This window comes from Aminobacter sp. Piv2-1, from assembly GCF_037625995.1.
In the GTDB taxonomy this organism is placed as follows: Bacteria; Pseudomonadota; Alphaproteobacteria; order Rhizobiales; family Rhizobiaceae; genus Aminobacter.
The window spans coordinates 57,672-111,439 of the sequence record NZ_JARKMU010000007.1; the positions used below are offsets into that span (position 1 = coordinate 57,672).

Sequence of the window (53,768 nt, forward strand, 5' to 3'; positions counted from 1 at the left end):
CACCCACCGCGGACCATAGTACTCCAGCGCCTCGACACCGCCCGCCGGGCCCCAGGAGCACGGATACTGGGTGCCGTCATCGCGCTGCTCGCAAGGCTGGATGATGGCGTAGTTCTCCATCTCGTTGCCGAGCTCCCAGACGCGTATGTCGGTCTTGAAGCGGGTGCCGAGCGTCAGCGCCAGCCTGCGCGCCCCGGCATAGAGTTCGTCCGGGGCGGATTTGTCGAGATCGAGCCCGGCCGGGGTGAGGACGGGCAGGATGTCGATCGAGCGCTGCCTGGCGGCGGCGACCAATTCGGCGAGGCGGTCCGCAGTGTCGGCGCCGGTGACGTTGACGCGGTACGAACGGACGCCGAGGTCGCGAAGATAGTCGAGCTGGCGCTCGATTCCAATCCCCGGATAGGCCGTGAACGGATGGCCGTTCACGCCCCACACAAGGTCCGCGCGCGCCGGCAATGCCCAGATCGACAGGGAGCAGAGAACGGCCGCGGCGAGACCACGCACCGGAATTCGCCAATGGTCCTTCATGTCACAGCCTCATAGTTCAGCCTGATGTCCGAGTAGAGTTCGACGAACCTTCGCCGCTGCCCGAGCACGACGAGCAGGATGAAGAGATGGAGCGGCCCCATGAGGCCGCAGGCGAGCATGAGGCGGACGACCGGCCCGGAGTCGGTCGCGAACGTCGACAATGCCGCAAAGGCCATCGTCGCGCTCGTCAGCCCGGCGACCAGGGATGGTCCGACAGCCCGGAAGATGTGCCCCAGCCTTATCGGCGTGCCGTGGAAGCACCACGACAGATGCGGGATCAGCCACAGCGCCAGCACCGTCGAATAGGCGGCGGAGACGCCGTTCGGCCCGTAAGGCAGGCCGATGAGATAGGCGCCGATGCACAGCATCGCGATGACGACCGCGATGGCCAGCGACCGCCGCTGCAGCCCGAGCGCGAACAGCAGCCAGCCGGGCGGGTTCATCATCCCGAGAAAGAGCACGCTCGGCGCCAGCAGGCGGAAAGCGTCGCTTGCGCCGGCCCACTCCGGTCCAAGTATCGTCCCGACGATCTCGGGCGCGAAGAACAGGAACAGGAACGAGGTGGGCACGGTGGCGCAGTTCATGAGGTAGAAGAAGTCGAAGAAGTACCTTCTGAGCCCGTCCGGCTGATCCTGCAGCTTGGACAGCGCGGCGAATGCGACGGGTCCGATCGACTGGCTGAGCTGGGTGGCCGGCAGCGTCGACAGTTGGCTCGCCCGGCCGTAGAGCCCCAGCGCATCCGCCCCCCAGTAGCGGCCCAGCAACATCTTCTCGAGGTTGTAGGCCAGGTAGACGACGATCGTGTTGACGACGACCGTCCCTCCCATGTGGATCAGAGGCCGGACGCCGCTCGCATCGCGAGACGGCCGCGGCACCCATCCCGAAACGACCCATGCCCCGATGCTGTTGACCGCCGGCCATGCCACTGCCGAGGCCACGAGCGCCCAGTAGCCGTAGCCCATGAACGCTAGGGCTATGCCCAGGGCGGAGCTGGCGAGGCCCGAGACAACATCCAGCGTGGCCACCGCGCCAAAGCGCATCTGGCGCTGCAGCAGCGCGACCGGAACCGAACCGATCGACGTCAGCACGAACGAGGGTATCAGCGCCAGGACAAGCGAGGAGATGCGCGGGTCGTGGTAGAACTGAGCCGCAAAAAGCGAAAGCACGTAGCTGCCGAGGGAGACGAGCAATGACAACAGTACCGTGAACACGAAGAGGAAGTAGAGCTGGCTCTCGGTCAGCTCCTTGTTCTGTATCGCGCCGCTGGCGATGCCCCCGCCTGCAATGGCCTGGAACAGGCCGACGAGCACGACGGCCATCGTGAACAGGCCGAAATCGGCCGGGTGGATCAGCCGCGACAGGATCGCGATGAACAGCAGCCTGATCGCCACATTGGCCAGCTGGCTGGCCAGCTTGGCGATGCCGCCCCGGATGCTCGAGTGCCGCAACTTCGCGACGCTGTGAAATTCGCCGGCCACCGACGGAGCGTCGTCGCGGCTGGGAGCCGATTCCCTGACGTTCAAGTTCATGTTGCTACACGACCCCCGTTTGGCCGGCCTGCCATCGGCCTTGGCAGCACCGGCTTCATCCCCCGTTCTCGTTGAGACACCAGTTCACGATCTTGCCCAGACCCGTTCCGAGCGGGGGTTGGGCTTGCCAGTCGATGAGGCAGTCCGTCCGCCGGACATCGGCGGCGGCCTCGTCATGTCCCACGGGGCGGGAAGCGCCGGCGATCGGCGCGCTGCGAAAGTGGGAACCCGCCCGTTGGGCCATGCCTTCTGTGTTCCTTTCGGCCAGACACCGGACCTTGCCGACGTCGCACGGCGGGCGCGCCCGCGCCTCGCCGGTCGCTCGATGTTCCCATTTCCGCAGGCTCCCGCTCCAGTACTGACTACGGTCGATGCAGTGTCGCGGGCCGTAATTCCTATGGCGTAGTCTCGACCAAAATGACGTCGTCGCGCTCATGTCCCGTTCAAGCCGGGGCACATAACATCCGGCGCTGTGCAATCACCGCGGGGGTCGCCGGGATGCGGGCGGCAGCCTTCGCGCTCCTGGTAACGCGGAGATCATGAATGACCGCTGCCCCGCATGTGCTGCCCAGAGAAGCAGAAGGCCCCGCCACAACCCCGAACAGTGCTGTCCGCAGTGGATTCACCGGCAGCTCGATCTTCGGAGCCGGCGACCTGGTCGAGATCAGGAGCAAGGAAGAGATCCTGGCGACGCTCGATGCGAATGGCGAGCTGGAAAGCATGCCGTTCATGCCGGAGATGCTGCAATATTGCGGGCAACGCTTCCGCGTCTACAAGAGGGCCCACAAGTCCTGCGATACCGTGTCGGGCGCCTACAAGGGACTGAAGCTCGAAAACGCGGTTCACCTCAGCCTGCGCTGCGATGGCAGCGCCCATGGCGGCTGCCAGGCCGGATGCCTGCTGTTCTGGAAGGACGACTGGCTGAAGCCCGTCGAGGTCGCTTCGTCGCCGGCCGTGGCCAGGCCGTCGCCCCGTCGCGCGGGCTGCACCGAACAGCAGCTTCTGGACGCCGTCAGCGACGGCAGGCCACCGGAACAGCGCCGGTACAGCTGCCAGGCGACGCGGCTGCTCGCCTACACGGCCACGCTGAAATGGTGGCGCTTCGGCCAGTATCTGGAAGACTTCACGTCCGGCAACGCTTCGCCTTCCGAAATGTGGCACTCGTTCGCCTACGCGACATATGTGACGCTGACGATGGCACATCGCCGCACGCTGGGAAAACCGGGACGGTGGCTCTACGACCGGTTCCAGAAGCTGCGCGGCGGCCTCCCCTTCCCCGCCAAGAAGGGCAAGTTCGCGGTCAACCAGGTCACCCCGTGCGAGCCTCTCAACCTTCAGCCCGGCGAACTCGTCAGAGTGAAGTCATATGCGGAAATCCTGGCGACGCTGAACATCACCGGCGGCAACGGCAGGCTCCAGTTCGACGCAGAAATGGTGCCGTCCTGCGGCAAGACCTACCGCGTGCTGACCAGGATCGACAAGTTCGTCGACGAAAAGAACGGGCTGCTGCACGGCTTGAAGAGGCCCGCCATCATACTCGAGGACGCCGTGTGCCGCGGCTGCTACAGCCATGACCGGATGATGTGCCCGCGCAGCATCTATTCCTGGTGGCGCGAGGTCTGGCTGGAGCGCGTCCCTGAAAACAGCGACGCCAGGCAATAGTCCACCCAGCGATGCTGACCATAGCGATCTGCACGCACAATCGCAGCGGCGACCTCGCCGAGTGCCTGCAGTCGCTGCTGGGCGGCCGCGAGCGGGCAATGCCCCCCGTGCTCGTGGTCGACAGCGCGTCCTCGGAAAGCGAAAGGCTGAAGATCGCGGCAGCGGCCGCGCAGTGGCCGCAGGCAAGCCTGATCCGCGTCGACAGGCCGGGGCTCGCGACTGCCAGGAACGCCGCGCTGGCCGCCACCCGTACCGACTGGATCGCCTATCTCGACGACGATGTCGTGGCGGCGGACGATTGGGTCGACGAGGCCCTGCATGTGGTCCGTTCGGCACCGCCCGGCTGTGCCATCATCGGCGGACGCGTGGACCCCATTTATGCCGACGGGCAATCCTGCCATATCGGCCCCCGCTGGCGCCAGCTCTTGTCCCTCACGCAGGTCGAAAGTGGTACAGCCTCGAACGGCAAAATGGGCATCGTGGGGGCAAACGTCATCTTCCGGCGCGAGGCGCTGCTTGCCGTCGGAGCGTTCTCGCCGCAGCTCGGCCGGGTGGGCAAAGTCTTGCTGAGCGGCGAGGAGAAGCTCGCCGTCGAATGCCTGCTCAAGCAGGGCGCGGCCGTCCTCCACAACGGACGCATGCGTGTCGGCCACAAGATCCCGCCGGAGCGCCTGGAGCGCCGCTGGGCCGTGCGCCGCGCCTATTGGGACGGGATCACCGACCAGAAGATCAGGCGCATGCAGGGCGAGCCGATAGGGCTCGCCGAACTGCTCAAGCTGCTCGCCTCGCTGCCGGTGCTTGGCCTGGCATATTTCGTCCCGTCGCCGCGGCAGGAATTCTTCCTCCGCTTCTGGTACGACACCGGCTACCTGCGCGAACTGTTTGCCAGCGTGGCACTGCCGAACGACGAACCGGCGCTTTCCCCCGAGCTCACGGACAAATCGGCTTCTCGGGCCCTCTAGGCAGGGATTTGCGCGGAGCGCCGACCCGATGCCTCTGGCCCGAGACGGCAAAATAGAGCCATTCGCTCAATGCCGCGGCGAAGTCGAGCGGCCCCACCGCATCGTCGATTTCGGCGAGGCGTTTCATCTGCAGCGCCAGCAGGCGCGGGTTCCCGTTCCTGAACAGCGGCAGCAGCGACCGCCGCAGCAGATACCTCCGGAAGAGCCCGCGGCAGTCACGATATTCGCCCCGGCTCATGACAAGGGGCCCGTATCTGTCGAGCAGCAGCAGCCATTCGAACAGATGATCGCCGTTGACGGTGGCGACGGTCGCCGAATGGCTGTCCTCATGATGCCTGAACGTGGCGAGCACCTCGTGCACGAAGCCGAAGGAACCGCGCATCGACACCCTGATCGCGCAATCTGCGTCGCACGAGCTCATGGTCGCATCGTAAGGCGGGTGCCGGGCATCGAAGACAGCCTTCCGAAACAACAGGTGCGTGCCCGACAGCACCATCGTCTCGCGCCGCAGATAGGCCCTGACCACTGCGGGCCCGGGAAACACGTCGATGTCGGGATCGAGCTCCGACCCGAGATTGCCGATGTCGGCGCACAGGCAGCCGACGACGCCGATATCGTCGCTGCGCTCCGCCACCTCGACCATGAGCGAGATCGCCGTCGGCGCGATCAGATCGTCGGCGCAGAGCAGGCGGACATATTTCGCCGTGGCCGGAGCCATGGCGGCGACGGCATTGAGGTTGTCGCACAGCGGGATGGTGGCGGGATTGCGCCGCGTCACGATGGGCACGCGGCCGCCTCCGTAGCGCGCGATGATCTCTGCGGTACGGTCCGTACTGGCATTGTCCAGGACGACATGCACCAGATTGGGGTAGTCGCTCGCCTGGACGCACCGCATGGTTTCGTCGAGGAAACGCTCGCCGTTGAACACGGGAGTGAGGATAGCCACCTGGGGATGGCTCTCGGTCGCACGCATCAGCCAGCTCCTGTGATCAACAGGCACGTACTCGCCCAACACCGCCGAAGGCCATGATTCCGGGAAAGCTGCGCCCTGTCAGGCCCGCCAATCTGGCGACCTCGACAGACAAAAGGCGTAGCGGTGTGAGACGGCTCGATGTTCGCGCGGCAAGACCGCCCTTCGCCCATGCCCGCGGGCTTACCTCCAACGTGTAGTGGGTCGCGCCGGTGTCGAAATGCTAGCTTCTTGTTCCGAGCCATCCCGCGAGCGGTTGACCAGATGACGTCGGACCTGATTGGACATGGTTTGGAGTCCAGCCGGCCGGCTCGGGCGGACCGAACCGTCTCCACGCCCCGTGTCCTGATCGACAACTCGCTTTCGGTCGTCAACCGCACCGGCGCGTACCACATCGCCAAGGATCTCTGCCGCGAGTTCGTGCCGGAGGTGGCCGACGTCCGCTACTGGCGGCTCGGCCGCCATGCGCCGGAGGGGCTGTTCCGCAAGCTTTCGGCACGGCTGATGATGGCCGAGATCGGCTTCGCCGGAAACAGCGAGCGCTTGCTGATCCGCGACGATGTCGGCCGCGGCGGCTTCAGGCTGTTCCTCGACCCGCTCTACGTCCTGAGGTCGGCTCTGGCTCCCAACGACGTCGTCCTGTGCCACGACACCGGGCCGCTCACCCACCCGGCGCTCTACCATCCGGGCACCGTGCAGAGCTACCGCCATGCCTATCGCAAGATCGCCCGTACCCGCCCCGGCGTCGTCTTCGTCAGCAACTGGTCGCGCGACAGCTTCGTCTCCCTCTACGGGTCGGACTTCCGCTTCCTCACGACCATTCCGCTCTACGTCCGCAGCGAGCTGTTCGAAGGCCCTGCCGAGCCGGTCGACGGGCTTGAGCCGCCGTTCATCCTGACCGTCGGCGCCTTCGAGACCCGCAAGAACCAGACGATCGCGCTGCAGGCATTCCGCGACGGGGGGTTCCATCGCCGGGGCGTCCGCTATGTCCTTTGCGGATCCAGAGGGGCAGGTCACGAGGAGATCGTCGCGCTGGCGCGCACCGTACCCGGCGTCCGGATCCTCGATTACGTGCCGGACGCTGAGCTGCGCTGGCTCTATGGCAATGCGGAAGCCTTCCTGCTGCCGAGCCTGCTGGAAGGCTTCGGAATGCCCGCGCTGGAAGCGGCCTATATGGGGCTGCTGCCGATCGTCTCGGCCGGCAGTGCCCTTGTCGAGGCCGTCGACGGCGTCTGCTTCGAGGTTCCGCCCGGCGATCCGGCTGCCATAGCCAACGCCATCGATGCGGCACTGGCGCGAGACCCGGCGGAGAAGGCCGCGACGGCCAATCGTCTCAGGACGATGGCTGCGGCCTTCACCAAGTCCCGGTTCCTGTCGCGCTGGCGGGATTTGCTGATGTCAAACGGCATGGGCGACGCGGCGGGAAAGACCGGCAACCGCAAGCCGGCGTCCGCCTGATCGATCACGCCTCGGATGAAACCGTCATGTCCACCTCGGCCATGAGCCTGAGGTAGGTCTCGGCGATGCCGCGCCAAGTGTAGTTGCCGGCGCGGATGCGGCCGGCCTCGACTAGGCTGCGCCTGAGATCCGGCTTGAACTGCAGGCTGCGGATGGCCTCCGCCCACGCATCCGGATCGTCCGGATCGGCATAGAGCGCCGCTTCGCCGCACACTTCCGGCAGGCAGGGCGAGGTCGAGGCGACGACCGGACAGCCAGCCACCATGGCCTCCACCGCCGGCAGGCCGAAGCCCTCGATGCGCGACGGAAACAGGAAGCACAGCGCGCCCGCGAGCGCCCATTTGAAGTCGTCGTCGCCGATCCGTCCCAGCCGCCTGAGGTTGCCCGGCAGCGGCGACACGTGGCGCAGGAGTTCGGCCTCGCCGATGTCCCCGGCCATCCAGACATCGAGCCCCATGGCGTCGAGCAGCGGCGCGAGCCTGAGCAGCAGTTCGACGTTCTTGTATTTCTGGTCGCGCCCCAGGCACATCACATAGGGCCTGTCCGTCTCGGCCCACAGTCGCGCGCGACCGGCGTCCCAGCGTTCGGCATGGTCGGCGCCGTTGTAGGTGACGGTGACCTTCTCCGCCGCGGCGACATGCCAGGCGGCCAGGTGCTGGCGCGACAGCTGCGAAACCGTGGTGATGCGCGCCGCGCGCCGCCCGAGCACCGGCAGCAGGATGCGGTGCGCCCAGCGGAACAGCCGGCCGTAGCTTTCCGGCATCAGCAGGGTGTGCAGGTCGTGGATGCAGACGATGTGCCGCCTCGGGACGACGGGCGCGAGATTGCAGAAGCTAAGCAGGCCGCCGGGCACGTGCCGCGGCAGCTGCAGCTGGACCCAGAACTGCGGCAGGCGCGGCCGGTCGTATTCCGGAACCACCCGGACGCCTATGGCGCTGAGCGGCAGTTGCACCGGGCGCGGCGCGACGAGGTCGAGATGCAGCCCGCGCGCCAGGGGATGGCCCTCGGCCACCAGCGCATCGAGGGCGAGCGTGACTTCGCGGGCATAGCGCGCCACGCCGTTGGGGTTGAGGTTGACGAAGTCGCCGTTGATGGTCCAGCGGCGGCTGCGGCCGCGGGAAAGGGCGACAGTTTCGCCCTGTGCCTTCGCGGATGGCACCGGCGTGAGGCCCATCCGTTGCTCGTTGAGCAGCCATCGTCCCGAACCCGGCAGCTTGGCTGCGCCCATCGGTCGGTGTCCTCCGATCCTCAGCGCGCCGCTTCGCTGCCTGTTTGGTCCCGAACCCTAACATGGCCGGAGGATGCGGACTTTCACACCTTGGAGGTACAGGCCTACTCCCACGCGCCTCCTTGGGAGGTGCGGCGGCTCCGATCTGCTGAGCCCGTGCCAGGTGGCAGTTCCAATGGCCGAAATGACGTCCCTCGCCCCTCAAGGCAGAGTAGGAGCCGCAGTCCCATCCCGCGGGAAGCTCATGGCGCGCCATTGGGCCATCAACGGCCGTTTCCTCGCCCAGCCGTTGACGGGCGTGCAGCGCTACGCACGCGAAATCGTCGGCGCCATCGACCGGCTGCTCGTCTCCCACCCGGCTGTAGCCGACCATCTCGACATCGAACTGCTCGTTCCGCCCGACGCCATCGTCGACATCGAGCTCGCTGCCATGCGCGCCCGCGTCGTCGGCTATCTGCGCGGCCACGCCTGGGAACAGCTGATGCTGCCGATGCACGTCAAGGGCGGGCTGCTCAGCCTCTGCAACACCGGCCCCGTCGTGGCCGCCCAGCACATCGTCTGCATCCACGACACCAACACGCGCAACTTTCCGCAGAGCTACGCGCCAAGCTTCCGCGCGCTCTACCGGGTCTTGCTGCCCGTCCTGGGCCGCAAGGCCGAGTGCGTTTCCACCGTATCGCACCATTCGGCGCGCGAACTCGTCCGGCACGGCATTTGCGCGCCGGGCAAGATCTTCGTGGCGCCGAACGGCCACGAGCACGCCGCGGGTTGGCGGGCCCGGCATTCGCTGAAGACGCAGATGGCCGCCGGCGAAGGCACGATCGTGCTCGTCGGCAGCAGCGCGCCGCACAAGAACGCCGGCCTCATCGTCGGCATGGCCGACAGGCTGCATACAGTCGGCCTGCGCGTGGCCATTGCCGGCATGTCGGATGCGCGCGTCTTCAACCTGCCCGACGCCGAGCAGGCACCCAACCTCTCCTGGCTGGGACGGCTGACCGACGCCGAGCTGGCCGCCCTGTTGCGCGATTCGATGTGCCTGGCCTTCCCCTCCTTCGCCGAGGGCTTCGGCCTGCCGCCGCTCGAGGCGATGGCCCTGGGCTGCCCGGTGATCGTGTCGGACCGGGCAAGCCTGCCCGAAATCTGCGGCGACGCCGCCCTCTATGCCTCGCCCGACGACGCCGACGCCTGGTTCGACCGCTTCATGGAACTGTACCGGTCGTCCGAGCGCCGACGGGACATGATCGCCCGCGGCAGGCAGCGGACCTCGCTCTTCCGCTGGGACACCTCGGCCGAGCTCTATCTGCTGGCGATGCTGGAGGCCGGCGGACTGCAGCAGGAAGCCGCGATGGACGTCATCATGCAGTGACGGCCTGCAGGGAGCGGACCGCGCCCACGGCATCCAGGAACTCGCTGTCGAAACGCTTTTCGGAAAAGCGCTCGCTGTTCTCGCGGCACGCTTCCGGCGCCACGAGGTCGCGGTTCGCCTCGAAATGCTCGACGGCCTGCTTCAGCGCCACAACCGTCTGCCGTTCGAAAAGGATCCCCGTCGGCCGCTCCGCCGCGCCCAGCCTGCGGACGATGTCGACGGCACCTCCCCGGCCGAAGGCGACCAGCGGGGTGCCGCAGGCCTGCGCCTCGGCGAGCGCGATGCCGAAATCCTCGCATCCGGCGAAGACCATGGCCCGCGCCTCGGCCACGGTCCTCACATAGTCGCGCCGCGGCAGATATCCGGCGAAGCTGACATTGGGGCCGGCCATTGCCCTGAGCGCCGCGGACTGCTGGCCTTCGCCGACGATGACCAGCCGCCGCGACGGCATCTCGTTGAACGCCTGGATGACGAGGTCGGTGCGCTTGTAAGGCGCCAGGAAGGAGGCCGAGACGTAGTAGTCGTGCTTGTCGGCCACGAAATCGAGTTCATCGAGCGCCACCGGCGGGAACACCACGCGCGCGTCCCGGCCATAGATGTGCCTGATGCGCGAGCGCACATAGTTGGAATTGGCGAGCATCAGGTCCGGGCCGTGGGCGGTGCGGGTGTCCCATTCCCTGAGCCGGTGCAGCATGTAGCGGAACAGCATGCCCTTCGGCCCGAAGCCGAGCTTGCCCTGTGCGAGATAGGAGAACTGCTCGTCCCAGGCATAGCGCACGGGGCTGTGCACGTAGCACAGATGCGGCTGGTCCGGCCGGGTGATGACGCCGCGCGCGAACGCGGCCGAGGACGAGATCACCATGTCGTAGCCGGTGACGTCGAACTGCTCGATGAGGAACGGGCAGAGGAAGAACAGCGAGCGGTAGAACTTCCTGATCAGCGGCAGCCGGTTGGCGACCGAGGCGTGGAATTCGACGTCGCGAAAATACTGCTCCTTCACTTCGGCGGGCAGGAAGTCGAACAGGGTGAAGACGTCGGCATTGGGGAAATGCCGGCAGATCTGCGCCAGGACCCGCTCGCCTCCCCTGAAATCGGGACACCAATCGTGCACGATGGCCACGCGGTGTTCCACGGCCGGGCGCACCTCAGCCATGTCGAGGCGCGCGGCCGGCGCGAATTGCTCGGCCGTGACCAGGTCGGTCGGACTTGCGTGGCGCATGAGGTCGAACTCTCGATACCGCGGACTGCCCGACAGTCTCGGATTGCGCCGGCGGCCCGGCAAGTTGGCCAATCGGGTTGCCGGGCCGTCTATGCCCAAGGGGTACGGAACCTACCTCGCCCGGTCCCGCGGCATACCTCCAACGGCGCATGCGCCGGCCCCGGCGCCCCTTTTTTGCAGGCTGCCCGCCGGCATCCGGCCCTCTAGGCTCGACATGGATGAATCTGTCCGGAGGTCGGGCCTTGTCGACCCACAGCACGGGATTGGGCATGAGGATCGTGGTGGCGATACCGACGCTCGGACGCAGCGAGCAGCTGGCCCTGCTGCTCGCGCATCTGGAGCGCCAGACCCGGCCACCCGACGAGGTCGTGGTCTCGGCGCCCGACGCGACGCATGTCGAGATCCCTCCGATCGGGCGCTTTCGGGTCGTCCCCGTCTTCGGCAGGAAGGGCCTGACCGCCCAGCGCAACACCGCGCTCGAACATGCCGGCGGGCGCTTCGACCTGATCACCTTCCTCGACGACGATTTCGTGCCCGCCGACGACTATCTGGAGCGCGTCGAAGCGGGGTTCGCGGAGCATCCCGACTTTGCCGTCATCATGGGCCACGCCGTCATCGACGGCGCCCGCAACGCCGGCGTCGACTGGCAGGAGGCTACGGCCGCGCTGGCTGAGGCCAAAGCCGCCCCGGCCGCGCCGGAGATCGCCGACCACGTCGGCGCCTATGGCTGCAACATGTCGATCCGTACGGCATGCATCGGCGACCTGCGCTTCGACGAGCGGCTGGTGCTCTACGGCTGGCAGGAGGACATCGACTTCACCAGCCAGCTGCGCGCGCGCGGCCGCGTGGTCGGCATCTCCTCGATCGTCGGCGTGCATCTCGGCCTCAAGGCCGGGCGGGTCAGCGGCGTCCGCTTCGGCTACTCGCAAGTGGTCAACCCGGTCTACCTGATCCGCAAGGGCACGGTGCCGGCGAGCTTCGCGCTGCCGCTGATGGCCCGCAACATCGCCGCCAACATCGTTCGCAGCCTGCGGCCGGAGCCCTATGTCGACCGGCGCGGCAGGCTCCGCGGGAATCTCCTGGCAATGGCCCATGTCGTCACCGGACGCATCGAGCCCGAATACATCCTGAGAATCTAGGCGTGGGGGATCGGACATGCAGCGTTCACGAATATGCAATGCAACGAGGTCGGGTTCCGGAACGTGCGGCAGGATCGCGCTCGCCGCCACCCTCGCCCTCTTCGCTGCGCCCTTCGGCCCCGTCCAGGCCCGTTCGGCCGAATACCTGCTCGGTCCGCAGGACAAGGTTCGCCTCAAGATCTACGAATGGCGGGCATCGAAGGACGTGATCTTCGAATGGTCGGCGCTCAACGACCAGTTCACGGTCGGCGCCGACGGCAAGCTGGCGCTGCCTTTCGCCGGCGAGATCGACGCCTCGGGCAAGGCGCCGGGCGCGCTCGGCGTTGTGATCGGCAACATGCTCGAGCAGCGCATGGGCCTCGGCCGATCCCCGGACGTGTCGGTCGAGGTGGTGCAGTTCAGGCCCTTCTACATCACCGGCCAGGTGACCACGCCCGGCGAATTCCCCTACCGACCGGGGCTGACGGTGCTGCAGGCGGTCAGCATCGCCGGCGGCCTGCGCACCCGCGAGAACGACAACACCACCCGGCTCGAGCGCGAGGTCATCACCGGCCGCGGCGACATCAGCCTGCTGGCGCTCGCCAACGTCAACCTGCTGGCCCGCAAGGCCCGGCTCCAGGCCGAGTTGACAGACAGCGAGGACATCGCGTTTCCCGACCAGCTCACGCGCCGCAAGGACGACAGCTCCGTCACGCTCGCGATGGAGCAGGAAGTGCTGGTCTTCCGTGCCCGCAAGGACGGCCTGGCGACGCAGATCAAGGCGCTCAACGACCTGAAGGACTTCCTGGACAAGGAGCTGTCGTCGCTGGAGGGCCAGCTCGCGCTCTATGACGAGCAGATCGCGCTGGTCCAGAAGGAGCTCGCGGGCGTGTCCTCGCTTGTCGACAAGGGCCTGTCGGCCGCGCCCCGCGAAATCGCCCTGGAACGCAGCCTGGCCCAGGTGCGCAGCGACCGGCTGTCGGCGGAAACGGCGGTGTTCCGCGCCAGGCAGGAGATCAGCCGCGCGGACATCACCATCCTGGCGCTCAACAACCAGCACATGACCGAGGTGTCGCAGTCGCTGCGCGAGACGCAGTCGCAGATCAACGACATCGCGCGCAAGGCCGACACGGCCGTCCAGCTGCTGCACGACTCCGAGGTCACCGCGCCGCGGCTTCTCGCCATGCGTACGCGCAACGAGGAGATCGAGCCGATCTACACGATCGTGCGGCCCGGGGCAGACGGCAAGTCGGTCGAGGTGGCGGCCACGGAGGCCATGCCGGTCGAGCCCGGCGACACGGTCAAGGTGAAGATTCCGCTGCCGGCGCTCGACGACAGCGGCCTGCCCCTGCCCGCGGAGGGCGAAACATCAGCGATGCCACTCCCCGACGCCGAGGCGATTGCCAAGGCGCCCCCCAGTGCGGGTCGGGCCGCCAACGCCGGCGAGACGCAATAGTCCCTGCCCGGGCGGCGGCCATCCCCAAGGAGGCCCGCGACGTTGGAAAACCGGAAAAATCACTGTTAGCCGCGGCGGCTAGGTGTTTCACTGTGGGACAGCGCCATGCAATGATTCGCCAGGGAGAAAGCGAACGTGCTCTGGAGCATTGTATCTGTCAGCGTATTCGGCGTCCTGCTGGGGTTGAGCTTTCGCGTGCCGGCCCTGCTTGCGGCGACGGCCGCAACCGCGCTGGCGACGGGCCTCCTGCTCGACGGCCCCCTGATCCCCAAGGTGTTGTTTCCGGTCCTGGCCCTGCAATGCGCCTATCTCGTCGGGCTCAGCCTGGGAAACCTGTGGCGGCGCCTCGGCGTCGACGGTCACTGACCGGTGCCACAGCAATTCCGGATGTGTGAAGCGGACTTCGTCCGGAATAGCGTCGGCAACAAGCGGCAACTAGGACGCCTCGTCGAACCTGATGACGGCGAAGACGGTGCGCACGAGAATGGCGAGATCGGCCCAGAGCGACCAGTTGTGGACATAGTGGCTGTCGAGCGCGACGCGCTTGGCATAGTCCGTGCAGCTCCGACCCGTCACCTGCCACAGCCCCGTGAGCCCCGGCTTGGCCGAGAGGTAGTCGCCGGCGGCCTCGCCATAGCGGCTGAGCTCGTCCGCCATCACCGGCCGCGGCCCCACGCAGCTCATCTCGCCGCGCAGGATGTTGAACAGCTGCGGCAGCTCGTCGATGCTCGACTTCCTGAGCAGCTGCCCGAGGAAGGTGATCCTCGGGTCGCATTTCAGCTTCCTGTTCTCTTCCCACTGCCTGGCGGCCTCCGGATCGCCGACGAGATAGGCGCGCAGCACATCGTCGGCATCCGTCACCATCGTCCGGAACTTGTAGCAGTGGAAAGGCTGCCCGCGGAAACCGATCCGCACGTGCGAAAAGAGTGCGGGCCCGCCCGTGGTCAGCCTGATCGCAAGCGCCACGAGGAGCATGATCGGCGCCGCCAGGACCAGCGCACAGCTGGCGACCACCAGGTCGAGGATCCGCTTGGAACTGCCGCCCAGCGGTCCTGGCGGAAGGGCGAGCGTCGCCGCCAGCGGGTGGTGCTGGCCGTTCGGCGCGGGCTCGGACGGCTTGTCGAAGGAAGGGGATGCCGAGGGGGAGGCCCAGGCATTGCCGCGCCGCACCGCGATGTCATGCCGGGGATGGGCACGTACCCAGTCCTTCAGGCCGTGCATTAAGTTGCGGCGCGGAGTTCGCTTACCTAGAGCATTGATCGCCATGGCTGCCCCGGATGGTCGCGTTCATCGCCTTAGCTTCCCAGCCACGGGCATCTGCGTGCAAGAACGGCAAAGGTCGTACGGCGTAAAGCGCCAACACTCCCCCCTAAGCCTAAGGCATTAGCTGCAGGCCGGCCCGGCATGGCCGATGGATGCGGCCCCTACCCCGCATCCGCCGCTCAGCTGACCGGATCGTCCCGATCGACTTTCCGATTTTGGCGATCAAGCCTGCGGCCGCGAACCCATGACGGGCGTCAGCGCGCGTTGTCGAAGCCGCGGCCGTAGGTCGCGGTCGACCCGGAGCGCGCATTGGTCAGCAGCACCCCGATGATCGAGGCCTTGCTCGCATGCAGCGACCTTACCAGCTCGCCGAACAGGTCGACGGGCGTCCTGCCCCACTCGGCGACCACGATCACGCCGTCGAACAGAGCCGCCGTCGCCAGCCTGTCGGTGCCGCTGGTCAGCGGCGGAAGGTCGACGACGACGAAGTCGTAGGCCTGCAGTTCCGGCATCAGGATCCGCATGTTTCGCGGCCCAAGCAGGCCGCGGGCATCGACGACATGGCTCGGCAGCATGTCGAACGTCGCGTTCTTGGTCAGCATGATGTGCTGCTCTATCGGCCCGCTGCCAACCGCGCCGGGGGCTGCCGTCGCGGGCTGCGGCAGCAGGTATCGGCTCAGCACCGAATGGAAGATGTCGGCGTCGACCACCAGCGTACGCGTGCCGCACATCGAGTAGAGCATCGCGAGGTTGCTGGCGAAGGTGCTCTTGCCGTCGGACGGCAGGGCCGAAACGATGCCGATGCAGTGCAGGGAGCGGGCGGAATCGGCGAGGCCTATGGCGGTTTTGACGTGCCGCAGGCTGTTGGCGTAGGCCGAGGACGGCGTCAGCGCCACCGCGTCGAGCGTTCCGGAGGCTCCCCTTCCGGAGAGGACCGGCAGCTCGCCGAGGCATTCGAGCCCGAATTCCTCCCGCAATTGCTTGGGCGACCGCACGGTCCGGTCGAGCATGTGCCGGAGGAAGGCCGCCGCCACGCCGAAGATCAGCCCGGCAAGCGCGCCGAAGGCCAGCGTCAGCTTGCGCCGCGGCGCGCTCGGCACCAGGGGCCGCGTCGCCTCGGTGATCACCCGTGCGTCGGCGACCGGATAGGACTGCTGGCTGACCGAATTGGTGTAGGCTTGGAGGAAGCTCTCATACATCTTGCGGTAGGTGTCGGCCGTCACCTCCAGTTCCTCGAGGGTGGGCGCACTGGCGCCGGCACTGCCGTCGCTCCCGTCCGGGCGCGGCACGACGTCGTAGTCGTGCTTGGCGCGGAACTCCTGCGCGATCTGCGTCGCCTCGTTCATCTGGGCGCGAAGCTGGTTCAGGCGCTCCTCCAGCCAGCTGCCGCCTTCGCGCGCGGCGGCGGCCTTGGTCTCGAGCTGTTCGCGGACGAAGACGTCGGCGGTCGCATTGGCGACCTTCGCCGCGGTTTCCGGATCCGGCGACTGGAAAGCGATGGCGATCGCGTAGGAAACACCCACCCGACGAACATCGAGATTGTCGCTGAACGCCCACATCGTCAGCCGTTCGCGCTCGAAATCGGTGAGCTGGGTCGAAGTCCCTGCCTGGTCGCTGCTGCCCCCGAACAGCCATTCGCCGTCGAGCCCGATCCGATTGGCCGCCATCCGTCCCAGCTTGGCGAAGCGTCCAAGAATCGTCGGCGGAGGCGCCCTGAAGGCGGCATCGTCCTGCAGGCCAAGTTCCTTGATGACGATACTGGCGATCTTCTCCGAGCGCATCACCGCGATGTGGCTCTCGACCTGCGCAGTGTCCAGGGTCAGGTTCACCTCGGTCTGCTGCTGCTGCAGCACTTGCGGGATCTTCGGCTCGATCAGTATCTGCGTCATGGCGGTGTAGACGGGATCCGTCGTCGCCAGGTAGAACCAGGCGCAGAAGACGGCCGCTGCGACCGAGCCCGCGATGATGCGCGCATATTGCTTCAGGAACGCCCAGATGTCGGCGAAACTGATGAATTCGCGCTCGCCGGCATCATGAGGATCGGTGGCCTGCGGCCATCCGGACGTCAGGCGATTGTCCATTTCCGACCCCTGTGGCGGACGCGCTCCCGGCCCGGAGCGCCCGGATGGACCGGTGCCCGGTTCAAATCCAACCCGGCCATGGCGGGTGTCTTGAGATGCGGCATGAGCGTCGCGCCCGGAATTGACCCCATCGAAGCTTAGCCCTGCCGGTGGCGGCGTAAACGCCGCCAATCGGAGTATACGTGTACGCCTTCGGCACCTCGTCTATGCGGCCGGCACGAGCCGGCCGAGTGCCGTCGCAGCCGTCGACCGCACCGTAGCGCGCCGGTTGCGCCTGGCATGCGTGCGCGCCGCCATCACAACGGCCAGGCCGATGAAGAAGATCATCCCCGGATCGGCGCTTCCGTTGACCAGCGATCCCACCACGATGCTGGCCAGCGTGCTGGCGCGTACGCTTGCCACCACCGCCTCGGTCTCGCCGTCGATCCATCCCCGCAGCGTCCCCATGCCGCGCACCATGACGGCCACCAGCGTCGCCATGGTGAGCGCGCCGATGAGGCCGAGTTGCGAAAGCACCGCAATGGCCCAGCTCGACGCCCGCGAACTGCCGAAGCCGACGCCCAGGCCGCTTGTGTCGCTGAAGGCCTGCAGGCTCTTGACGTTCCAGTAGGCGCGCTCCTGGCCCGACGCGGATTGGGCCTTGTTGGTGACCGTCGCCTCGATCAGGCGAAGGAAGGGATCGAAGAAGCCGCGGCTGTGGAGTTCGATCGCGAGCGCCGCCGTGGCCATGGCCGCGAGGCCCGCGAGGATGAGCAGTTCGTCGGTCGTAAGGCGGCCCGACAGCAGCGAGCGCGACAGCGCGTAGGCGACCGGGACAAGCAGGATGGCGAGGCCGGCATAGGCCGTCGACGACGTCGACAGCATGAGCAGCACGAGCAGCAGCACCGACAGCCACCGGGCGAGCCGCGAGCCCGTCTTGCGCCAGTATGTGTAGGTGAAGGCGAGGCACGCCAGCGATGCGGTGCCGAACGCCGAGGCTTCCGAATAGGCGCCGGCGATGCGGAAGAAGCCGGCCTCGCTGGCATTGGTGAGCATGGCGTAGTTGGCCGTCCGGATCGGCTGCAGCACGTCGCCCGCACCGGTGACCTTCGCGAAGATGTCCACGAGCCCCATGCCGGCATGCAGGCCGCACCAGAGCATGAAGCCGCGCTGCACCTGAACCATCCGCTTCTCGTTGAGCAAGAGCACGCACAGCGCGATGGTGGTGAACCCGCCGAGGAGGAAATACCCGGTCTGGGAGATGTTGGCCGAAACCGGCTCGAGCACGGTTTCGATCACCCCCTGGCGCAGCTTCGACTGGACGAAGACGCTCGTCAGGCCGGCGAACAGGCGCGGGAACAGCCAGGCCCCCACGGCGGCGTAGACGAGGAGGCTGCCCAGGACCCAGAGCGGCCGCATGCTGCCGAACACCGTGCCGAGATCGCGCCATATCCGCCGGCGCCCCGCCACCGCCGTCAGCAGCATGGCGGCGAACAGCGTGTAGATCAGCGGTGACGAGCCGCCGAGCGCCGGCACCGACGCAACCGCTGTCGCACCGAAGGCCAGCGAGGCGATGAGGCTGACGATCAGCGTCCCGCGCGCGAGGTAGCCGGCCAGCAGCACGCCCGCGCAAACGATGAGACCGCCCAGCGACGGTTGCATGGATCAGGGTCCTCGCTTGCGGTCGCCGGCGGCCTCGGCATGACCAGGCTGCCGGCCGGGCTTTGGGCATAGGAAAATTTCGTAACCTGACATCGCGGTGGTCGAGCGTCGTTGCGTTCCGCCGATCATGCTGCGGATGACGGGGTGTCCCGCAAGCAGCCAAAAGGAGGTAGCCGGCGTATGGCCCCGGCACGCAACGATGGGCCAGCGGCGTGTCGGCTCGGCTCCAGATCACGCAGTCCAGTATCTGGAAGCATATATGAATACCAATTCAAACTATTAAAAGAATTTTTAAGTTTTCATCTGGAAAATGAAATTCCATCCTGCTAACATTCGGAAATATTTTTGAATCATGAGGTTTGAAAAATAATGTCATTTGGAAAGCTAGGCGCATCTATTTTTGCGATTTTTGCCTTGTCACCTGCAGCATTCGCCGAAGAGGACGTATCGTCAACTTCCCCGTCCAACCCGATAAACTGGTCAGGCGGCTATGTCGGCCTGCACGCAGGCGGCGGCTGGGGCACTGTCCTCGACGTCAACAATCCGCGGGCATCCGAGCAGGATATCGATGGCGCGCTCGGCGGCATCCAGGCCGGCTACAACTACCAGTTCTCGAACAATGTCGTGTTCGGCATCGAGGCCGACGTTTCGCTGGGCGATGTCGGCGCCAATTTCGATGGTCGCACCGTCAGCGAGTTCAATACTTACTACACTGAAGACAAGATCGAAGCGCTCGGCACGCTGCGAGCTCGTCTCGGCTATGCCGCCGACCGCTTCATGCCGTATCTGACCGGCGGTCTCGCCTGGGCCAGGATCGACCACACGCTTGGCTGCGACGTGGACCGTGTTGATGTGACACTCGGCTGCCAGGCCAACGGTGGCGCCTTCGAGACCTCCAAGTCCGACACGTCCGTGGGCTGGACCGCAGGCGGCGGTGTCGAGTTTGCGCTAACCGAAAAATGGACGCTGAAAGGCGAATACCTCTACACCGACCTCGGGAAGAACAAGGTCACGTTGATCGATCCGAACCGTCCGGGTTCGCCGGTCAACGAACGCAATTTCGAAACCAAGTTCAGCCAGCTTCGTCTCGGCGTGAACTACCGCTTCTGAACGCGGCAACCGGCAAGGATGCAACCCCGCCCACGGGCGGGGTTTTTTCTGTTGGCGCTTGATCACGACTGCCCATACCTTCCAAGCGTCATAACGTCTCGTTGACGCCCAGCCTCTCGGCACCCACATTCTGCGGCGAAAGTCTTCCCTTCGTTCCCCCGAAGAGCAGCTGAAGATTCATTTTGGCCGTCGGCTCTGCCGGCGGGTCAGGCAGGTAATTGTGTTTCAGGCCGGTTTGGAAGAAAGAGGCATAGCTCTCTCATATTTGCTCGCCGTCGGATTCATTGTCGCGATGGTGCTTGCCGCCGCCGTCGTCGGCGACGCCGAGATCATCCTCCCCGAGATCGCGGCCATGGCCGTCGCCCTGTGGGCCTATCGCGAGAAGGGTTGGGTGCGGCAGCCCGAAAAGATCTTCATCGCGCCGTCCGCCACAGCGGTGATCGGCTTCTCGGTCAACCTGCTCGACATCCCCTACGTCGCCAAGCTCGTCCTGGTGCTGTTCCTGATGGCCGCACTTTTGCGGCTGATGAAGTCCAACTTCGCGCCGTCGCTCGCCACCGGCGTGCTTCCGATCGTCACCAACGCGACGCATGCCTCGTTCCTGATCGCCATTTTCGCCACCACGCTGGTGCTGATGCTGGGCGTGCTCCTCTTCAGGCTGAACAAAGGCGTCCCGCGCGACGCTCCGGTCAACTACCGGTACATGGCGGTGTTCCTGGTGCTGCACCTGATCTGGATCGGCGTCGCCGTGGCTGCCGGCTATCCGCAGATGGCCGTCATTCCGCCGATCACCGTCGTGGTCTACGAATCGCTGCAGATGCCGATGTACATGGCCAGGATGGCCATGAAGCAGACTGCCGTCCTGACGCTGTCGGCCACCATCGGCACCCTGCTCTACCTCAACATCGACAGCTGGGTTCTGGTCGCGGCCCTCGACATGGCCATCGTCTACCTGATCCTCAGGGTCTTCTCCGCCAGGATCCCCGCAGCCTATGCCTTCCCGCTGCTGCCCTTCGTCTTCCCGGCGGAATCGGTGCCGCAGCTGCCCTATGCGGCGGCCGTCGTGTCCGCCTTCCTGTTCGGCCTGGTCCTGCTGTTCAAGACCTACGAACGCAAGCAGCTGGTCGTACAGGCCGCCTAGCGCCTGTCCGGTCGGCCAGGCAGCGCTCAATTCCCGCGAAAGCCCCCGCATAAGGACTGCAGATCGAGGAAACAGGCCGGCCCGGTCTGCTCGCCCGTCAGGATCATCGCCTCGGCGGGCATGCCGGGGCTCAGCCATACGATCAGTGTCGTATGGGGCGATCCGCGCCGCTTCGTCGGGGCTGGCCCGGTCCGCCGCCGTGAAGACCTCCGTGCACCATGCCTTTACCTAGTAGCACGCCTTGCCATATCCCCCCCAGGGGGATAGTATCTTGCCATGCCCGATCAGCCTCACCTCCACGAAGCCCATCCCGAGATCATCAGCCGGCTGAGGCACACCGGCGGCCACCTCAAGGGAAGCATCGAGATGGTCGATGCGGGCCGGCCCCGCCTTGAGGTTGCCCAGCACCTACGCGGGGTCGAAAAGGCCGTCTCGAAGGCCAGGAAGACCCTGATCCAGGATCACCTCGACCATTGCCTCGATGAGGCGGTCGGCGTGCTGCCATGCGAGCAGCGAAGCCCGATCGACGAGTTCAAGGAAATCACCAAGTACCTGTAAACCGGATACGCCTTCATGACCGAAACGTTCTTCCTTTCCATCATGGTGACCGGCTTCGTCGTCGCCTTCGCCCATGCCGCCATCCCGACGCACTGGCTGCCCTTCGTGCTGGCCGGCCGCGGACAGCGCTGGAGCAAGGCAAAAACCCTCATGGTCGTCGCCCTGTGCGGATCCGGCCATGTGCTGTTCACCACTCTCCTCGGTGCGCTCGTCGTCTGGCTCGGCATCGAAACGAGCAAGTGGACCGGCAATGTCTTTCCGTGGATCGCTGGCTCCGCCCTGATCCTCTTCGGCCTCTACTACATTGTGCGCCAGATGCGCGGCGGTGGCCACGGCCATCACCATTTCGGCGGCAGCCACAGCCACGGCACCCACGACCATGGCTCTCACGATCATGGCGGCCATGATCACGCTTCCGAGACGAAGCGGATCGATACGGGTCACGGTGTGCTGCTGCTGGAGGTATTCGAGGACGGCGTCCCGCCCAGGTTCCGGGTGCGGTCCGCGGTGGCCTCGGCCCTGCCGCGCGCAGCCGCGCTGACGATCGAAACGCTGCGGCCCGGTGGCGCCCGGCAGATCTTTTCCTTTGCCGATCGAGACGGATTTCTCGAATCGCTTGAGGAGATCCCCGAGCCGCACGAATTCACGGCGCGCATCGGCCTGTCACACGGTGATCATGCCCACCACCACGAGGTTTTCTTCGAAGAGCATCAACACACAGCTGCGCCTCGGCCGACGGCGATCGGGGGCAAGGCGGCAATCATCAAGACAGACGGAGCCGTCATCGCCAGCCTGTTCACGCTTCTGACATTCTCCCCCTGCGAGGGCTTCCTGCCCGTCTACCTTTCCGGCATCAGCTACGGCTGGATGGGCTTTGTATTGCTCAGTGCCGTGCTTGCGGTCGCGACCGTCGCCGGCATGGTGGTCTTCACCTGGCTGACGATGTCGGGCATGGAGCGCCTGCGCCTCGAATTCCTGGAACGCTACGAAAGCGGCATCCTTGGCGCGCTCATCCTGTTCCTGGGGGTTGGCATCATCTTCTTCGGTTTCTGATCGCAGGCTAAGGTCCGGCCGGCGCCATTCGCCTGGTCCAAGACCCGACGATCACCTCGGCTCGAATTTCCCGCACCATATGCGTCCCGCGCATCGGATGCGGGAAATCCGGGCCGGCGATGCAAATGGACTCACGCCGGGTTCTCGAGGTCGAACTGTTTCGTCTGCTCGTCGTAGCCGAACAGTTCGGCGTAGCGCCCCCATGAGATAACCGCCCGCATCGTCGTCTCGGCGTGCTCCTCCGACATGTAGTCTTCGAGCTCCTCCGAAAAGCGTGTGAACGGGGCGCGGTGGCTCGGCCGCTCGTCAAGCACGCGCTTGATGAGTGCTGCGAGCGGCACATAGGCCAGAAGATGCTCGGCGAAGAGCCGCTTGCGCGCGTCGACCTCGGAGTCGACGAAGCCGCGCCCGAGGTCGGTGAGTTTGACGTCGCCCTCCGCCACCTCGGCGAAGCGCAGCAGCTGCAGCGTCTCGGCGATCGGGAACAGATCGTCAACCTCCATCTGCAGTGTCGCAGCCAGATCGGGCAGGTCGGCCTTGCCTTCATAAGGCGGCGCGGCGAGGGCTTCCATGAGGCCCGCCAGAAGGTTGGTCGAAAGATGCGGCAGCGCCATGCCGATGCCGGTGCCGTGGAAACCCTCGCTTACGCGCTTCTCCGCCTTCTCGGCCGGGGCACGCTGCGTCATGCGCGCGTAGATATCGTCGACGAGCTGTCGGAAGGCCGGGTCGACGCGCGAGCGCGGGTGGGGGAGACCGATCTCAATCTCGGCCGCGACCCGCCCTGGATTGGAGGAGAAGATGAGGATGCGGTCGCACAGGAGCACCGCCTCCTCGATGTTGTGCGTCACCATCAGGATCGACTTGATCGGCAACCGCCCCTCGATCCAGAGATCTATGAGGTCGGTGCGCAGCGTCTCGGCGGTCAGCACGTCGAGCGCCGAGAATGGCTCGTCCATCAGCATGAGGCGCGGATGCACGACGAGCGCCCGCGCGAAGCCGACACGCTGGCGCATGCCTCCGGAAAGCTCTTTCGGATAGGCGCTCTCGAAGCCGTCGAGACCGATCAGGTCGATCGCCTCGATGGCGCGGCGCCGCCGCTCGGCAGCCGGTACGCCGATCGCCTCAAGCCCGACCTCGACATTCTCCAGCACCGTGAGCCAGGGAAAGAGCGCGAAGCTCTGGAACACGATCGAGAGGCCTTCGCAGGGGCCGGTGACCGGCTGGCCGCACCACCGCACATCCCCGCCAGTCGCGGGAAGCAGGCCGGAGATGATGCGCAGAAGCGTCGACTTGCCGGAGCCCGAGCGACCCAGCAATCCGACGATCTCCCCTTCACGGATGCTCAGCGAGACGTCGTCGAGGACGACGAGATCGGCATTGTCGCCCTTGTGGTAGACCTGACGCACGCCGGAAAGGTCCACGATCGGAGCGTTCCCGGCAGCGGAATGGGGCTTGGTGAGTTCGAGCATGGGTACGATCCTCTCTCAATCGAGGCGAAGGCGACGGCCGGCGAAGGCATAGAGCGGACGCCACAGCAGCCGGTTGAACAGGATGACGAAGAGCGACATCACGGCGATGCCCAGCACGATGCGCGGATAGTCGCCGGCCGCCGTCGCCTGCGCGATGTAGGAGCCGAGACCGTGGGCGGTGAGCCTGGTGTCGCCCCAGCTCGCGACCTCAGCAACGATCGAGGCATTCCAGGAGCCGCCGCTCGCGGTGACGGCGCCGGTGACGTAATAGGGGAAAATCCCCGGCAGGATAACCTTGCGCCACCAGTTCCACCCGCGGATGCGGAAGGTGGCGGCCGCCTCCTTCAGGTCATTCGGAAAGGCGCTCGCACCTGCAATGACGTTGAACAGGATGTACCACTGGGTGCCCAGCACCATCAGCGGCGAAAGCCAGATATCGGGGTTCAGCCCGAGCCGGACGATCACGACGACGGCGAAAGGAAAGACGATGTTCGCCGGAAAGGCCGCAAGGAATTGCGCCAGGGGCTGGACGCGCTCGGCCACCCGCGGCCTGAGCCCGATCCAGACGCCGACGGGCACCCAGATGACGGTGGCGAGCGCCATCAGCACGACAACGCGCAGCATGGTGAGAAGACCGAGCCCGACGACCTCGCCGACGTCGCTCCAGGAGAGTTCGGTGGCGACGAAGCTTGCGATCAGCCATAGCGTATAGGCCGAGGCGAGGATGACAAGGGCAAGCCAGGCACGTTCGGCCCATGCCCCGGCCCCTGCCGTGCCCGCCTGGGCCGACCGCGCGGCCGGAAGCTGCAGGCGCTGTCGCGGTATGGCCGAAAGGACGGAGCCGACGGGTGCGAGGAGTATCTGGAACAGCCGGGTCCGACGGACGGCATCGAGCAGCCACGAGCGGGGCGCGGCTCCGCTCGCCGATTGCTCCACCCGGAACTTGTCGCCCCAGGCGACCAGCGGCCGAAACAGCAGCTGATCGTAGATCAGGATGACGGCGAGCATCGCCGCCACGGCCCAGCCGACCGCGGCGAGGTTCTGCTGCTCGATGGCGAGCGCGACATAGGAGCCGACGCCGGGCAGCGTGATGGTCGTGTTGCCGACCGAGATCGCCTCGGAAGCGACGACGAAGAACCAGCCGCCGGACATCGACATCATGGTGTTCCACACCAGGCCGGGCATCGAGAACGGCACCTCGAGGCGCCAGAAGCGCTGCCAGCCGGAAAGCCTGAAGCTGCGCGTGGCTTCGTCGAGGTCGCGCGGCACGGTCTTAAGCGACTGGTAGAAGCTGAAGGTCATGTTCCAGGCCTGGGCGGTGAAGATCGCGAAGATCGACGCCAGCTCGACGCCGAGCACCCGGCCGGGAAACAGCGCCATGAACCCCACCACCGTAAAGGACAGGAAGCCCAGCACCGGCACCGACTGGAGGATGTCGAGCAGCGGGATCAGCACCATCTCGGCCCGCCGGCTCTTGGCGGCCAGGGCTCCGTAGGCAAATGTGAACACCAGCGAGGCGACGATGGCCGCCAGCATGCGCATGGTGGTGCGCAGGGCGTATTCGGGCAGCCTCGCCGGGTCGAGCGAGACCGGCGAAGCTTCGAGGGATACAATTGGCGCAAGCGTGTCATGCCCGCCATGAACGAGAAGAATGAGACCGCCGAAGAGCAGGCCGAAGGCGAACGCGTCCCAGAGATTGGGGACGTAGCGGTGCCGACGGCCGGCCTCCATGGCCGGGTGATGCATGGTCATCTGGGCAACCCGTGTTTAACCGAATGAGAACAAGGCCGCGCACACGCGTGACCCGCGACGCCCGCCCCGCGGCGGCGTCAGCGTCCTATTCGGTCCCCGCTGTCTTGAGACCAGCGAGTGGGTTGGCGAATGCGGAAGATCTGCGCCCGCATGGTCCACCTCTCATCCCCGGGCCTGCCGGCGGGACGGGTGAACCGGACGCGAAAGGTCAGGCTCGCGGCGTCGCTGCGGGCAGGCTCACACTAGATCGACTACTGGAACTGTCCATCCAAGGAGTTATCCTGACTACCGTCGGCACTGTTTGCCGACGCAGCGGATATTGCGCCGCACAATGTCATAGTCAAGGTGATTCTCTCACGACAGTTCTGCCTTGCCATGCCCCACGGAAACGGCGGGCGACGTGTGCGTTGTGCCGGAGGCGGCGACCGATCGGGGAACAGCAACCGTGAGGCGATATGCCCTGTGCAATGACCCAGCCTGTCGCCGGAGCAACAGGCACTGCCGGAAGATGGCATCAGGAGGAGGAGTCCGGCTTCCCACTGCCATCGGACATTGCTGGAGCCCCGGCCTTGGCAAATGGTGGGCCCGGAACGCCTCGGAAACCGGCCCAAGCGTTGGAGATGCCGGCTGGACGTGCCTGTACCGGCATTGTTCCGAAACGTCCCGCCCGCTGATCCGGTCGAGGGGATGGCGACGAGCGAGCCCTACGGGTCCCAAGGGCCTGGAATAATCTCCGCCCGGCCAGCCACCGGGGCCTTTTGCGGACCCATCGCTGCGGGCGAAACGGAGGTCGATCCCGGCCGGCGTGCTCCTACGACCCGACAGTGACGACGAAGTGCTTCGTCACGGGCTCGATGATCTTCCAGGTGCCCTTGAAGTCCGCTTCCACAACAAACGCGTCGCCCGGCCCAACCTCGACGGACTCGCCGCCGTCTGGCGTGATGATGATGCGGCCAGAGATCATGTGAACGAATTCGTAGTCGGTGTAGCTCGCGTGGTAGGTGCCCGGGGTCGCCTGCCATGTTCCCGACAGAACTTTGCCGTCCCGAGTCTTGTGCTGGACGGCGGTCTTCATCGTCGGGCTTCCCTCGATCACTACCCAGCCTGGCAGATCGCCGGGGTCAGCGTCTTCTACCTGGCCGAACTTCAGGATGGTTTTGTGCGCCATGGTAACGTCCTCCCTTTTGCAGACGCCACTGAATACCCGACGCATCACCTATGGGCAACTTAGTTTCCTATTGATAATTTTCGCTAGCATGCTGACGCCCGCGCGCGTGGCCGTCCGCCAGCTGAAGGGTAGCAAGGTTCTGCCCCCTCCTCATGCTGCCTGTGCCGCGGGATGCTCTGGTCGACCTGCCGCGCCGTGCCGGGACGGTGATAGCAAAAACAAGCGACGAGGCAGTCGATGGTGGGCCCGGAGGGACTCGAACCCCCAACCAAGCGGTTATGAGAGGCTTACCGGCGCAATTCGACGCGACGCACGGCGACGCGATGAAACTCCGAAACCCTTGCATGCCATGCGTTTAACTGCTTCTCACCGTCGCCTCTTGTCGCACGGTGTATCGACAGGGCGCGCGTGTTGGCGTACATTTTCCCGTACATATCGCCAACCGCTTTCCCCGTGGATCAATCGTCATGGCACTGACAACATTGAATGACCGCTTCTGCGAGACGGTGAAACCGACCACCGGCAAGCAGGTCGACTATTTCGACACCGTTGTTCGCGGGCTTTCCCTACTGGTCTCCCCGGCAGGGACCAAGACGTTCTTCCTCAACTACACGCGTCCGACAGACGGCAAGCGGGCCAGGATGAAGCTAGGCCGCTATCCCGACCTGAAGCTCGCACGGGCCCGGGAGAAAGCCCGCGAAGGTCGGGGCGACGTGACCGAAGGGCAAGATCCTCTTGCCGAGAAGCGGGCCATAGAAGCCTCGCAAACCGTCTCCGATCTAATCGAAAACTACGTGGCGCGCCATGCGTTGAAGAAGCGAACGGCGACGGCGATCGCCCGCCGTTTGAGGTTCAACGTGGCGTCGCAGATCGGCAGCATCAAGCTGTCGGAACTACATCGTCGCGACATCACCCGTTGCATTGATGCGGTCAAGGATCGCGGCGCCGACGTTGAGGCGAATCGCGTGTTCGAAGACCTTCGGTCGATGGTCAGGTGGGCTCGCGGGCGTGGCGATCTCGACGTCAATCTCATGGAAGGCATGCGCAAGCCATCGGAGACAACCGAGCGCGACCGGGTCCTATCCGCCGATGAAATAAAGACCGCATGGTCTGCCCTCCCGGGGTCGGACATGCGCGACGCCACGATGCGCGTCATTCGACTTTGCCTGATCACCGCGCAGCGCGTCGGCGAGGTGTCGGGGATGATGCGTTCGGAACTCGACTTCGAGGCCAAGGTTTGGAGGATTCCGGAAGAGCGTTCGAAGAATGGCCGGGAACACGTCGTGCCTCTCTCCGAGACGGCGATCACGGTAATCAAGGAACAGATCGCCGCCAGCGACGACCAGGCGCGGCGTAAGAAGCGGCCACCATCCCCATGCGTCTTTCCAGCGCCGCGAGGCTCGCGCGCCTCCATGGCCGGCGCCGCGGCAGCCAAGGCGATCAAGAAGACCGAAGTCTCCAAGCGTGGCGTCGCCACCATCTTAGGCGTCGCGCCATTCACCCCGCACGACCTGCGGCGCACCGCGGCGACGCACATGGAAGAGATCGGGATTTCGCCGTTCATCATCGGCCACGTCCTGAATCATGTCAGCGCGACGAAGGCGAGCATCACCAGCCGTGTGTATGCCCGATACGACTACATGCGGGAGAAGCGCGAGGCGCTGGAGCTATGGGCCGACCGCCTCGCCGGCATCGTCGCCGGCGGCGCCGATATCATCGCGCTGCGCGGGAGAGCCTGATCATGCAGGCCTCGATCAACTATGCCGACGAGCAAAGCCGATTCAGCGATAAGATGAACGAAGCCCGCTGGTGCGCGGCATTTCCGGCCCCGGATGCAGTCGAGACCCTCGCCAGCCGGGGCGTTGACATCAATCAGCTCACCATCCTGGTCGACTGCCTGGCAAGGGTCGGACGCTCCTGGGACTTTCGGGAAAGCCGTGAGGAATCGGACAGCGAAAGCTCGATCGCGGCGCGAGCCCGCGAGCTCGTCGAGCTGCTTCGAAACGCCGATCACGATAACGGTTGGCGGCATGCGTGGGACGCCGAATATGAAAAGATCGAGAACAGTGTCGAACTCGATCAGCTTTCCGACGATCTGGAGACGTTGGCGCGAAATGCGGAGCAACGCCTAGAACAATTTCAATTCGCAAAGACAATCGGGTTGCATCCACAGTCGGGCAAGGTGAGATACTTCTACTGGATGTCTCTGATCGCGTTCTGGAAGTTTGCCCTTGGTCGTGAGGTGAAGGCATCCGACAACGGGAGGAACCGGCCGAGCGGTCCTCTGGTCGCTTTCATAGAAACCATGTCGTTTGGAATGACTGGCGGCGCCGTCACGCCGGGGGCCATCCGGAAATTCATCGAACGGCACCGCGACGAGATCGACAAGTTCGCCCGCGCGTTCCTGCCGTCACTTGTCGTCAGGCTGCATTATTTGGCGAATGGACGGTAGTTCGCCAAAAGAATCTGAAACGTCCATTTAGACAGAAGCGCCTAGCTGGTTTTCTTTGAGCGTCGCCGAAACACGGAGCGACACCATGAACACAGCATCCCCCATTCCGACGAGCAGCCTTGTGGACGACGATCTTGTCGACGAGGCCACCGCATGCCGACTGATCGGCGGCAGCAACACGCCGATCCATCGTTCCACCTTGTGGCGCGGCGTCAACGCCGGCCGCTATCCGAAGCCTCTCAAGATCAGCCCGAGCACCAATCGCTGGCGCGTGGGTGAGCTCCGCCAGGCGCTGGAACAATTCGCGGCCGAACGGGAAGCCGCGGCATGATCGAGGCCGCGATTTGCGCGGCCTGCGGCACGACCTTCCGAAAAAAGCGTTCTGCGCAGACTTGCTGCGGCAAGGCCTGCAAGCAGAAGCTTTTCCGCAAGAAGTGTAACGCAGGCCAGCCGGATACGGGCAAGGCGGCGAACGCCGCTCCTGCCCCGATCCCTGACCACGAGACGGCCGGATTTACGCGGCTCTACCCCGGCCTGAAACCGCTGTCCGATATCGAATGCCGGGTGATGAAGATCGAGCCGACCGGCCTTCGTGATCGACGCGGCGCGCTGCTCTACCGCAACCTGGACGGTGCGACGTGAGCGGCCGGAACTGGACGAAGAACCGGCAGCGCCAGCTCGTCCGCGACCGCGGCGTCGAGGCCGCCGGCGCCCGCGAGATCAGCGAGGCCGACATCGAGCGGGCCGTGCTTGGCGACACCCGCGGCCTGCCCAGAACGCCGACGCCGGCGAAGAAGCTCCCGCAAGGCCTTCGGGCAATCGAGACCGCGGCGAAATGGCTGGTCGCCAACCGCCAGCGTCTCCGCGACGAGGGCCGGAATCCGGTCCCCGAGTTGCAGCGCGAATTCGGGCTATCGAGGAAGGAGGCCTGCGCTGCGATCAGCCGGGCGAACGAGGCGGAGTCGCCGAGATGACCGAGCCGACTGACAAAGCAAAGCGGGACTTTACGCGCCGAAAATTCGAATGGCTCGATCAGGTCGCCGTTGACGCTGACTTGCCGCCTGCTGCGACGCGTGTCGCGATCATAATCGCGAATCGTTACGTGAACGTGGGGTCGGCAGAAGCGTGGCCGGCGGTCGAAACGCTTGCGAAACTGCTCGAGATCAAGAGCGCGAACACGGTGCGAACTGCGCTGCGCGCGATGGAGGATCGCAAGCATATGTTGATCGACTGGAGCGCCGGCGGAAAGGGCCAGACCAACCGCTACACGCCCATCATCGCAGACGCCAAACACTTCAAGGATTTGAAGGGTTCAGAATTGGATACCCTTCAATCTCGCAATCGAAACCCTTCAATTTCGGATGTCGATACCCTTCAAAATCAGGACGCCAAACACTTCAAGGATTTGAAGGGGAATCCCTTTGAAGGGAACCCACTGAAAGAACCCGCTGACGAACCCAGGGGCGGGCCTACAGCCCGTCCCCCTGAATCGCTGAGCTCTACGTTCAAAGGCGATTCGTGCTCTACGTCGAACGTTGAAGACGCCGGAGAGACGCGCCTCGATGGCGCGTCTCCAACACGTCGAACCGTCTTTCGCGTCGACGATGAACTCGATGTTCCAGGTCTCGGACCTTGCACCTGCATTGACGATGCATCAGTGAACTTCATTCGGGTCCGACAGCATTCCATCGGCAACGAATACCAGGTCGAGGTTCTTGCCGACGGCGGTCTTCGCGTCGTCGGTGACGAAAGAGAAGATGCCGCTTGGGAGGAGGATGAGAATGCAGCTTGAGCTCGACCTGCAGCCGCCGCGTCCCCCGGTCGAGATCAGGATATTCCCATGCCATCGCATGACGGGCGCAATCCGGGAGGCCGTCGACGATGCGCTCGCCTCGAAAACGCCGCAGGCGGTCCTGCGCAAAGAGGTGATGCTCTGGCGCCTACGGCTGACGAGACTGCAGGTTCCCGTCGCTGAGCGTGAGCGATCGGTTGCCCGATTCAAGACGGAGCTTTTCTGCGAGCTGTTACGGCGACAGCACCGCGTTGCCGGCAGCCGGCGCGACGGTGCCGCATGACCCGTCGTACGATCGCGTCGCCGCCGCTGGCACCGGAACTCGATCAGAAGATCCTCTGGACGGCAGGCGGTATCGGCCGCCGGATCGGGTGCGGTCCGGACTTCGTGAGAACCGTGCTCGCCGTGGAGCCGGGCAGTCCGGTGAAACGGCTGGGCAGGCGCCTGTACGCCTTCGAGGGCGACCTGCTCCAATGGCTGCGAGATCGAAACTCGCCTAATCCCACAACAACCGACTAAAACCCGTGGCGCGTACCAGCCAGCATCAAGCATAAGATCGTGATGCTGAACTGGCTGCTGCGCCCGAAGCCGTCGATCGAGAGGAAGGCCGCGACACTCGCGGATCCTGATCCCGAGCTTTTCGAGCTCTTCACTGGCATCGCGCCTGGCAGTCTCGCAGTATCGGCGGCGACGGCGCTGACCGTTCCCGCTGTCAGCGCCGCGGTTCGCACGATCTCCGAAGCCGCGGCGACCCTCGATATCCTCGTCGAGCGGAAGGACGGCACGAAGTGGGTTGCCGACGAGGACCAGCCCGCGGCGCGGCTCCTGCACGGCCAGGCCAACGACTGGCTGTCCGGCTACGAACTCGTCCGCGATCTCACAGCCCAGGCCCTGACCAGCGATCACGGCGGCCTGGCGTGGATCGGTCGCGCGGATGGAAAGCCGGTAGAGATCATTCACTACCGGCCCGGCACGATCAGCGTCGAGTATCCCGACGACACCGGCGAGCCAACCTTTCGGCGCGGCGGCAGCGTCATCCCGGCCGCGAACATCGTGCACCTTCGCGGCCCGTTCTCGCTCTGCCCGCTCAGCCTGGCGCGCGAGGCGATCGGTGTCGCGAAGGAAATGGAGAAGCACGCCGGCGGGCTGTTCAAGAACGGTGCCAGGCCGGCAGGCGTGATCGAGATTCCCGCCACGGTCGGCGAGGGCGCGCTTGCCCGCCTGAAAGCTGGGTGGCGAGCCGCGCATGAAGGATCAGGCAGCTCCGGCAAGACGGCCACGCTTTTCGGCGGCGCGAAATTCAACCCGCTCACCTTCAAGTCGACGGATGCGCAGTTCCTGGAGCTGCGCCGGTTCCAGATCGAGGAGATCTGCCGCGCGTTCCGCGTGCCGCCTGGGCTCCTCTACGAGATGACCCGGCAAACCTGGTCGAACATGGAACAGGCGACCCGCGAGTTCCTGATCTTCACGCTAGAGCCGTGGTTGCGTGCGATCGAGGCCTGCCTGACCCGATCGCTGATCGCCGTGGACGATCGGCCGAACTTCCGGATCAGGTTCGATCGTGACGATCTCACCCGCGCCAGCCTCACCGAACGCGCCACCGCGATCAACAGCTTGCGGGCGTCGCAAGTGCTATCGGCCGACGAGGGCCGGGACTGGCTCGATCTGCCACCGCGCGCCGACGGCAAGGGCGGCTCCTACGAAAACCCGAACATCACCGTGAAGCCGGCGCAACCGGCCCGAGGGACCGGCGCCGATGGATAGGCTTTTCATCGAAACGAAGATCATGGCAGACGACGCCGGCGCCGTGACGGGCCTGGCGTGGAAGTTCGGCGAGCCCGATCGCATCGGCGACATGATCGAGCCCGGCGCCTTCAAGGGCGCCAAGCTGCCGCTGCCGATGTTGTTCGGCCACGACCACAACGATCCGGTCGGCACCTGGGATACCGCCGTCGAGAAATCGGACGGCCTGCATATCGCGGGCAAGCTTCTCGTCGACGACGTCGCCCGGGCCCGCGAGGTCCGCGCGCTGGTTCGATCCGGAGCGGTCCGCGGTCTGTCGATCAGCTTCATCACGAAGCAGGCGAAAGCCCGCCCTGGCGGCGGGCGCACGATTTCCAAACTGGAATTGCTGGAGGCGTCCCTTGTGACGATCCCCATGCATGCCGGCGCGCGGATCACGTCCGTGAAGTCGGCTCTACAGGCCCTTGCCATCGCCGAGGCCATCAACCGCGCGACGGCCGCGCTTTCCGTGAGGACGAAATGAAGCACGTTGCTAAGAACGCGCTGCTTGGCAGCGTGGCAATCATCACCCGCAAAGGCGACGACGACGATCCGGCGGCGCTGGTCACCAAGGCGCTCGGCGATCTTACCAAGACCGTCGACGATCGCCTGAAAACGGTCGAGAGCTCGATCGCCACCGGCATCGAGGCTGAGCTGAAGAAGCTCGGCATCGACAAGATCACCGGCCGGCTCGACAAGATCGAGGCCAAGGCGGCGCGTCCGGGCAACCAGGACGATCCGCGGGAGCCGAGCGAGGAACGGAAGGCCTTCGCTTCCTACCTCCGCCACGGCCGCGACGCGATGCCGGAAGAAGAGCGCAAGGCGCTGACGGTCGCGAACGATACCAGCGGCGGTTACCTCGCACCGTCCGAATTCCAGGCGGAAGTGATCAAGGGCATCGTCGAGCGCTCGCCGATCCGCCAGGCCGCCCGCGTGTCGTCGACCACGGCCGGCGAGGTCATCCTGCCGAAGCGCACCGGCCGCCCGACCGGCTCCTGGGTAGGCGAGACGGATACCCGGCCGGAGACCGGCTCGACCTACGGCCAGGTCGAGGTGCAGATTCACGAAATGGCCTGCTACGTCGACGTGTCGCTGAAGCTCCTCGAGGACAGCGCCGTCAACGTCGAGGCCGAAGTCGCCTTCGATCTCGCGGAAGAGTTCGCCCGGCTGGAGGCCGCGGCGTTCTCCGATGGCGACGGTGTCAAGAAGCCGAAGGGCATCATGCAGTACGCCGACGTGCCCTACAGCTTCACCGGCAACGCCTCGACGCTCGGCTCCGCGCCAGCCGATCTCCTGATCGACGCCTTCTACAAGGTGCCGGCCTACTACCGAAACCGCGGCGTCTGGATGATGAACGGTTCCACGCTGGCAGCGGTGCGCAAGCTGAAAGACGCCGGCTCCGGCGCCTATCTCTGGCAGCCCGCGCTCACCGCCGGCCAGCCGGAAACGCTGCTTGGCCGACCAGTGATCGAGGATCCGACGATGGATGATGTCGGGTCCGCTGCAGAACCGATCATCTTCGGCGACTTCAACAGCGCCTATCGCATCTTCGATCGTGTCGGCATGTCGGTCTTCGCCGATCCCTACACCCAGCGCACGAACGGCAAAGTCCGCTTCCATGCTCGCCGCCGCGTCGGCGCCGGCATGACGCTCTCCGAAGCCCTTCGCAAGATCAGGTGCGCGACCTCGTAAGAGGCCGCGCGCTCCCGTCACCCGAAAAGCAACGCGCTGAAAGGAACCGTCACCATGCGTGACCAAGCGAACAACCTCACCCTGCGACCGGTCATCGCGCCGGCCGCCAACTCCAACCTTGGCACGACGCCGCTGGTCGGAACGGTCATCGACCGCCAGGGTTACGACTCGCTCTCCTATGGCATCGTCACCGGCACGCTGTCGGACGCCGACGCCACGTACACGGTGTTGCTTGAAGAAAGCGACAACGACAGCTCCAATTTCACCGCTGTCGCGGACGCCGACCTCATCGGCACCGAAGCAGCGGCCGGCTTCAACTTCGGCGACGACAGCGAGACACGGAAGCTCGGCTACATCGGCAACAAGCGGTACACCCGGCTCACCATAACGCCGGCGGCCGCGGACAGCGGGAACAGTCCGATCGCGGCCATAGCGATCCTTGGCCGTCCGCTCCAGGCGCCGGTGGCCTGATATGGGCGCCGAAGCGACAAGGATGACGGATGCCGCCTTCGTGAAGCTGATCGCTCAGCTCTCCGAACAGCACGGCCGCCTGTGGGTTGCCCGCGAGGAAACGGCGGATGGCCTGATCCTCGTTGTGACCAGCCGGACCAGCGAGCCCGTCCGCTGCCTCCTGGCCGGCAAGAAGCAGGCCTGATTATCGGACCGGGGCGCGCCGACACGCGCCCCGCCATTTTCCCCGAGGGAGCGTGCGCCATGGCGGTCACCGTCATAGAGAAGGCTACCGACCATCGCCTGACGACGCCGGCGGCCGTGAAGGCCGAGCTGCAGGTGACGAATGCGGCGAACGACGCCTATCTCGTCACCCTGATCAACCAGGCCAGCGATGCGATCCGGACATGGTGCGGCCGCACCTTCGGCCTCGAAACCGTCCGCGAACGGGTCGAGCTCGACGCTGCGTCGACATCGATCCTGCCCGATCGCTGGCCGGTGACCGAGCTGGTTTCCGTCACCAGGAGCGGTGTCGTCGTCGACGTGGCGGCCACCGAACTCGACGAGGACAAGGGGCTGCTCTTCCGGCTCGACGGCGACGGCAATCCCGTCGACTGGCCGGCCGGATGCCTGACCCTGACCTATAAGGCCGGCTATGTGCTGCCGAACCAATCGGGCCGGACACTGCCGCACGATATCGAGCGCGCCGCGATCGCGCTGATCAAGAGCGCCTGGTTCGCCCGCAACCGCGATCCGCTGATCCGAAGCGAAGCCGTCGAGGGCGCCGGTTCGACGGACTATTTCAGCGGCACCGTCTCGCGCCTGCCGCCCGAGGTCGAAAACCTCCTGATCCCTCACCGCAAGCTGATGATTGGATGAACCGCCATGCTCAATCCGGGCGACTACAGTCTTTGCGATCTCGCCGTCACCACGGCGCTCAACGCCGTCGCGCAGACGCCGATCAAGAACCTTGAAGGCATCCTCGCCGCCACGATCGAGGCCAAGCTGTCCTACGGTTCGGGCGGTACTAGCATCAGGGCATGGGTTCAGGTTACCCTCGACGACGGCGCCACCTGGATCGATATCGCCTGCTTCGCCTTCACGACGTCCAGTGGCGTCAAGGTCGTGAACCTGTCCGGCCTGACGCCCGCCACCACGGCGATAACGCCCAGCGACGGCGCCATGGCCGACAACACGGTCCAGGATGGCGTTCTCGGATCGGCGATGCGGGTGAAGCTGACGAGCACTGGAACATACGCCAACACTACCATGAGCGTGAAGGTGAGCACCCGGTGAACCGCTTCCTCGCGCAGCTCGATCGCAGGCTGGAGGCACGCGGCGAGGATATCGTCCTTCGCAAGCGCACCCAGGCCGGCAGCACCGGATCGTTCGTCGATGCCACGGTGCCGGCGATCGTGCGCGCGCTCACCGTCGAGCAGCTCATAGGGCTGGTGAACCAACAGCATTTTTTCCTGATCATCAGCCCAACCCATATCAATCGCGCGCAGTGGCCCGGCGGCCGTACACCGACCGCCACTGGCAGTCTGATCGATCCAGCAGATCCGCGCATCCCAACGACGAGCGATCAGGTGATCCTCCGCGGTGCCGTGAAGGCCATCGAACGTGTCGCTCCCATCTTCGACGCCGGTGAATGCATCCGGATCGAGCTCAGCGTGTTGGGGTGATGCGATGCCGATGCGTCCGCCCCGCGTCTGCTCCTGCGGCCGTCATGTCCCCGTCGGCCAGCCCTGTCCGTGCCAGAAGGCGAAGGACCGTGATCGACCGACCGCACGGCAGCGTGGCTACAGCTCAGATTGGGAGCGCGAGGCCAAGGCCTTCCTTGCCCTGCCTGGCAACGAGCGGTGCGCCTGCGGTCAGCCCGCGACCCTCGTTCGGCATGTGATCTCGATACGCAAGCGTCCCGATCTCCGCATGGTTCGATCGAACTGGCGCCCGGGCTGCGCGCGCTGCAACGCGGTCGACACCGCCCGGGACAAGCGAGAGGCTAGGTGTTGGTAGAGAGCTTGGCCAAAAGGCCTTCCAGATCGTGCAATGTCACCGGCTCCATGCTGCCGTTCTTCAACGTCGCCCGATACCGAGCCGGGTTCTTGCGACGTAGCTTGGTGATCTTTACGCCCCGGGACGCGAGCAGAGAAACAAGGCGTTTCTCATTTTCTGGCGTATCTGCGGCCTTGATCGCTTCCAATTGCGCCTTCGCGTCGGCGGCGATCTTTTGCAGTTCGTTCCGATACATCGTGTGTCCTCCAGTATCGCAAACGATGCAGACCCCGGGGGTGGAGCGCAATTTCGGGGCTGGGGGCCGGGACCGTTCGGGGGTCGAAATTCTGGCCGTGCACATTGCGGATTCTGGAAATCGCAATGGCTAGGCCGGGACCGAAGGGCAAAAATCCCGGGCTGAAGGTGGTCGCCGGAACCGATCAGCCATGCCGCCGGCGTGAGCCCGTCGTCGCGCCGATCGACGGCGCGGCCGTCAAGCCGACCTGGTTGAGGGGCCGCGCCGCCAAGCTGTGGACCGAGAAAGTCGCGACCTATCAGGCGCGCGGGCAGTCGGTCGCCGGATGCGAGTCCGCGCTGGCGCAATACTGCGCGCTCGAGGCGGCGCTGATCGAGCAATACCGGAAGCGGATCACGCCGCCCGTCGCCCAGGTGAACGCCTTCCGCATCCTCGCCGCGGAATTCTACGACACGCCGGCGAGCCAGGTGTCGCCGGCGAAACAGCCCGGAAAGGGCGGACGCTTCGCCGCCAACATGCAGAAGCCGCCCGCCGGCGACGGTGGCGCCGATGCGTGACTTTGCCGGCATCGCCCGACGCTATTGCGAGGACGTGCGCGACGGTCGCGTTCTGTCCGGCAAGTGGGTCAAGCTCGCTTGCCGGCGTCACCTCCAGGACCTGGAGCGCGCCGCCACCGATCCGGCGTGGCCGTACCGCTTCGACGCCTGGGAAGGCGGCAACGTCTGCGACTTCATCGAAAAGCTGCCGCACGTCGAGGGCCGATGGTCGACGCCGACGATCACGCTGGAGCCGTGGCAGATATGGCTTCTGGTCACCGTGTTCGGCTGGCGGCGCAAGAGCGACGGCGGCCGGCGTTTCGAGCAGGCCTATACCGAAGTCGCCCGCAAGAACGCGAAATCGGCACTGACCAGCGGTGTCGCGCTCTACTGCCTGACCTGTGAGGGCGAGGTCGGCCCGCAGGTAAAGACGGCGGCAACCAGCGGCAGCCAGGCGCGCATCGTGTTCGAGGTCGCATCCAAGATGGCCGCGGCGACGCCGGACCTGTGCGAGGCTTTCGGCTTGCAGATCATGGCAAACGCCGTCGTCTGCGGCGGCAACAACGGCTCGATCCAGCCGATCAACGCCAAGAGCTCGACGCAGGACGGCCTCAACCCGCACCTCACCATCATCGACGAGCTGCACGCGCATAAGGATCGATCGCTGTTCGACGTGCTGCGGTCGGCCACCGGCGCCCGAAAGAATCCGCTCGGCTGGTACATCACGACGGCCGGCTACAATTCGCAGGGCGTCTGCTTCGAGCAGCGGTCCTACGTCTGCAAAATCCTCGAAGGCGTGATCGACGACGACACCTATTTCGGCGCGATCTACACGCTCGACGAGGGCGACGATCCTTTCGACGAGCGGGTATGGATCAAGGCCAACCCAAACCTTGGCGTCTCCGTCGACATCGACAAGCTGCGCTCCTACGCGCGGCAGGCGCGCAATTCGCCGGCGAGCGCCGGCGAGTTCAACACGAAGCGCCTGAACCTCTGGCAGAACGCGCATTCGGCCTGGTTGCCGATGGTCCAGTGGAAGGCCTGCGGCGATCCCGATCTCTCGATCGACGACTTCGCCATGGAAAGCGCCTGGATCGGCGTCGACCTCGCCGACACCAACGACGTCGCCGCGCTCGTCATCGTGTTCGACCGCGACGGCCTGCTGCATGCGTTCTCGCGCTTCTTCCTGCCGGAGCTGCTGGTCGAGACCTGCGCGCACCGCACCACGACGCATTACCGGGTGTGGGCGGCCGAAGGCTTCATCACCACGACGGAAGGCGACTTCATCGACCACAACGCGATTGAGCAGGAGATCCGATCGCTGTGCGAGCGGTTCCAGGTCGAGAAGGTCCGGATCGAGCACTACGGCTCCGCGCAGATCGCGGCGAACCTGGTCGGCGACGGCTTGCCCGTCGAGATCATCCACAAGAAGCCGGACACCTATTCCGAACCCGCGAAGCTCCTGGAGGCGCTGGTCGAGATCGGCAAGTTTCGGTTCGACGGCAACCCGGTGCTGACATGGATGGCCTCGAATTGCGTCGTCGATCGCCGGGTGAATGGAACGATCCTGCCGAAGAAGGAGCACAAGGATTCGCCGAAGAAGATCGACGGCATCGATGCGCTGATCATGGCGATCGGCGGCGCCAACGCCGGCGAAGGCAGATCGCCCTACGACTCCGACACCTGGTCGGATGAAATGGGCGCGTTCTGATGCTGGCACGGACGCCCTACACGCTGATCCTGCTCCGCACCGCACAAGCGCAAGCAGATGAGAACGCGCGCCGGCAGCGTCTCCAGGCCGCGAAGGTGAAGGCCAATCCTCCCCGCCCGTTGAACCGCCAGCGCTTCAGGGCGCTCGTCGATCGGACAGCCGCGATCCTGAAGGCGGGATATCCGACCCTTTTCGCTCACGAGGGCGCCTGCCGTCACGGCCTTCGCAGTTCGCTATGCCTTCAGGGCTGGAGCTGGACGGATGCCGATTTCAACGCCGCGGCCATCGTCGCCGCAGCGCTCAACCAGGTCGGCGTCATGCGACCGACATGGCAGCAAGGCCAGCTCGAATATGCCGACGAGACCGTCGAGCGCATGCACTGCCTCCATTGCCACCGGCCGGTGTCGATCGGAGAGAACGGGCGGCCGCGGAAATACTGCTCCGACGAGTGCCTGAATTCCTACCACTCCAAGATGAACAGCCGATACGGCTTCGAACGCTCGCGCGCCGAATACCTCGCCGCCTGTGCTGCCGATCGAGCGAAGAAGGCGATCGGCGAGCGGGATTGCGAGCGCTGCGGCAAGCGATTCCGGCAGGGCAGCTACAAGGATCGAACCTACTGCTCCGACGAGTGCGCCAATGCCGTCCGGAGCGAGGCGACGAGGCGTCACGACGATCGCGCCTGCCTCCAGTGCGGCACGATGTTCCGGCCTCGCTATGCCAGCGCGAAGTTCTGCGGCCGGGCCTGCATGTCGGTGTCGTTCTCCGAGACGACACGCCGGCCGGCCAAGGCCTGCGAGCACTGCGGCGGCAGCTTCCATCCCAGCCACATGAACGAGAAGTTCTGTTCGAAGGCCTGCCGATATCAGGCCGCGACGAAGCGCCCGGAGAAGCCGTGCGAGCAGTGCGGCACGATGTTCAAGCCGAAGTTCAACGTCAAAGACGGTGAAAACCGCTTCTGCTCCCGCGACTGCCAAGGCCTCGCGCGGCGGAAGGAAATGCCCGAACAGACGTGCCCGACCTGCAGCACGATCTTCCGCGCCGCGAGCGCGTCCGAAGCCAGGGTGTATTGCTCGCCGGCCTGCCGGCCGGTTCCACTCCAGCCGCGGCCGTGCGCGCATTGTGGCGATGAGTTCCGGCCGCGCAGCCGCGGCAACGGCGTCGTCGGGCTGTACTGCTCCCGGGAATGCTCGATCACCGCCAGGCGTGCCCAGGTGGCCGATGCGCCGCCGTTGGCGCCCGACGAGTTGGAGCCGCTGGCGCGCGCAAGCGCGTTCCGCTGCGATGAGATGTGAACACTATTCGACGCCCGGGCTCATAGATCGCATTGCCAGTCCGTCGGCGGTGCTTCTGGATACTCGACCTTTGCGACGATCGTCTGGCCGGGCATCCCATAGGCTTGCCAGTTGAGCTGCGGTTCCTGACCTCGATCGAGCTCAATGGTCAGGTTCGTCGTGCCGTCCTTGTGAAGGAAGGGAGGGCACAAGAGGCTCCCCCGACAAGTCACCCATGCCGCTCGATACGTGTCGATCAGGAGTTCCCTGAATTCCGTCCACCAAGGATCACCAACCGGCCGGAAATTCACGGCGTGAAGATAATTGCCCAGCTTGTCGGCTCCGTTCACGAGGCGCTTGTTGACCGGCATGTGGTAGACTGTCAGCGGTGGTACACCGTCAGGAATCAGGGTGATCTTGGAGATTTTCTCCTGAGAGAAAATCCGATCGAGCTCCTTGGCTTTCTTGCCAACTTGCCAAGACCGGGCGAGCGAACGCCGATACCGCTCTCTTGCGCTTCTAGATATTCGTCCTGCCTGGCTTCAACACAGCACCTCAATTCGAGGGCAGCATAGAACATCGAATGAAGGTCGGACGACACAAGGCATGCTTTGGCGCGAGCCAGATAGGCGTGGCTGGAGGTTCCGTAGCTGTCTCCCATGGGCGGCCTACAGTGCGTCGGGCGACGGAAAATCGTCGAAGCCGTCCGGAAGATCGAGCGGTTCAAGATCACTCGGATTCACCGTGGCCATGCTTGCCATGCGCATGTTCTGAATGAAGCCGATCCAGCGCCGATCGGCCTTGGCGTTGCTCGCGATCAGGCGATGCTCGCGCAGCTCGCCGATGTAGCCACCTTTCAGCCCATAGACCTCACGGCCCTTCAGGCGGCCGACGTGCCGACCGTCCTTCGTGTAGAGGTCGCCATGATAAATCCACCCGAAATAGTCGCCGCTCCAGCGGTGCACGAAGCTCATCGGGCGGTTCCTTCGATCAGTAGGGGCAATCCGGATAGGCGCGAAGGACACCTTCGCACGAATCGTTCCCGATCGCGACGGCTTCGCCGCGCTCTGTCAATCGCGCGACGACGAGGTTTTCGACCGGCTCGACGACGACAAGGTTGAGTTCCGCAAGCCGCTGGAGCGCGTCCCGCACCTGTTCATGGCTGCCGCCGAGCGCGATCGTCTGGAGGTAGTCGGCCAGGACACGATCATTCGCCCGCTGGCCTGAATCACGATGCAAGACGCGCAAGATCGCAAGCGCCTGGTGCTGGCGCCGGATTGCATGCATCGGCTCGATCGAATTTCGCAGCATCGCGGTTACGCGCGCTTCCGCCGCTGCTCCATGGCCTTCTGATAGTCAGCGTCTGCAATTCGCTCCATCTCCGCGATCAGCCATGCCCAGGCATGAAGATACTTCGCCCGGAATTCGAGATATGCGGCGATGTTGTCGATCAGGATGACGGCCAAGCACTGGTTCACGTCCCAATACTCGATCAGGTAGCCGTGCCGGCCGGCGTCATAGATGTAGACCGAGTCCAGATCTTCCCCGAACTGGTGATGCAGGTTGACGCCGTTGCGGCTGTAGATGGCAGGAATGTCGCCGCCATGCTCGTCGGCGTCACGCATAATCGCCGCGTACCAGTCGGGAGCCTCACACGGCTGTAGGGAAGCACCATCGAAACGAAGGCAGCTCTCTTTGTCGGACATGATCGTCTCCTAGTGATTCGAGGGAACCGATCATGACTCGCAATGCGGCTCCCCGCGAGGGGAGTGCTTGCGCGAATCGTGTTTTGGAGTAGCCTGCCCCGGTGGGTGTGGAAACCCGGACTAGCGATCGGCCGGTGGAGCCTTGGCGGGCTCGGCCTCTCTTGGCGGAAAGGCCCCGGCTTAAAACGACTTGCCCTGATCAGGGCAGTCAACGGACGCGCTTGGCGGCGCGGCGCCGATCGGCCGAATATGGCCGGGGGCGGACGTGCTGTCCAGAGCCCGCGAGGGCTTAAAAGCGTTCGACCTGTCTCGCTGGCAGGTTTCCACCCCCCGGCTGCCGGCCCGACGCCCGGTGAAGGAATAGCTTCTGTGGAAGGAAGCGTATTCCCCGGCTGTGGACGGCCGGCATTACCAGCGAGACCACCATGACCATGAACCGACGTTCCGTTCTTCAAGGAACGGCATTCCTTGCCACTTTCCCGGCCGCAGGGCACGCGCTGGAGCGCGTTGAGACACTTCCGGGTAGCGATACACCCGGCGTTACACTTCTCCCCTCCGAACAGCCCCGATCGGTGCTCATGTGGATCGACACGATTCCGGCTTGGCGCGGACCAGGCCTTTATGAGGTCGAGTATGTCGACGGTCCGCGGATCGTCTTCATCGAACCGGAGCCGATCCACCCCGAGAGCAATGACATCTGGTTCCGCGCATCGGAAGGCGTTGCCGATCGCGAGGCTCGCGGAAGCTGGTCAATGCCGTCGGCTTCGCTGGCGTTGATGACGATTCGCAAGGTCGGCGATATCGATCTCGCCGGTTTGGCCGCGTAAGTGCGGACCATGTTGGCCTTTGCCTTGATGATCTCGACGCGCGTCCTGGCGGACGTGATCTCGCCGGCGCTGACATGGCGCTGGCGGGAACGCTCGATCGAGGAAATGAAGCGCCGTCGCTTCGCCCGCCAGCGACTCGAGGTCGCCGTCTGCCTTCGCGCGGTCGGCCGGCGCGCCCGCGATTGGGCCGATCCCGATCAGCGGTGACGATCAGCCCGCCGTCGACGAGGCGGCGGGCTTCCCCTCATCCCGTACATATGGCGTACATTTCCCGGATTTGTGCAGAATAACGAGGCGAGCAAAGCCTTGATTTTCAATGGTGGGCCCGGAGGGACTCGAACCCCCAACCAAGCGGTTATGAGCCGCCGGCTCTAACCATTGAGCTACAGGCCCCACGCGCGCTGGATAGTGGCTTTTTCGGGCGGAGACAAGCCATCTTCGCCACGCACTTGCGCTCCGCCGCAATCCACCCATAATCCGCCCCTATTCGGCATGGCCGGAAGGGCCATCCAGATGGAGAATATTATGAATCGCAAATACATAGCGCTCGCTCTCGCGAGTGCTCTCGCGCTTCCCGCGGCCGCCGCCCGCGCCGAGACGACGCCGCCGCCGCGCATCATCGTCACCGGCGAAGGCGAAGCCACCGTGGCGCCCGATCTGGCGCTGCTGTCGCTGTCGGTGATGCGCGAGGCCAAGACCGCGCGCGAGGCGCTCGACGCCAACAACGACGCCATGGCCGCCGTCATCGCCGCCATGAAGTCGGCCGGCGTCGAGGACCGCGACCTGCAGACGGCCGGCATCCAGATCTCGCCGCGCTACAACTACACCAACAAGCCCGACGGCACGCAGACGGCGGAGCTGGTCGCCTACCAGGTCACCAACACGCTTTCGGTGCGCATCCGCGACGTCGCCAAGACCGGCGAGATCCTCGACAAGTCCGTCTCGCTCGGCGTCAACCAGGGCGGCGGCATCACCTTTGCCAACGACAACCCCTCCAAGGTGATCGCCGAGGCGCGCAAGCGCGCGGTGGCCGATGCCATCGACAAGGCCAAGGTGCTCGCCGCGGCGGCGGGCGTCAGCCTCGGCCGCGTGCTCGAGATCGCCGACCAGTCCTACGCTCCCCCGCCGATGCCGATGCAGGCCAAGAGCTTCGACAGCGCCGCCGGTGCCGCTCCGGTCGCGGCGGGCGAGAACAGCTACAAGGTCCAGGTCAACGTCACCTTCGAAATGAAGAACTGACGGGGCGCCGGCCGGGCATCGCCCGGCTGCGTCGGCCGATCGCCGCTGTACCCAATGCCGTGCAATGAAAAACCCCGGAGGCCAAGCCTCCGGGGTTTTGTTTGGAGCCGCACCCGTCCGCCGGACGGGGGCTCCCGCTACTCCAGGCCGTGAAAGGCCTTACCAGCGCACGACCGGGCAGTTCGGGGCGCGGGCGAAGGTCACGTAGACGCGCTCGCCGTACTTGCGGCCGCGCACGGTGATGGTGCGGCGGTTGACGTCATCGATGCGGGCGCGGCGGATGCCCATGCGCTCGGCCTTGTCGAGCGCGCGGTCGGGCGTGCAGCGGCGATCCCAGCGGCGGTCGTTGCGGCCGTAGTCCCAGCGGCCCTCGCCGCGATTGTCCCAGCGGCCGTTGCGGTCGTCGTCGCGATAGCCATCTCGGTAGCCGTCCTGGACATAGACGCCGACGCGCGGTTCGCCCTGGCCGAGGTTGAGATAGAGCCCGTCCGCCTGGGCGCCGGCCGGGATGGCGGCCAGGGTGCCGAGGCCGACGAGGGCGGAAATGGTGGCAGTCTTGATCTTGTTGAACATGGTCGTCTCCTTAGGGGGCCGTCAAACCTTCTTCGCCTGAGCGATGGGCACACAATGCCCTGCCCAAGCTGAACCGATCTCGAACCTGACGTTCATCTTCGGTTCATCCGGTAACTAACTGGTTTTCCTACTTTTTCCTTTGCAAGAGAGGTTTCCGCCCGGCCCGCCCGGTGGTAGCCTGGAGAATGTTCTGTGCGCCTGGTTCGCCCAAAAGGCGATCATGGCTCGCCCTCGAGCACGTGCTCGAAATAATCTTCCGGCTCGGCCAGTTCGTCCTCCGAGGCCGTCAGCCTGCCGCGCACCGACATGCCGGCCTCGTGCACGGTCTCCCGGCTGCCCGAGACGAGGTGGTGCCACCAGTAGAGGTCGCGGCCCTCGGCCACGAGCCGGTAGGCACAGGTACTCGGCAGCCAGCTGATGGTGCGCACGTTCTCGGGCGTCAGCCCGACGCAATCTGACACCTTCTCGAGCCGGTTGGCATAGTCCCGGCAGCGGCAGGTGGCGCCGTCGAACAGGCGGCAGCCGACGCTGGTCCAGTAGATCTCGCCGGTGTCCTCGTCCTCGAGCTTCGACAGGCAGCACTTGCCGCAGCCGTCGCAGAGCGATTCCCATTGAGCCGGGCTCATCTCCTCCAGCGGCGTCGTCTTCCAGAACGGCTCTTCCATGGCCCGGCATTTGGCGCGGCTTGCGGGCCACGTCAAGCGCCGACGCAGGGCGGCAGCCATCGCTATGCGCGGAAAACCACGATATTGCCATCTTGCTGTCGGGCTAATGCCGGGAAGCGATGCGAGTGCGGCCCGGACGGAACCATAAGCGGTTCCATATGTTTGGGCGTGGACGGGACCCGATACGAACCCGATATGAGGAGACTTCCAACGATGAAACGCCAGTCACGGATTCTCGCAGGCACGGCCATCGGCCTGTTCATGGCGTCCGCGCCGCTGGGCGCGATGCCCATGGTGGTCGAGACCGCGGCATCCGGCAGGGCTTTGCCGCTGATTCGGGTGCAGGTCGAATGCCAGGAAGGCGAGTCGGCGGAAGCTTGCGCCGCCCGCGGCGCCCAGGAAGCCGCCCCCGAACAGCCGCGCCGCAAGAAGCGCCAGGCCGAGGAACAGCAGCAGCAGGAGCAGGCGGCGCCGGAGGCCGAGCCCCAGCCGCAGCAGGCCGAGGAGCCGCAGCCGCGCCGCAAGCAGAAGCGCCAGGTCGAAGAACAGCAGCAGCAGGCGGCGCCGGAGGCCGAACCGCAGCCGCAGCAGGCCGAGGAGCCGCAGCCGCGCCGCAAGCAGAAGCGCCAGGTCGAAGAACAGCAACAGCAGGAGCAGGCGGCACCGGAGGCCGAGCCTCAGCCGCAGCAGGCCGAGGAGCCGCAGCCCAGCCGCAAGCAGAAGCGCAAGATCGAGGAACAGCAGCAGGAGCAGCCGGCGATCCAGGCCGAGCCCCAGCCGCAGCAGGCCGAGGAGCCGCAGCCCAGCCGCAAGCAGAAGCGCAAGATCGAGGAACAGCAGCAGGAGCAGCCGGCGATCCAGGCCGAGCCCCAGCCGCAGCAGGCCGAGGAGCCGGCAAAGCAGGCGGAGGAGCCCGCAAAGCAGGGCGAGGAGCCTCCGAAGAAGCGCAAGCTGCGTGCCCAGGAGCAGACGCCTGCCGAACAGGCTGAAAAACCGGCCGAGGCGACGCTCGAGAAGGCGCCCCTACCCGCCACCACCGAGACCCCCGCGGGCGAAGCTCCGGCGCAGGCCGAGAAGCCCGCCGAGGGCGAGCAGAAGCCCGTCCAGCAGGGCGAAGCTCCTGTGAACCCGAACGAGGCGCCACTGCTCGACAGCCAGAAGGAAGCACCGCCGCCCGCCCAGGCCGGTAGCGAGCAGCCGGCGCAGGAAGGAAAGCCGCTGCGCAAGCTCAAGCCCGGCCAGCAGCCGGCACAGCAGGAGCAGCCCGCCGAGCAGACGGCGCAGCCCCTGCCGGCGCCCGTCGACCTCGGCCCGCCGCCGACCGACGACAGGCAGGCCCAGGAGGCAGCCCAGCCGGTGGAGATCAAGCCGGTGACGGCCGAACAGGGCACGCGGCTCGAGCGCGCGCCCGAAATCGACCTGCGCCGCCGCCCACGGCCCGAAGGCACCGAGGTCGTGCGCGAGATCGGCGACCGGCTGATCGTCGAGATCAACAACCAGATCATCGTCGAGAGCAACGACCGGCCGCGCCTGACCCGCAACGCGCAGGACGTCTACTATGAGGAGTTGCCCGGCGGCCGCACCCGCGAGGTGATCATCCGCGACAACGGCAACCAGATCATCACCATCCGCAACCGCTATGGCGACATCGTGCGGCGTTCCCGCATCACGCCAGACGGCCGCGAATACGTGCTGACCTATGTCGACGACCGCTATTACGAGGAGATGGACGAGTGGCGCGATCCGGGTCTCGACCTGCCGCCGCTGGAGCTGCACATCCCGCGTGACGAGTACATCCTCGAGGCCGAATATGTCGACGACCCAGAGGCTTACTACGACTTCCTCGAGCAGCCGCCGGTGGAGCGCGTCAAGCGCCTCTACTCGGTCGACGAGGTCAAGCGCTCGGCCCGCGTGCGCGACATCGCCCGCCGCATCGACCTCGACACGCTGACCTTCGAGTTCGGCTCGGCCTCGATCCCCGAGAGCGAGATCGCCAAGCTCGAGGGCGTCGCCAACGCCATGGAGCGCATGCTCAAGAAGAATCCGGCCGAGACCTTCCTCATAGAGGGCCACACCGACGCCGTCGGTTCGGACGTCGCCAACCTGGCGCTTTCCGACCGCCGCGCCGAGGCCGTGGCGGACGCGCTCACCAACGTCTTCGGCATCCCGCCGGAGAACCTGTCGACCCAGGGCTACGGCGAGCGCTACCTCAAGGTGAAGACCCAGGCACCGGAGCGCGACAACCGTCGCGTCGCCATCCGCCGCATCACGCCGCTGGTGGCGCCCATAGCCAGCGCCAACTGAGGCACCCCTGTCCGGCTCGCCACCCGGCGGGCCGGACAGGGTCTCCGTGACCCCGCATCGAGCGCGATCGGGCCAATTGCCCGGCTTTCGCCATTGAATCGCTGGATTTCGATGCCAAATACATAGCTGACGTGGTTCCCTGCCCCGTCAGTCTCCATCCAAGGAGACACGGGCCCGGCCGAAATCCCCCCTCCAGCGGCCGGGCCTTGTTTTATCCGGGCACCAGCCTGAAACCCATCGCAAATTGTCGGGCGTCTCATGAAACGCCTCGAACTCGCCATTGAATCCGTCGTGCTGGCCGCGCGCTGACTGTTGGTGGTGAGGTGGATGATCGTCAGCCACATCAGTTGGTCGGTGGTGTACTGCTGGTTGAGCCGCTGCCGGGCGCGGATTCTTTTTCTCAGCCGCGCCGGCCAACAGCCTGGATCGATTCAGCATTTTGGCCGATCGCTCATTCGGCGGCGGCGTCGCAGTTGCCGGTTTGGCGACGGTGATCCGATACCGCAAAGTCCAGGCAGCCGGCCGCGCCAGGCCGGCCGTCGAGCTACACCGGCACCGCCTCCGGTGCGTAATGCGCCAGGAACGCCTGGCTCGGCGGGATCGGCTTGATCACGTCGATCAGCACGCCGTTGGGGTCGCGGATGATGAAATGGCGCTGCCCGAACTCCTCGTCGCGCAGCGAACGCAGGATCGGCAGACCTGCCGCCAGGAGGCGGTCGTGGACAGCATCGACGTCCTTGACCTCGAAGTTGATCAGGAGCCCGCTGGCACGTCCCCGCCCCTCCTGAGGGATGGTCTCGTGGTCGCCGTCGACGATGCCGAGATTGACGCGCCTGTCCTCGGCCGAGCGCAGGTGCACGTACCAGTCGCTCTGAAACAGCGGTTCGAAGCGGAAGTGCTCGATGTAGAAGGCCGCGGTACCGGCCACGTCGCCGGTCATCAGCACGGGGTAATAGCTCGTCGTCCGCATGGCTTTCCTTCTCCTCGCAATAAACATACACTCTGCATGTAGATTCAATTAACATACAGGCTGCATGTATGCAAGAGAGACTGGAACGGCGCACGAACCGCGACCGCAGCGAGGCGATGCGGGCGCTTCTGATCGAGACGGCGCGCAAGCTCTTCGCCGAGAAGACCTATGCGGAAACCGGCACGCCCGAGATCGTGGCAGCCGCCGGCGTGACGCGCGGGGCGCTCTATCACCACTTCGCCGACAAGGAGGCGCTGTTCCGCGCCGTGGCGGAGCACGAAGCAGCCACCGTCGCCGCGGAAATCGAGCGCGCGGCGCCCGACGGCCTTGGCCCCCGCGAGGCGCTGCTTGCCGGCAGCCAAGCCTATCTCGAGGCGATGCGGGCGCCCGGACGCACGCGGCTGCTGCTGCTCGACGGACCGGCGGTGCTCGGCCGGGCCGGCATGGACGAGATCGACGGCCGCCATGGCAACCGCACCCTCCGCGAAGGGCTGGCGATCGCAATGCGCGCTGGCGCGATGCAAAGGCTGCCCCTCGCGGCGTTGACCAGTCAGCTGGCCGCAGCCTTCGACCGGGCAGCGCTCGCCGTAGACGCCGGCTCGGCCATGGCCGACCAGATGGAGGTGGTCACGGCGCTCATCGATGGGCTGATGCTGGACGCCTGATGCAGAGAGGCCCGGCGCGAAGGCCGGGCCATCGATCGATCAGGATGGGCTGAGAGGCTCAGCCGAACATGCGCTCGCCCTGCTCGTCGACGAGCTGGCGCCCCTTGGTCAGCGACACCTCGACGGCGTCGTCGAGCGCGGCGAAGCGGTCGGCGCGGATGAACTTGTGTTCCTTGACGACGCCGCCGACTTCCTTGGAAACCACGCCGCAGGTCTGGAACTGGCCGCCTTCCTTGTAGGGCGTGGCCTTGATGGCGAAGCCCTTGTACTCGATTTCCTTGGCTGCGGCAGGCGCCTGGGCTTCGGCTCCGCCACCCCCGCCGAACAGCCTCTTCAAGAACGACATGTCATGTTTCCCGTTGTATTTCGGGACCTTATTCGCTTCCCCTCGCGCCGTCGAGCGGTTTGGCCACGTGCTCATCTTGGAGATTGGCCAATGCCCCTCTCCGCCACGCTCGCTCGGTACCCCTCACCCGGAGGCGGGGGAAGGCGCCGGCCTGCCGTCATCCTTCCTCTCCCCCGTCGATCGGGAGAGAGGTGGTTTGCGAAGCAAACCGGAGTGGGGGTCGACATGCATCGTTGGTGAGTTTGTTGTCCGCTCCGCCCCTCTAGCCCAGCGAGGCGATGATTTCCCGATAGGCAAGTTCGGGGAAGGCCTTCAGCGTGCGGGTCCGGATGTTGCCCGCCTGGCCGAGTATGAGCGCGAAGCGCGCCACCACCGCGTCGTCCGGCGCCTCGGCCACCGCCACCATGTCGCACTCTCCCATGGTCAGATAGAAGGCCTTGAACGATCCGCCCATGTCGCCGAGCAGCTTCTTGGCCGCGTCGAGCCGCTTCGGCGACGCCTTGACGTCGCGCATCCCCTGGTCGGTCCAGTTGATCAGCATGATGTAAGTGGTCACGGCACACCTCCTTCCGGCGCCACGGAGCACGGCACAATGCCGGGGCGGGCATCCGGGTCGTCGCCCTCAATGCATCCGACGGTGGAAGTATCCTCCCCTGCCGGGCCAACGGCAAGGATGGTGCCGGCTCAGCGCTCGGTCAGCGCCAGCTTGGCCCCGAGTGCCACGAAAGCCGCGGCGAAGCTTCGCCGCATCCAGGCCATCACCCGCGGGCTGCCCGTCACCTTGTCGCGCACGGCCGCCGCGCAGAGGCCGTAGATGGCGAAGATGACGAAGGTCGCCAGCATGAACACCCCGGAAAGTTCGAGCATGCGCGCCAGCACGTTGGCCTCGCCGGGCGCGATGAACTGCGGCAGGAAGGCGACGAAGAAGATCGACAGCTTGGGGTTGAGCAGGTTGATCAGCACGCCGTCGACCAGTACCTGGCGGGCGCTGCGGCTGTCCGGGCGCGCCTCGATCATGAGCGCGCCGTTCTCGCGCAGGCTCTGCCAGGCCATGTAGATGAGGTAGGCGACGCCGGCATATTTGACGATCTCGAAGGCGAGCGCGCTGGCGTGCAGCAGTGCCGCCAGACCGGTGAGCGCGGCGACCAGATGCGGCACGATGCCCAGCGTGCAGGCGAACGCTGCGAGCACGCTCGCCCTGCCGCCGCGCGAAAGCCCGGCCGCGAGCGTGTAGACGACGCCCGTTCCGGGCGAGGCGACGATGATCAGCGTGGTCAGCAGGAACTCGATCGACATGGGCAGCTTGCTCCCCCTCTTTCCAGTCGGAACCATAGGTGAACGCACGACGCGGCGGAAGCCACCCGATTTCTGACGACGCAGCGCGGCCGCCGGATGCCCGCGATCCTGGCTCCGGTCGAACAATGCGCCGCCGCGCCCTAGCTGTAACATCGAGCGTCGATGACATGGAGGCAGCGATGATCCCCTCGCCCAGGCTGGCTCTGGCCGCCATTGCCGGAACGCTGGTCATGTTGGGTCTCGCCATCCTCGGCGGGGGCGGATTTGCGGCCTTCTTCTCCAATGCGGCGCGCACCACGGCCGCCGTGCTGACCGTGGTCCTCACCGTGATCGCCCTGTTCAGCGGCGGCAACCTGAGCCCGGGCGAAGAGGAGGACCGCTCCAATCGCTGGGTGCTCGCCGTCTTCGGCGTGCTCGGCCTGCTCGGCGCCTTTGTGCCTGCCTACACCGATCGCATCGATTTCTGGACGATCGACGGCGACACGGTGCGCTGGACAGGCATCGTGCTCCTGCTCGGCGGCAGCCTGCTGCGGCTATGGCCGGTCTTCGTGCTCGGCGACCGCTTCAGCGGGCTGGTGGCCATCCAGCCTGGCCACAAGCTGGTCACCACCGGGATCTACGGGGTGGTCCGCAACCCGAGCTATCTCGGGCTTCTGGTCGGTGCGCTCGGCTGGGCGCTCGTCTTCAGGTCCGGCGTGGGCGTGCTGATCGCCGCGCTCAATCTGCCGCCGCTGCTGGCGCGGATCGCCGCCGAGGAGCGCCTGCTGCACCGGCATTTCGGCAAGGAGTACGAAGATTACCGCCGCCGCACCTGGCGCCTTGTTCCGGGCCTCTACTGAAAGGGCGTGGGCTGCATCGGCCCCGCCAATAAATCGGCAATACCGGAATCTTTTCCGCAGCGAGGCAGTCTGGCTGCGAGGTCAACTTGCAGGAAAATGCGAGCAGATCCTGCAGCGGCTTTTGGGCGCGTGAGCGCTTGCCACCCCACGGCCAATGACAATAGCCCGGGACGATGCCCGGGCCATTGCAGTCGCCATCAAGTCACAGCGTCCCAGGGCCGGCGGTCAGCCTGGCATCGGCCCGACATAGACGGACGCCGGGCGCAGCAGCCGGCCGGTGCGCTGCTGTTCCAGCGCATGCGCCACCCAGCCCGCCGTGCGGCCCACCGCGAAGACCGGCGTGAAGGCGTCGCGAGGGATCTTCAGGGCGCCGAGCAGGATCGCCGTGTAGAACTCGACATTGGTGTCGAGCCGCCGGCCCGGCTTGGCGCGGGCGAGCGCTTCACGGGCATAGGCCTCCACTTCCGCGGCAAGCCCCAGATCCATCCCTTCGGAGCCCAGCGTACCCACCGCGCGCTTCAGCACGTCGGCGCGCGGGTCGCGCACCTTGTAGATGCGGTGGCCGAAGCCCATCAGCCGGTCGCCGCGCCCAAGCGCCGCATCGATCCAGGGCGCGATCTGCTCGGCGCTGCCGATCGCCTCCAGCATGTCGAGCACCGGCGCCGGCGCGCCGCCGTGCAGCGGGCCGGAGAGCGCGCAATAGGCGGCAGTGACGGCCATGAAGAGATCCGCCTGCGTCGATGCGACGACGCGGCCGGCGAAGGTGGAGGCATTCATGCCGTGGTCGCTGACCGTGACCAGATAGGCATCGAGCGCGGCGGCTTCCGCCGCACTGCCCGGCGCGCCACGCAACATGCGCAGCAGGTCGGCGGCCTGGTTGAGCTTCGCATCGGGTGCGACGGGTGCGAGCCCCTCGGCCCGGCGCGCAAGCGCGGCCGCAAGCACCGGCATCGCGCCCAGCAGCATGACCTCGTCGGCAATCCCCTCCTCCCGGTCGATGGCCGCGACCGCGGCGCGAAAACCGGCGCCGAGCGGCAGGCCGTCCGTCGCCGGCAGGATCTTCTCGAGCCGCGCATAGGCGCGGACACGGGCTTCGCCGAGCATCCCGCGCAGTTCGTCGGCGGCGACTTCCGCCCCGGCCGCCGCAAGCAGGCGCGCGGCCACGCCCGCGAAATCCGTCTCGTCGGCCAGTGTCGCCACCCGGCTCCCCGCGATGATCAGTTCGCCGCGCTCACCGTCCACATGGGAAAGCGCGGTCGCGGCTGCGGTCACCCCGTCCAGGCCGGCGGTGGTTTGATGAAGTGTCATGGTCTGCTCCCTGTTGCGTCGCAACAAGGATGAGCCTCTTTTCATATTGATCAATCTTGATTAACTTGATCAATATGAAAAATCTGGCAGAACCGCTCTATCTTTCCGCCCGCGAGGCCGCCGGCGAACTGGCCGTGTCGCCGGCCACGCTCTACGCCTATGTCAGCCGCGGCCTGATCCGCTCGGAACCATCCGACGACGCACGCGCCAAGCGCTACCGGGCCGACGACGTGCGCGCGCTGCTGGCGCGGCGGACGCCGGCCAGTGCGGCACGCGGCGGCGAAGCCGAGCCGCCGGTGCTCGATTCCGCCATCTCGACCATCACCAGCGAAGGATCGATCTACCGCGGCGTCCA

General features: G+C 65.8%; 60 protein-coding genes and 1 tRNA gene (2 of these 61 cut by a window edge). 37 read left to right on the forward strand and 24 right to left on the reverse strand.

The genetic code is table 11. The features are described 5' to 3' along the window. Window positions 1-528, reverse strand: the 5' end (the start) of a protein-coding gene (locus AmiPiv_RS14270; RefSeq protein ID WP_340038142.1) for a DUF4214 domain-containing protein. It extends 942 nt beyond the left edge of the window; 528 of the gene's 1,470 nt are visible here — the first part of the coding sequence; it begins with the start codon at window positions 526-528; its stop codon lies beyond the left edge, outside the window. Next, window positions 525-2,057 carry a lipopolysaccharide biosynthesis protein gene (locus AmiPiv_RS14275; protein WP_340038143.1) on the reverse strand — a complete coding sequence of 511 codons (1,533 nt, stop codon included), beginning with the start codon at window positions 2,055-2,057 and terminating at the stop codon, window positions 525-527. The genes AmiPiv_RS14270 and AmiPiv_RS14275 overlap by 4 nt, the downstream gene beginning before the upstream one ends. 543 nt (window positions 2,058-2,600) lie before the next feature. Here AmiPiv_RS14275 and AmiPiv_RS14280 point away from each other — a divergent pair. Then, window positions 2,601-3,719 (forward strand): hypothetical protein, encoded by a 1,119-nt coding sequence (locus tag AmiPiv_RS14280; RefSeq protein ID WP_340038144.1) that lies wholly within the window; start codon window positions 2,601-2,603, stop codon window positions 3,717-3,719. An 11-nt stretch (window positions 3,720-3,730) separates the two neighbouring features. Then, the gene (locus tag AmiPiv_RS14285) at window positions 3,731-4,681 is read left to right on the forward strand and encodes a glycosyltransferase (RefSeq protein ID WP_340038145.1); all 951 of its coding nucleotides are present in this window, start codon (window positions 3,731-3,733) and stop codon (window positions 4,679-4,681) included. Here AmiPiv_RS14285 and AmiPiv_RS14290 read toward each other — a convergent pair. Then, a complete protein-coding gene (locus AmiPiv_RS14290; RefSeq protein WP_340038146.1) occupies window positions 4,650-5,654 on the reverse strand; it encodes a glycosyltransferase in 1,005 nt (334 codons plus the stop codon). The genes AmiPiv_RS14285 and AmiPiv_RS14290 overlap by 32 nt on opposite strands. A 261-nt stretch (window positions 5,655-5,915) precedes the next feature. On the opposite strand from AmiPiv_RS14290, the gene AmiPiv_RS14295 reads away from it, so the two are divergent. Further along, the gene (locus tag AmiPiv_RS14295; RefSeq protein WP_340038147.1) at window positions 5,916-7,109 is read left to right on the forward strand and encodes a glycosyltransferase; all 1,194 of its coding nucleotides are present in this window, start codon (window positions 5,916-5,918) and stop codon (window positions 7,107-7,109) included. Window positions 7,110-7,113: 4 nt separating this feature from the next. On the opposite strand, the gene AmiPiv_RS14300 is transcribed toward AmiPiv_RS14295, so the two are convergent. Further along, on the reverse strand, window positions 7,114-8,337 hold the full coding sequence (locus AmiPiv_RS14300) for a glycosyltransferase family 4 protein (protein ID WP_340038148.1): 1,224 nt from the start codon (window positions 8,335-8,337) through the stop codon (window positions 7,114-7,116). A gap of 244 nt (window positions 8,338-8,581) precedes the next feature. Here AmiPiv_RS14300 and AmiPiv_RS14305 point away from each other — a divergent pair, with 244 nt between their 5' ends. Beyond that, complete coding sequence (locus AmiPiv_RS14305) at window positions 8,582-9,703, forward strand: glycosyltransferase family 4 protein (RefSeq protein ID WP_340038149.1); 1,122 nt, start codon at window positions 8,582-8,584, stop codon at window positions 9,701-9,703. Here the strand turns inward: AmiPiv_RS14305 and AmiPiv_RS14310 are convergent. Beyond that, the gene (locus tag AmiPiv_RS14310; RefSeq protein WP_340038370.1) at window positions 9,693-10,856 is read right to left on the reverse strand and encodes a glycosyltransferase; all 1,164 of its coding nucleotides are present in this window, start codon (window positions 10,854-10,856) and stop codon (window positions 9,693-9,695) included. The two genes, AmiPiv_RS14305 and AmiPiv_RS14310, sit on opposite strands and share 11 nt — an antisense overlap. 335 nt (window positions 10,857-11,191) lie before the next feature. Between AmiPiv_RS14310 and AmiPiv_RS14315 the strand changes: the two genes are divergently transcribed. The 3 genes from AmiPiv_RS14315 (at window position 11,192) to AmiPiv_RS14325 (ending at window position 13,862) form a co-directional block, all read left to right on the forward strand. Continuing rightward, on the forward strand, window positions 11,192-12,061 hold the full coding sequence (locus tag AmiPiv_RS14315; RefSeq protein ID WP_340038371.1) for a glycosyltransferase family 2 protein: 870 nt from the start codon (window positions 11,192-11,194) through the stop codon (window positions 12,059-12,061). 16 nt (window positions 12,062-12,077) lie between these two features. Beyond that, window positions 12,078-13,496 (forward strand): polysaccharide biosynthesis/export family protein, encoded by a 1,419-nt coding sequence (locus tag AmiPiv_RS14320; protein ID WP_340038150.1) that lies wholly within the window; start codon window positions 12,078-12,080, stop codon window positions 13,494-13,496. 135 nt (window positions 13,497-13,631) lie between these two features. Then, complete coding sequence (locus tag AmiPiv_RS14325) at window positions 13,632-13,862, forward strand: hypothetical protein (RefSeq protein WP_340038151.1); 231 nt, start codon at window positions 13,632-13,634, stop codon at window positions 13,860-13,862. A gap of 69 nt (window positions 13,863-13,931) precedes the next feature. On the opposite strand, the gene AmiPiv_RS14330 is transcribed toward AmiPiv_RS14325, so the two are convergent. The 3 genes from AmiPiv_RS14330 to AmiPiv_RS14340 all read right to left on the reverse strand — a co-directional run bounded on the left by AmiPiv_RS14330 (window position 13,932) and on the right by AmiPiv_RS14340 (window position 18,481). Further along, window positions 13,932-14,717 carry a sugar transferase gene (locus tag AmiPiv_RS14330; RefSeq protein WP_340038152.1) on the reverse strand — a complete coding sequence of 262 codons (786 nt, stop codon included), beginning with the start codon at window positions 14,715-14,717 and terminating at the stop codon, window positions 13,932-13,934. 296 nt (window positions 14,718-15,013) lie between these two features. Then, a complete protein-coding gene (locus AmiPiv_RS14335) occupies window positions 15,014-16,840 on the reverse strand; it encodes a GNVR domain-containing protein (protein WP_340038153.1) in 1,827 nt (608 codons plus the stop codon). 204 nt (window positions 16,841-17,044) lie between these two features. Next, window positions 17,045-18,481 (reverse strand): hypothetical protein, encoded by a 1,437-nt coding sequence (locus tag AmiPiv_RS14340; RefSeq protein ID WP_340038154.1) that lies wholly within the window; start codon window positions 18,479-18,481, stop codon window positions 17,045-17,047. A gap of 414 nt (window positions 18,482-18,895) precedes the next feature. On the opposite strand from AmiPiv_RS14340, the gene AmiPiv_RS14345 reads away from it, so the two are divergent. The 4 genes from AmiPiv_RS14345 (at window position 18,896) to AmiPiv_RS14360 (ending at window position 22,343) form a co-directional block, all read left to right on the forward strand. After that, the gene (locus AmiPiv_RS14345; RefSeq protein ID WP_340038155.1) at window positions 18,896-19,591 is read left to right on the forward strand and encodes an outer membrane protein; all 696 of its coding nucleotides are present in this window, start codon (window positions 18,896-18,898) and stop codon (window positions 19,589-19,591) included. A gap of 292 nt (window positions 19,592-19,883) precedes the next feature. Then, window positions 19,884-20,732 (forward strand): hypothetical protein, encoded by an 849-nt coding sequence (locus tag AmiPiv_RS14350; protein WP_340038156.1) that lies wholly within the window; start codon window positions 19,884-19,886, stop codon window positions 20,730-20,732. 276 nt (window positions 20,733-21,008) lie between these two features. Beyond that, the gene (locus AmiPiv_RS14355; protein ID WP_340038157.1) at window positions 21,009-21,290 is read left to right on the forward strand and encodes a metal-sensing transcriptional repressor; all 282 of its coding nucleotides are present in this window, start codon (window positions 21,009-21,011) and stop codon (window positions 21,288-21,290) included. Window positions 21,291-21,305: 15 nt separating this feature from the next. After that, window positions 21,306-22,343, forward strand: coding sequence for a hypothetical protein (locus AmiPiv_RS14360; protein ID WP_340038158.1), 1,038 nt, complete (start codon window positions 21,306-21,308; stop codon window positions 22,341-22,343). Window positions 22,344-22,474: 131 nt separating this feature from the next. Here the strand turns inward: AmiPiv_RS14360 and AmiPiv_RS14365 are convergent, their stop codons facing one another. The 3 genes from AmiPiv_RS14365 to AmiPiv_RS14375 form a co-directional block, all read right to left on the reverse strand. Beyond that, the gene (locus AmiPiv_RS14365) at window positions 22,475-23,812 is read right to left on the reverse strand and encodes an ABC transporter ATP-binding protein (protein ID WP_340038159.1); all 1,338 of its coding nucleotides are present in this window, start codon (window positions 23,810-23,812) and stop codon (window positions 22,475-22,477) included. A 15-nt stretch (window positions 23,813-23,827) separates the two neighbouring features. Continuing rightward, window positions 23,828-25,564 carry an ABC transporter permease gene (locus AmiPiv_RS14370; RefSeq protein ID WP_340038160.1) on the reverse strand — a complete coding sequence of 579 codons (1,737 nt, stop codon included), beginning with the start codon at window positions 25,562-25,564 and terminating at the stop codon, window positions 23,828-23,830. A gap of 811 nt (window positions 25,565-26,375) precedes the next feature. Then, a complete protein-coding gene (locus AmiPiv_RS14375; protein ID WP_340038161.1) occupies window positions 26,376-26,732 on the reverse strand; it encodes a cupin domain-containing protein in 357 nt (118 codons plus the stop codon). A 467-nt stretch (window positions 26,733-27,199) separates the two neighbouring features. On the opposite strand from AmiPiv_RS14375, the gene AmiPiv_RS14380 reads away from it, so the two are divergent. From AmiPiv_RS14380 to AmiPiv_RS14455, 16 genes are all read left to right on the forward strand, one after another. Further along, window positions 27,200-28,471: a tyrosine-type recombinase/integrase gene (locus AmiPiv_RS14380; protein WP_340038162.1), complete on the forward strand. Its 1,272-nt coding sequence runs from the start codon at window positions 27,200-27,202 to the stop codon at window positions 28,469-28,471. Between the two features lie 2 nt (window positions 28,472-28,473). Continuing rightward, window positions 28,474-29,184 carry a hypothetical protein gene (locus AmiPiv_RS14385; RefSeq protein WP_340038163.1) on the forward strand — a complete coding sequence of 237 codons (711 nt, stop codon included), beginning with the start codon at window positions 28,474-28,476 and terminating at the stop codon, window positions 29,182-29,184. An 85-nt stretch (window positions 29,185-29,269) separates the two neighbouring features. Then, window positions 29,270-29,515 carry a helix-turn-helix transcriptional regulator gene (locus tag AmiPiv_RS14390; RefSeq protein ID WP_340038164.1) on the forward strand — a complete coding sequence of 82 codons (246 nt, stop codon included), beginning with the start codon at window positions 29,270-29,272 and terminating at the stop codon, window positions 29,513-29,515. Beyond that, complete coding sequence (locus tag AmiPiv_RS14395; protein ID WP_340038165.1) at window positions 29,512-29,826, forward strand: hypothetical protein; 315 nt, start codon at window positions 29,512-29,514, stop codon at window positions 29,824-29,826. The genes AmiPiv_RS14390 and AmiPiv_RS14395 overlap by 4 nt, the downstream gene beginning before the upstream one ends. Continuing rightward, a complete protein-coding gene (locus AmiPiv_RS14400) occupies window positions 29,823-30,158 on the forward strand; it encodes a hypothetical protein (RefSeq protein WP_340038166.1) in 336 nt (111 codons plus the stop codon). The genes AmiPiv_RS14395 and AmiPiv_RS14400 overlap by 4 nt, the downstream gene beginning before the upstream one ends. Then, window positions 30,155-30,976 (forward strand): helix-turn-helix domain-containing protein, encoded by an 822-nt coding sequence (locus AmiPiv_RS14405; protein WP_340038167.1) that lies wholly within the window; start codon window positions 30,155-30,157, stop codon window positions 30,974-30,976. Before AmiPiv_RS14400 ends, AmiPiv_RS14405 begins: the two co-directional genes overlap by 4 nt. Then, window positions 30,966-31,259 carry a hypothetical protein gene (locus AmiPiv_RS14410; protein WP_340038168.1) on the forward strand — a complete coding sequence of 98 codons (294 nt, stop codon included), beginning with the start codon at window positions 30,966-30,968 and terminating at the stop codon, window positions 31,257-31,259. Before AmiPiv_RS14405 ends, AmiPiv_RS14410 begins: the two co-directional genes overlap by 11 nt. Beyond that, on the forward strand, window positions 31,256-31,495 hold the full coding sequence (locus AmiPiv_RS14415; RefSeq protein ID WP_340038169.1) for a hypothetical protein: 240 nt from the start codon (window positions 31,256-31,258) through the stop codon (window positions 31,493-31,495). The genes AmiPiv_RS14410 and AmiPiv_RS14415 overlap by 4 nt, the downstream gene beginning before the upstream one ends. Before the next feature lie 42 nt (window positions 31,496-31,537). Further along, entirely contained in the window at window positions 31,538-32,740 is a 1,203-nt protein-coding gene (locus AmiPiv_RS14420) for a phage portal protein (protein ID WP_340038170.1), read from the forward strand. 22 nt (window positions 32,741-32,762) lie between these two features. Further along, window positions 32,763-33,242, forward strand: coding sequence for an HK97 family phage prohead protease (locus AmiPiv_RS14425; protein WP_340038171.1), 480 nt, complete (start codon window positions 32,763-32,765; stop codon window positions 33,240-33,242). After that, window positions 33,239-34,450 carry a phage major capsid protein gene (locus tag AmiPiv_RS14430; protein ID WP_340038172.1) on the forward strand — a complete coding sequence of 404 codons (1,212 nt, stop codon included), beginning with the start codon at window positions 33,239-33,241 and terminating at the stop codon, window positions 34,448-34,450. The genes AmiPiv_RS14425 and AmiPiv_RS14430 overlap by 4 nt, the downstream gene beginning before the upstream one ends. Before the next feature lie 54 nt (window positions 34,451-34,504). Further along, window positions 34,505-34,921 carry a hypothetical protein gene (locus tag AmiPiv_RS14435; RefSeq protein ID WP_340038173.1) on the forward strand — a complete coding sequence of 139 codons (417 nt, stop codon included), beginning with the start codon at window positions 34,505-34,507 and terminating at the stop codon, window positions 34,919-34,921. A 22-nt stretch (window positions 34,922-34,943) separates the two neighbouring features. Beyond that, window positions 34,944-35,105, forward strand: a complete 162-nt coding sequence (locus AmiPiv_RS14440) for a hypothetical protein (RefSeq protein WP_340038174.1) — start codon at window positions 34,944-34,946, stop codon at window positions 35,103-35,105. A gap of 59 nt (window positions 35,106-35,164) precedes the next feature. Beyond that, a complete protein-coding gene (locus AmiPiv_RS14445; protein WP_340038175.1) occupies window positions 35,165-35,779 on the forward strand; it encodes a hypothetical protein in 615 nt (204 codons plus the stop codon). Window positions 35,780-35,785: 6 nt separating this feature from the next. Further along, window positions 35,786-36,196 carry a hypothetical protein gene (locus AmiPiv_RS14450; RefSeq protein ID WP_340038176.1) on the forward strand — a complete coding sequence of 137 codons (411 nt, stop codon included), beginning with the start codon at window positions 35,786-35,788 and terminating at the stop codon, window positions 36,194-36,196. Beyond that, window positions 36,193-36,585 carry a hypothetical protein gene (locus AmiPiv_RS14455; protein ID WP_340038177.1) on the forward strand — a complete coding sequence of 131 codons (393 nt, stop codon included), beginning with the start codon at window positions 36,193-36,195 and terminating at the stop codon, window positions 36,583-36,585. The genes AmiPiv_RS14450 and AmiPiv_RS14455 overlap by 4 nt, the downstream gene beginning before the upstream one ends. 320 nt (window positions 36,586-36,905) lie before the next feature. Here the strand turns inward: AmiPiv_RS14455 and AmiPiv_RS14460 are convergent, their stop codons facing one another. Next, entirely contained in the window at window positions 36,906-37,154 is a 249-nt protein-coding gene (locus AmiPiv_RS14460; protein WP_340038178.1) for a hypothetical protein, read from the reverse strand. Window positions 37,155-37,279: 125 nt separating this feature from the next. Between AmiPiv_RS14460 and AmiPiv_RS14465 the strand changes: the two genes are divergently transcribed. The 3 genes from AmiPiv_RS14465 to AmiPiv_RS14475 are packed head-to-tail and all read left to right on the forward strand — an operon-like array spanning window position 37,280 to window position 40,696. After that, window positions 37,280-37,711 carry a hypothetical protein gene (locus AmiPiv_RS14465; RefSeq protein ID WP_340038179.1) on the forward strand — a complete coding sequence of 144 codons (432 nt, stop codon included), beginning with the start codon at window positions 37,280-37,282 and terminating at the stop codon, window positions 37,709-37,711. After that, the gene (locus AmiPiv_RS14470) at window positions 37,704-39,401 is read left to right on the forward strand and encodes a terminase large subunit (protein WP_340038180.1); all 1,698 of its coding nucleotides are present in this window, start codon (window positions 37,704-37,706) and stop codon (window positions 39,399-39,401) included. The genes AmiPiv_RS14465 and AmiPiv_RS14470 overlap by 8 nt, the downstream gene beginning before the upstream one ends. Then, window positions 39,401-40,696 (forward strand): hypothetical protein, encoded by a 1,296-nt coding sequence (locus AmiPiv_RS14475; protein WP_340038181.1) that lies wholly within the window; start codon window positions 39,401-39,403, stop codon window positions 40,694-40,696. Before AmiPiv_RS14470 ends, AmiPiv_RS14475 begins: the two co-directional genes overlap by 1 nt. Before the next feature lie 20 nt (window positions 40,697-40,716). On the opposite strand, the gene AmiPiv_RS14480 is transcribed toward AmiPiv_RS14475, so the two are convergent. The 4 genes from AmiPiv_RS14480 to AmiPiv_RS14495 form a co-directional block, all read right to left on the reverse strand. Further along, window positions 40,717-41,046 carry a hypothetical protein gene (locus AmiPiv_RS14480; protein WP_340038182.1) on the reverse strand — a complete coding sequence of 110 codons (330 nt, stop codon included), beginning with the start codon at window positions 41,044-41,046 and terminating at the stop codon, window positions 40,717-40,719. A 297-nt stretch (window positions 41,047-41,343) separates the two neighbouring features. Further along, the gene (locus tag AmiPiv_RS14485; RefSeq protein ID WP_340038183.1) at window positions 41,344-41,649 is read right to left on the reverse strand and encodes a hypothetical protein; all 306 of its coding nucleotides are present in this window, start codon (window positions 41,647-41,649) and stop codon (window positions 41,344-41,346) included. A gap of 16 nt (window positions 41,650-41,665) precedes the next feature. Then, entirely contained in the window at window positions 41,666-41,986 is a 321-nt protein-coding gene (locus tag AmiPiv_RS14490) for a VpaChn25_0724 family phage protein (RefSeq protein ID WP_340038184.1), read from the reverse strand. A gap of 5 nt (window positions 41,987-41,991) precedes the next feature. Then, the gene (locus tag AmiPiv_RS14495; protein WP_340038185.1) at window positions 41,992-42,381 is read right to left on the reverse strand and encodes a hypothetical protein; all 390 of its coding nucleotides are present in this window, start codon (window positions 42,379-42,381) and stop codon (window positions 41,992-41,994) included. Between the two features lie 425 nt (window positions 42,382-42,806). On the opposite strand from AmiPiv_RS14495, the gene AmiPiv_RS14500 reads away from it, so the two are divergent. Next, window positions 42,807-43,208, forward strand: coding sequence for a hypothetical protein (locus tag AmiPiv_RS14500; RefSeq protein ID WP_340038186.1), 402 nt, complete (start codon window positions 42,807-42,809; stop codon window positions 43,206-43,208). A 9-nt stretch (window positions 43,209-43,217) separates the two neighbouring features. Beyond that, entirely contained in the window at window positions 43,218-43,415 is a 198-nt protein-coding gene (locus tag AmiPiv_RS14505) for a hypothetical protein (protein WP_340038187.1), read from the forward strand. Window positions 43,416-43,525: 110 nt separating this feature from the next. On the opposite strand, the gene AmiPiv_RS14510 is transcribed toward AmiPiv_RS14505, so the two are convergent. Then, a tRNA-Ile gene (locus AmiPiv_RS14510) sits at window positions 43,526-43,601 on the reverse strand. A gap of 132 nt (window positions 43,602-43,733) precedes the next feature. On the opposite strand from AmiPiv_RS14510, the gene AmiPiv_RS14515 reads away from it, so the two are divergent. Next, complete coding sequence (locus AmiPiv_RS14515; RefSeq protein WP_340038188.1) at window positions 43,734-44,447, forward strand: SIMPL domain-containing protein; 714 nt, start codon at window positions 43,734-43,736, stop codon at window positions 44,445-44,447. Window positions 44,448-44,606: 159 nt separating this feature from the next. Here AmiPiv_RS14515 and AmiPiv_RS14520 read toward each other — a convergent pair whose 3' ends face one another. Then, on the reverse strand, window positions 44,607-45,020 hold the full coding sequence (locus AmiPiv_RS14520) for a hypothetical protein (RefSeq protein WP_340038189.1): 414 nt from the start codon (window positions 45,018-45,020) through the stop codon (window positions 44,607-44,609). A 218-nt stretch (window positions 45,021-45,238) separates the two neighbouring features. Further along, window positions 45,239-45,685, reverse strand: coding sequence for a YcgN family cysteine cluster protein (locus AmiPiv_RS14525; RefSeq protein ID WP_340038190.1), 447 nt, complete (start codon window positions 45,683-45,685; stop codon window positions 45,239-45,241). A 213-nt stretch (window positions 45,686-45,898) separates the two neighbouring features. Between AmiPiv_RS14525 and AmiPiv_RS14530 the strand changes: the two genes are divergently transcribed. After that, on the forward strand, window positions 45,899-47,989 hold the full coding sequence (locus AmiPiv_RS14530; RefSeq protein ID WP_340038191.1) for an OmpA family protein: 2,091 nt from the start codon (window positions 45,899-45,901) through the stop codon (window positions 47,987-47,989). A 544-nt stretch (window positions 47,990-48,533) separates the two neighbouring features. Here the strand turns inward: AmiPiv_RS14530 and AmiPiv_RS14535 are convergent. Beyond that, complete coding sequence (locus AmiPiv_RS14535; protein ID WP_340038192.1) at window positions 48,534-48,959, reverse strand: VOC family protein; 426 nt, start codon at window positions 48,957-48,959, stop codon at window positions 48,534-48,536. 68 nt (window positions 48,960-49,027) lie between these two features. Between AmiPiv_RS14535 and AmiPiv_RS14540 the strand changes: the two genes are divergently transcribed. Next, window positions 49,028-49,624, forward strand: coding sequence for a TetR/AcrR family transcriptional regulator (locus tag AmiPiv_RS14540; RefSeq protein WP_340038193.1), 597 nt, complete (start codon window positions 49,028-49,030; stop codon window positions 49,622-49,624). A gap of 58 nt (window positions 49,625-49,682) precedes the next feature. Here the strand turns inward: AmiPiv_RS14540 and AmiPiv_RS14545 are convergent, their stop codons facing one another. The 3 genes from AmiPiv_RS14545 to AmiPiv_RS14555 all read right to left on the reverse strand — a co-directional run bounded on the left by AmiPiv_RS14545 (window position 49,683) and on the right by AmiPiv_RS14555 (window position 51,266). Then, the gene (locus AmiPiv_RS14545; protein ID WP_340038194.1) at window positions 49,683-49,970 is read right to left on the reverse strand and encodes an HlyU family transcriptional regulator; all 288 of its coding nucleotides are present in this window, start codon (window positions 49,968-49,970) and stop codon (window positions 49,683-49,685) included. Window positions 49,971-50,232: 262 nt separating this feature from the next. Then, a complete protein-coding gene (locus AmiPiv_RS14550) occupies window positions 50,233-50,526 on the reverse strand; it encodes a GYD domain-containing protein (RefSeq protein WP_340038195.1) in 294 nt (97 codons plus the stop codon). A gap of 128 nt (window positions 50,527-50,654) precedes the next feature. Continuing rightward, window positions 50,655-51,266 carry a LysE family translocator gene (locus tag AmiPiv_RS14555; RefSeq protein ID WP_340038196.1) on the reverse strand — a complete coding sequence of 204 codons (612 nt, stop codon included), beginning with the start codon at window positions 51,264-51,266 and terminating at the stop codon, window positions 50,655-50,657. A 179-nt stretch (window positions 51,267-51,445) separates the two neighbouring features. Here AmiPiv_RS14555 and AmiPiv_RS14560 point away from each other — a divergent pair, with 179 nt between their 5' ends. After that, window positions 51,446-52,105, forward strand: coding sequence for a methyltransferase family protein (locus tag AmiPiv_RS14560; RefSeq protein ID WP_340038197.1), 660 nt, complete (start codon window positions 51,446-51,448; stop codon window positions 52,103-52,105). A gap of 225 nt (window positions 52,106-52,330) precedes the next feature. On the opposite strand, the gene AmiPiv_RS14565 is transcribed toward AmiPiv_RS14560, so the two are convergent. After that, window positions 52,331-53,413: a citrate synthase gene (locus AmiPiv_RS14565; RefSeq protein ID WP_340038198.1), complete on the reverse strand. Its 1,083-nt coding sequence runs from the start codon at window positions 53,411-53,413 to the stop codon at window positions 52,331-52,333. Between the two features lie 74 nt (window positions 53,414-53,487). Between AmiPiv_RS14565 and AmiPiv_RS14570 the strand changes: the two genes are divergently transcribed. Beyond that, window positions 53,488-53,768: the 5' portion of a citrate synthase family protein gene (locus tag AmiPiv_RS14570; RefSeq protein ID WP_340038199.1), read on the forward strand. It continues 931 nt past the right edge of the window; only the first 281 of its 1,212 coding nucleotides appear in the window; its start codon is at window positions 53,488-53,490; its stop codon lies off the right edge, out of view.

Coding starts and splice junctions, on each gene's coding strand:
- AmiPiv_RS14545 (WP_340038194.1), bottom strand. CDS start 49,970: ATGTCGTTCTTGAAGAGGCTGTTCGGCGGGGGTGGCGGAGCCGAAGCC.
- AmiPiv_RS14275 (WP_340038143.1), bottom strand. CDS start 2,057: ATGAACTTGAACGTCAGGGAATCGGCTCCCAGCCGCGACGACGCTCCG.
- AmiPiv_RS14405 (WP_340038167.1), top strand. CDS start 30,155: ATGACCGAGCCGACTGACAAAGCAAAGCGGGACTTTACGCGCCGAAAA.
- AmiPiv_RS14390 (WP_340038164.1), top strand. CDS start 29,270: ATGAACACAGCATCCCCCATTCCGACGAGCAGCCTTGTGGACGACGAT.
- AmiPiv_RS14555 (WP_340038196.1), bottom strand. CDS start 51,266: ATGTCGATCGAGTTCCTGCTGACCACGCTGATCATCGTCGCCTCGCCC.
- AmiPiv_RS14495 (WP_340038185.1), bottom strand. CDS start 42,381: ATGTCCGACAAAGAGAGCTGCCTTCGTTTCGATGGTGCTTCCCTACAG.
- AmiPiv_RS14305 (WP_340038149.1), top strand. CDS start 8,582: ATGGCGCGCCATTGGGCCATCAACGGCCGTTTCCTCGCCCAGCCGTTG.
- AmiPiv_RS14410 (WP_340038168.1), top strand. CDS start 30,966: ATGCAGCTTGAGCTCGACCTGCAGCCGCCGCGTCCCCCGGTCGAGATC.
- AmiPiv_RS14540 (WP_340038193.1), top strand. CDS start 49,028: ATGCAAGAGAGACTGGAACGGCGCACGAACCGCGACCGCAGCGAGGCG.
- AmiPiv_RS14355 (WP_340038157.1), top strand. CDS start 21,009: ATGCCCGATCAGCCTCACCTCCACGAAGCCCATCCCGAGATCATCAGC.
- AmiPiv_RS14450 (WP_340038176.1), top strand. CDS start 35,786: ATGCTCAATCCGGGCGACTACAGTCTTTGCGATCTCGCCGTCACCACG.
- AmiPiv_RS14290 (WP_340038146.1), bottom strand. CDS start 5,654: ATGCGTGCGACCGAGAGCCATCCCCAGGTGGCTATCCTCACTCCCGTG.
- AmiPiv_RS14280 (WP_340038144.1), top strand. CDS start 2,601: ATGACCGCTGCCCCGCATGTGCTGCCCAGAGAAGCAGAAGGCCCCGCC.
- AmiPiv_RS14530 (WP_340038191.1), top strand. CDS start 45,899: ATGAAACGCCAGTCACGGATTCTCGCAGGCACGGCCATCGGCCTGTTC.
- AmiPiv_RS14520 (WP_340038189.1), bottom strand. CDS start 45,020: ATGTTCAACAAGATCAAGACTGCCACCATTTCCGCCCTCGTCGGCCTC.
- AmiPiv_RS14385 (WP_340038163.1), top strand. CDS start 28,474: ATGCAGGCCTCGATCAACTATGCCGACGAGCAAAGCCGATTCAGCGAT.
- AmiPiv_RS14565 (WP_340038198.1), bottom strand. CDS start 53,413: ATGACACTTCATCAAACCACCGCCGGCCTGGACGGGGTGACCGCAGCC.
- AmiPiv_RS14320 (WP_340038150.1), top strand. CDS start 12,078: ATGCAGCGTTCACGAATATGCAATGCAACGAGGTCGGGTTCCGGAACG.
- AmiPiv_RS14380 (WP_340038162.1), top strand. CDS start 27,200: ATGGCACTGACAACATTGAATGACCGCTTCTGCGAGACGGTGAAACCG.
- AmiPiv_RS14415 (WP_340038169.1), top strand. CDS start 31,256: ATGACCCGTCGTACGATCGCGTCGCCGCCGCTGGCACCGGAACTCGAT.
- AmiPiv_RS14315 (WP_340038371.1), top strand. CDS start 11,192: ATGAGGATCGTGGTGGCGATACCGACGCTCGGACGCAGCGAGCAGCTG.
- AmiPiv_RS14490 (WP_340038184.1), bottom strand. CDS start 41,986: ATGCTGCGAAATTCGATCGAGCCGATGCATGCAATCCGGCGCCAGCAC.
- AmiPiv_RS14340 (WP_340038154.1), bottom strand. CDS start 18,481: ATGCAACCGTCGCTGGGCGGTCTCATCGTTTGCGCGGGCGTGCTGCTG.
- AmiPiv_RS14365 (WP_340038159.1), bottom strand. CDS start 23,812: ATGCTCGAACTCACCAAGCCCCATTCCGCTGCCGGGAACGCTCCGATC.
- AmiPiv_RS14310 (WP_340038370.1), bottom strand. CDS start 10,856: ATGGCTGAGGTGCGCCCGGCCGTGGAACACCGCGTGGCCATCGTGCAC.
- AmiPiv_RS14465 (WP_340038179.1), top strand. CDS start 37,280: ATGGCTAGGCCGGGACCGAAGGGCAAAAATCCCGGGCTGAAGGTGGTC.
- AmiPiv_RS14395 (WP_340038165.1), top strand. CDS start 29,512: ATGATCGAGGCCGCGATTTGCGCGGCCTGCGGCACGACCTTCCGAAAA.
- AmiPiv_RS14535 (WP_340038192.1), bottom strand. CDS start 48,959: ATGCGGACGACGAGCTATTACCCCGTGCTGATGACCGGCGACGTGGCC.
- AmiPiv_RS14330 (WP_340038152.1), bottom strand. CDS start 14,717: ATGCACGGCCTGAAGGACTGGGTACGTGCCCATCCCCGGCATGACATC.
- AmiPiv_RS14360 (WP_340038158.1), top strand. CDS start 21,306: ATGACCGAAACGTTCTTCCTTTCCATCATGGTGACCGGCTTCGTCGTC.
- AmiPiv_RS14470 (WP_340038180.1), top strand. CDS start 37,704: ATGCGTGACTTTGCCGGCATCGCCCGACGCTATTGCGAGGACGTGCGC.
- AmiPiv_RS14300 (WP_340038148.1), bottom strand. CDS start 8,337: ATGGGCGCAGCCAAGCTGCCGGGTTCGGGACGATGGCTGCTCAACGAG.
- AmiPiv_RS14560 (WP_340038197.1), top strand. CDS start 51,446: ATGATCCCCTCGCCCAGGCTGGCTCTGGCCGCCATTGCCGGAACGCTG.
- AmiPiv_RS14485 (WP_340038183.1), bottom strand. CDS start 41,649: ATGAGCTTCGTGCACCGCTGGAGCGGCGACTATTTCGGGTGGATTTAT.
- AmiPiv_RS14285 (WP_340038145.1), top strand. CDS start 3,731: ATGCTGACCATAGCGATCTGCACGCACAATCGCAGCGGCGACCTCGCC.
- AmiPiv_RS14335 (WP_340038153.1), bottom strand. CDS start 16,840: ATGGACAATCGCCTGACGTCCGGATGGCCGCAGGCCACCGATCCTCAT.
- AmiPiv_RS14460 (WP_340038178.1), bottom strand. CDS start 37,154: ATGTATCGGAACGAACTGCAAAAGATCGCCGCCGACGCGAAGGCGCAA.
- AmiPiv_RS14475 (WP_340038181.1), top strand. CDS start 39,401: ATGCTGGCACGGACGCCCTACACGCTGATCCTGCTCCGCACCGCACAA.
- AmiPiv_RS14435 (WP_340038173.1), top strand. CDS start 34,505: ATGCGTGACCAAGCGAACAACCTCACCCTGCGACCGGTCATCGCGCCG.
- AmiPiv_RS14445 (WP_340038175.1), top strand. CDS start 35,165: ATGGCGGTCACCGTCATAGAGAAGGCTACCGACCATCGCCTGACGACG.
- AmiPiv_RS14350 (WP_340038156.1), top strand. CDS start 19,884: ATGGTGCTTGCCGCCGCCGTCGTCGGCGACGCCGAGATCATCCTCCCC.
- AmiPiv_RS14480 (WP_340038182.1), bottom strand. CDS start 41,046: ATGCCGGTCAACAAGCGCCTCGTGAACGGAGCCGACAAGCTGGGCAAT.
- AmiPiv_RS14425 (WP_340038171.1), top strand. CDS start 32,763: ATGGCAGACGACGCCGGCGCCGTGACGGGCCTGGCGTGGAAGTTCGGC.
- AmiPiv_RS14370 (WP_340038160.1), bottom strand. CDS start 25,564: ATGACCATGCATCACCCGGCCATGGAGGCCGGCCGTCGGCACCGCTAC.
- AmiPiv_RS14440 (WP_340038174.1), top strand. CDS start 34,944: ATGACGGATGCCGCCTTCGTGAAGCTGATCGCTCAGCTCTCCGAACAG.
- AmiPiv_RS14505 (WP_340038187.1), top strand. CDS start 43,218: ATGTTGGCCTTTGCCTTGATGATCTCGACGCGCGTCCTGGCGGACGTG.
- AmiPiv_RS14430 (WP_340038172.1), top strand. CDS start 33,239: ATGAAGCACGTTGCTAAGAACGCGCTGCTTGGCAGCGTGGCAATCATC.
- AmiPiv_RS14375 (WP_340038161.1), bottom strand. CDS start 26,732: ATGGCGCACAAAACCATCCTGAAGTTCGGCCAGGTAGAAGACGCTGAC.
- AmiPiv_RS14420 (WP_340038170.1), top strand. CDS start 31,538: ATGCTGAACTGGCTGCTGCGCCCGAAGCCGTCGATCGAGAGGAAGGCC.
- AmiPiv_RS14500 (WP_340038186.1), top strand. CDS start 42,807: ATGACCATGAACCGACGTTCCGTTCTTCAAGGAACGGCATTCCTTGCC.
- AmiPiv_RS14515 (WP_340038188.1), top strand. CDS start 43,734: ATGAATCGCAAATACATAGCGCTCGCTCTCGCGAGTGCTCTCGCGCTT.
- AmiPiv_RS14295 (WP_340038147.1), top strand. CDS start 5,916: ATGACGTCGGACCTGATTGGACATGGTTTGGAGTCCAGCCGGCCGGCT.
- AmiPiv_RS14525 (WP_340038190.1), bottom strand. CDS start 45,685: ATGGAAGAGCCGTTCTGGAAGACGACGCCGCTGGAGGAGATGAGCCCG.